The organism is Micromonospora sp. NPDC047644 (assembly GCF_040704315.1).
GTDB lineage: Bacteria > Actinomycetota > Actinomycetes > Mycobacteriales > Micromonosporaceae > Micromonospora.
This window is the reverse complement of record NZ_JBEYSY010000002.1, coordinates 1-57,671: the sequence shown is the minus strand read 5'-3', so window position 1 is coordinate 57,671 and position 57,671 is coordinate 1. Positions and strand designations below refer to the sequence as shown.

50 protein-coding genes and 1 pseudogene (2 of these 51 only partly in view) are annotated in these 57,671 nt (G+C 70.5%); 28 read left to right on the top strand and 23 right to left on the bottom strand.

Going from position 1 to position 57,671, the window contains the following annotated elements; translation table 11 throughout:
* Positions 1–5, top strand: the end of a protein-coding gene (locus tag AB0877_RS03515) for a VWA domain-containing protein (protein WP_366606289.1). The gene continues 1,222 nt to the left of window position 1, outside the view; the window shows 5 of its 1,227 coding nt (coding positions 1,223–1,227); its start codon lies beyond the left edge, outside the window; its stop codon occupies positions 3–5.
* Here AB0877_RS03515 and AB0877_RS03510 read toward each other — a convergent pair.
* The 5 genes and pseudogenes from AB0877_RS03510 to map all read right to left on the bottom strand — a co-directional run.
* Positions 1–886, bottom strand: the 5' portion of a protein-coding gene (locus AB0877_RS03510; protein WP_366606287.1) for a LysR family transcriptional regulator. Its footprint begins 71 nt before the window's first position; 886 of the gene's 957 nt are visible here — the first part of the coding sequence; the start codon lies at positions 884–886; its stop codon lies beyond the left edge, outside the window. The genes AB0877_RS03515 and AB0877_RS03510 overlap by 76 nt on opposite strands.
* A 91-nt stretch (positions 887–977) precedes the next feature.
* Entirely contained in the window at positions 978–1,775 is a 798-nt protein-coding gene (locus AB0877_RS03505; RefSeq protein WP_366606286.1) for an FkbM family methyltransferase, read from the bottom strand.
* Between the two features lie 34 nt (positions 1,776–1,809).
* Positions 1,810–3,465: a sulfatase-like hydrolase/transferase gene (locus AB0877_RS03500; protein ID WP_366606284.1), complete on the bottom strand. Its 1,656-nt coding sequence runs from the start codon at positions 3,463–3,465 to the stop codon at positions 1,810–1,812.
* A 284-nt stretch (positions 3,466–3,749) separates the two neighbouring features.
* Positions 3,750–4,424 (bottom strand): annotated as a pseudogene (locus tag AB0877_RS03495) (CDP-alcohol phosphatidyltransferase family protein); the annotation flags it as partial.
* Between the two features lie 163 nt (positions 4,425–4,587).
* Positions 4,588–5,361: a type I methionyl aminopeptidase gene (map, locus tag AB0877_RS03490; RefSeq protein ID WP_366606283.1), complete on the bottom strand. Its 774-nt coding sequence runs from the start codon at positions 5,359–5,361 to the stop codon at positions 4,588–4,590.
* A gap of 65 nt (positions 5,362–5,426) precedes the next feature.
* Here map and AB0877_RS03485 point away from each other — a divergent pair, with 65 nt between their 5' ends.
* The 3 genes from AB0877_RS03485 (at position 5,427) to AB0877_RS03475 (ending at position 8,197) form a co-directional block, all read left to right on the top strand.
* Positions 5,427–5,729 (top strand): helix-turn-helix transcriptional regulator, encoded by a 303-nt coding sequence (locus AB0877_RS03485; protein ID WP_366606282.1) that lies wholly within the window; start codon positions 5,427–5,429, stop codon positions 5,727–5,729.
* Positions 5,730–6,009: 280 nt separating this feature from the next.
* Entirely contained in the window at positions 6,010–6,876 is an 867-nt protein-coding gene (locus tag AB0877_RS03480; protein ID WP_366606281.1) for an oxidoreductase, read from the top strand.
* Between the two features lie 52 nt (positions 6,877–6,928).
* Positions 6,929–8,197 (top strand): MFS transporter, encoded by a 1,269-nt coding sequence (locus AB0877_RS03475; protein ID WP_366606279.1) that lies wholly within the window; start codon positions 6,929–6,931, stop codon positions 8,195–8,197.
* A gap of 162 nt (positions 8,198–8,359) precedes the next feature.
* Here the strand turns inward: AB0877_RS03475 and AB0877_RS03470 are convergent, their stop codons facing one another.
* The gene (locus tag AB0877_RS03470; protein WP_366606277.1) at positions 8,360–9,532 is read right to left on the bottom strand and encodes a beta-propeller fold lactonase family protein; all 1,173 of its coding nucleotides are present in this window, start codon (positions 9,530–9,532) and stop codon (positions 8,360–8,362) included.
* 249 nt (positions 9,533–9,781) lie between these two features.
* Positions 9,782–10,531 (bottom strand): glyoxalase, encoded by a 750-nt coding sequence (locus tag AB0877_RS03465; RefSeq protein ID WP_366606276.1) that lies wholly within the window; start codon positions 10,529–10,531, stop codon positions 9,782–9,784.
* Positions 10,532–10,698: 167 nt separating this feature from the next.
* Between AB0877_RS03465 and AB0877_RS03460 the strand changes: the two genes are divergently transcribed.
* From AB0877_RS03460 to AB0877_RS03440, 5 genes are all read left to right on the top strand, one after another.
* Positions 10,699–11,625, top strand: coding sequence for a hypothetical protein (locus tag AB0877_RS03460; RefSeq protein ID WP_366606274.1), 927 nt, complete (start codon positions 10,699–10,701; stop codon positions 11,623–11,625).
* Positions 11,622–12,074: an ABA4-like family protein gene (locus tag AB0877_RS03455; RefSeq protein WP_366606272.1), complete on the top strand. Its 453-nt coding sequence runs from the start codon at positions 11,622–11,624 to the stop codon at positions 12,072–12,074. The genes AB0877_RS03460 and AB0877_RS03455 overlap by 4 nt, the downstream gene beginning before the upstream one ends.
* A 4-nt stretch (positions 12,075–12,078) precedes the next feature.
* On the top strand, positions 12,079–13,329 hold the full coding sequence (locus tag AB0877_RS03450; protein WP_366606271.1) for a histidine kinase: 1,251 nt from the start codon (positions 12,079–12,081) through the stop codon (positions 13,327–13,329).
* Positions 13,326–13,952, top strand: a complete 627-nt coding sequence (locus tag AB0877_RS03445; RefSeq protein ID WP_366606270.1) for a response regulator transcription factor — start codon at positions 13,326–13,328, stop codon at positions 13,950–13,952. Before AB0877_RS03450 ends, AB0877_RS03445 begins: the two co-directional genes overlap by 4 nt.
* Before the next feature lie 83 nt (positions 13,953–14,035).
* Positions 14,036–14,716, top strand: a complete 681-nt coding sequence (locus AB0877_RS03440; RefSeq protein ID WP_366606268.1) for a GntR family transcriptional regulator — start codon at positions 14,036–14,038, stop codon at positions 14,714–14,716.
* 23 nt (positions 14,717–14,739) lie between these two features.
* Here AB0877_RS03440 and AB0877_RS03435 read toward each other — a convergent pair whose 3' ends face one another.
* From AB0877_RS03435 to AB0877_RS03405, 7 genes are all read right to left on the bottom strand, one after another.
* Complete coding sequence (locus AB0877_RS03435; protein WP_366606266.1) at positions 14,740–16,530, bottom strand: gamma-glutamyltransferase family protein; 1,791 nt, start codon at positions 16,528–16,530, stop codon at positions 14,740–14,742.
* 152 nt (positions 16,531–16,682) lie between these two features.
* Complete coding sequence (locus AB0877_RS03430; RefSeq protein WP_366606265.1) at positions 16,683–17,870, bottom strand: MFS transporter; 1,188 nt, start codon at positions 17,868–17,870, stop codon at positions 16,683–16,685.
* Positions 17,871–17,995: 125 nt separating this feature from the next.
* Positions 17,996–22,027: a discoidin domain-containing protein gene (locus AB0877_RS03425; RefSeq protein ID WP_366606263.1), complete on the bottom strand. Its 4,032-nt coding sequence runs from the start codon at positions 22,025–22,027 to the stop codon at positions 17,996–17,998.
* A 577-nt stretch (positions 22,028–22,604) separates the two neighbouring features.
* Positions 22,605–24,539 carry a Na+/H+ antiporter NhaA gene (locus AB0877_RS03420; RefSeq protein ID WP_366606261.1) on the bottom strand — a complete coding sequence of 645 codons (1,935 nt, stop codon included), beginning with the start codon at positions 24,537–24,539 and terminating at the stop codon, positions 22,605–22,607.
* A 43-nt stretch (positions 24,540–24,582) separates the two neighbouring features.
* Positions 24,583–26,088 carry a tripartite tricarboxylate transporter permease gene (locus AB0877_RS03415; protein ID WP_366606259.1) on the bottom strand — a complete coding sequence of 502 codons (1,506 nt, stop codon included), beginning with the start codon at positions 26,086–26,088 and terminating at the stop codon, positions 24,583–24,585.
* Positions 26,089–26,108: 20 nt separating this feature from the next.
* Positions 26,109–26,570, bottom strand: a complete 462-nt coding sequence (locus AB0877_RS03410) for a tripartite tricarboxylate transporter TctB family protein (RefSeq protein ID WP_366606257.1) — start codon at positions 26,568–26,570, stop codon at positions 26,109–26,111.
* A gap of 1 nt (position 26,571) precedes the next feature.
* Positions 26,572–27,594 (bottom strand): tripartite tricarboxylate transporter substrate-binding protein, encoded by a 1,023-nt coding sequence (locus AB0877_RS03405; protein ID WP_366606255.1) that lies wholly within the window; start codon positions 27,592–27,594, stop codon positions 26,572–26,574.
* Between the two features lie 144 nt (positions 27,595–27,738).
* Between AB0877_RS03405 and AB0877_RS03400 the strand changes: the two genes are divergently transcribed.
* Together AB0877_RS03400 and AB0877_RS03395 are read left to right on the top strand one after the other, a co-directional pair.
* The gene (locus AB0877_RS03400; RefSeq protein ID WP_366606254.1) at positions 27,739–28,422 is read left to right on the top strand and encodes a response regulator transcription factor; all 684 of its coding nucleotides are present in this window, start codon (positions 27,739–27,741) and stop codon (positions 28,420–28,422) included.
* Between the two features lie 4 nt (positions 28,423–28,426).
* Positions 28,427–29,863, top strand: a complete 1,437-nt coding sequence (locus AB0877_RS03395; protein WP_366606253.1) for a HAMP domain-containing sensor histidine kinase — start codon at positions 28,427–28,429, stop codon at positions 29,861–29,863.
* 10 nt (positions 29,864–29,873) lie between these two features.
* Here the strand turns inward: AB0877_RS03395 and AB0877_RS03390 are convergent, their stop codons facing one another.
* Entirely contained in the window at positions 29,874–30,818 is a 945-nt protein-coding gene (locus AB0877_RS03390) for a TAXI family TRAP transporter solute-binding subunit (RefSeq protein ID WP_366606252.1), read from the bottom strand.
* Between the two features lie 352 nt (positions 30,819–31,170).
* On the opposite strand from AB0877_RS03390, the gene AB0877_RS03385 reads away from it, so the two are divergent.
* From AB0877_RS03385 to AB0877_RS03370, 4 genes are read left to right on the top strand one after another with little or no spacing between them, the layout of a single operon-like run.
* Positions 31,171–31,650 carry a YbaB/EbfC family DNA-binding protein gene (locus AB0877_RS03385; protein ID WP_366606250.1) on the top strand — a complete coding sequence of 160 codons (480 nt, stop codon included), beginning with the start codon at positions 31,171–31,173 and terminating at the stop codon, positions 31,648–31,650.
* Positions 31,637–31,957 carry a type VII secretion target gene (locus tag AB0877_RS03380; RefSeq protein WP_366606249.1) on the top strand — a complete coding sequence of 107 codons (321 nt, stop codon included), beginning with the start codon at positions 31,637–31,639 and terminating at the stop codon, positions 31,955–31,957. The genes AB0877_RS03385 and AB0877_RS03380 overlap by 14 nt, the downstream gene beginning before the upstream one ends.
* The gene (locus AB0877_RS03375) at positions 31,954–33,114 is read left to right on the top strand and encodes a WXG100 family type VII secretion target (protein ID WP_366606247.1); all 1,161 of its coding nucleotides are present in this window, start codon (positions 31,954–31,956) and stop codon (positions 33,112–33,114) included. Before AB0877_RS03380 ends, AB0877_RS03375 begins: the two co-directional genes overlap by 4 nt.
* Before the next feature lies 1 nt (position 33,115).
* Positions 33,116–33,313, top strand: a complete 198-nt coding sequence (locus tag AB0877_RS03370; RefSeq protein WP_366606246.1) for a DUF4926 domain-containing protein — start codon at positions 33,116–33,118, stop codon at positions 33,311–33,313.
* 69 nt (positions 33,314–33,382) lie between these two features.
* On the opposite strand, the gene AB0877_RS03365 is transcribed toward AB0877_RS03370, so the two are convergent.
* Positions 33,383–33,634 (bottom strand): hypothetical protein, encoded by a 252-nt coding sequence (locus AB0877_RS03365; RefSeq protein ID WP_366606245.1) that lies wholly within the window; start codon positions 33,632–33,634, stop codon positions 33,383–33,385.
* On the bottom strand, positions 33,631–33,933 hold the full coding sequence (locus AB0877_RS03360) for a DivIVA domain-containing protein (RefSeq protein WP_366606243.1): 303 nt from the start codon (positions 33,931–33,933) through the stop codon (positions 33,631–33,633). Before AB0877_RS03360 ends, AB0877_RS03365 begins: the two co-directional genes overlap by 4 nt.
* Before the next feature lie 232 nt (positions 33,934–34,165).
* Between AB0877_RS03360 and AB0877_RS03355 the strand changes: the two genes are divergently transcribed.
* Positions 34,166–35,053 (top strand): helix-turn-helix transcriptional regulator, encoded by an 888-nt coding sequence (locus tag AB0877_RS03355; RefSeq protein WP_366606241.1) that lies wholly within the window; start codon positions 34,166–34,168, stop codon positions 35,051–35,053.
* A complete protein-coding gene (locus AB0877_RS03350; RefSeq protein WP_366606239.1) occupies positions 35,046–35,249 on the top strand; it encodes a DUF397 domain-containing protein in 204 nt (67 codons plus the stop codon). Before AB0877_RS03355 ends, AB0877_RS03350 begins: the two co-directional genes overlap by 8 nt.
* A 221-nt stretch (positions 35,250–35,470) precedes the next feature.
* Here the strand turns inward: AB0877_RS03350 and AB0877_RS03345 are convergent, their stop codons facing one another.
* A complete protein-coding gene (locus AB0877_RS03345) occupies positions 35,471–37,123 on the bottom strand; it encodes a DEAD/DEAH box helicase (RefSeq protein ID WP_366606237.1) in 1,653 nt (550 codons plus the stop codon).
* Between the two features lie 15 nt (positions 37,124–37,138).
* Complete coding sequence (locus AB0877_RS03340; protein WP_366606235.1) at positions 37,139–38,020, bottom strand: hypothetical protein; 882 nt, start codon at positions 38,018–38,020, stop codon at positions 37,139–37,141.
* Positions 38,021–38,543: 523 nt separating this feature from the next.
* Here AB0877_RS03340 and AB0877_RS03335 point away from each other — a divergent pair.
* The 4 genes from AB0877_RS03335 (at position 38,544) to AB0877_RS03320 (ending at position 42,748) form a co-directional block, all read left to right on the top strand.
* Positions 38,544–38,966, top strand: coding sequence for a hypothetical protein (locus AB0877_RS03335; RefSeq protein ID WP_366606234.1), 423 nt, complete (start codon positions 38,544–38,546; stop codon positions 38,964–38,966).
* Between the two features lie 666 nt (positions 38,967–39,632).
* Complete coding sequence (locus tag AB0877_RS03330; protein ID WP_366606232.1) at positions 39,633–40,109, top strand: hypothetical protein; 477 nt, start codon at positions 39,633–39,635, stop codon at positions 40,107–40,109.
* Between the two features lie 3 nt (positions 40,110–40,112).
* Complete coding sequence (locus AB0877_RS03325; RefSeq protein ID WP_366606230.1) at positions 40,113–41,915, top strand: glycoside hydrolase family 15 protein; 1,803 nt, start codon at positions 40,113–40,115, stop codon at positions 41,913–41,915.
* The gene (locus tag AB0877_RS03320; RefSeq protein WP_366606228.1) at positions 41,912–42,748 is read left to right on the top strand and encodes an aldo/keto reductase; all 837 of its coding nucleotides are present in this window, start codon (positions 41,912–41,914) and stop codon (positions 42,746–42,748) included. The genes AB0877_RS03325 and AB0877_RS03320 overlap by 4 nt, the downstream gene beginning before the upstream one ends.
* A 150-nt stretch (positions 42,749–42,898) precedes the next feature.
* Here AB0877_RS03320 and AB0877_RS03315 read toward each other — a convergent pair whose 3' ends face one another.
* Together AB0877_RS03315 and AB0877_RS03310 are read right to left on the bottom strand one after the other, a co-directional pair.
* The gene (locus tag AB0877_RS03315) at positions 42,899–44,968 is read right to left on the bottom strand and encodes a phosphocholine-specific phospholipase C (protein WP_366606226.1); all 2,070 of its coding nucleotides are present in this window, start codon (positions 44,966–44,968) and stop codon (positions 42,899–42,901) included.
* Positions 44,969–45,102: 134 nt separating this feature from the next.
* Entirely contained in the window at positions 45,103–46,029 is a 927-nt protein-coding gene (locus AB0877_RS03310) for an AraC family transcriptional regulator (protein WP_366606224.1), read from the bottom strand.
* 103 nt (positions 46,030–46,132) lie between these two features.
* On the opposite strand from AB0877_RS03310, the gene AB0877_RS03305 reads away from it, so the two are divergent.
* From AB0877_RS03305 to AB0877_RS03285, 5 genes are all read left to right on the top strand, one after another.
* Positions 46,133–46,963, top strand: coding sequence for an NAD(P)H-binding protein (locus AB0877_RS03305; protein ID WP_366606222.1), 831 nt, complete (start codon positions 46,133–46,135; stop codon positions 46,961–46,963).
* 68 nt (positions 46,964–47,031) lie between these two features.
* A complete protein-coding gene (locus tag AB0877_RS03300) occupies positions 47,032–48,072 on the top strand; it encodes an SEC-C domain-containing protein (protein WP_366606221.1) in 1,041 nt (346 codons plus the stop codon).
* A gap of 88 nt (positions 48,073–48,160) precedes the next feature.
* A complete protein-coding gene (locus AB0877_RS03295) occupies positions 48,161–48,907 on the top strand; it encodes a metallophosphoesterase (RefSeq protein ID WP_366606219.1) in 747 nt (248 codons plus the stop codon).
* Positions 48,908–48,909: 2 nt separating this feature from the next.
* Positions 48,910–49,545 (top strand): LysE family translocator, encoded by a 636-nt coding sequence (locus tag AB0877_RS03290; protein WP_366606217.1) that lies wholly within the window; start codon positions 48,910–48,912, stop codon positions 49,543–49,545.
* Between the two features lie 111 nt (positions 49,546–49,656).
* Positions 49,657–50,151 (top strand): DUF2231 domain-containing protein, encoded by a 495-nt coding sequence (locus AB0877_RS03285; RefSeq protein WP_366606216.1) that lies wholly within the window; start codon positions 49,657–49,659, stop codon positions 50,149–50,151.
* Positions 50,152–50,199: 48 nt separating this feature from the next.
* Here AB0877_RS03285 and AB0877_RS03280 read toward each other — a convergent pair whose 3' ends face one another.
* Positions 50,200–53,535 carry a S8 family serine peptidase gene (locus tag AB0877_RS03280; RefSeq protein WP_366606214.1) on the bottom strand — a complete coding sequence of 1,112 codons (3,336 nt, stop codon included), beginning with the start codon at positions 53,533–53,535 and terminating at the stop codon, positions 50,200–50,202.
* A 102-nt stretch (positions 53,536–53,637) separates the two neighbouring features.
* A complete protein-coding gene (locus AB0877_RS03275) occupies positions 53,638–53,880 on the bottom strand; it encodes a hypothetical protein (protein ID WP_366606213.1) in 243 nt (80 codons plus the stop codon).
* A 248-nt stretch (positions 53,881–54,128) separates the two neighbouring features.
* Here AB0877_RS03275 and AB0877_RS03270 point away from each other — a divergent pair, with 248 nt between their 5' ends.
* Entirely contained in the window at positions 54,129–56,012 is a 1,884-nt protein-coding gene (locus AB0877_RS03270; RefSeq protein ID WP_366606211.1) for a Xaa-Pro dipeptidyl-peptidase, read from the top strand.
* Between the two features lie 1,354 nt (positions 56,013–57,366).
* Positions 57,367–57,671, top strand: a 305-nt coding sequence (locus tag AB0877_RS03265; protein WP_366606209.1) for a C39 family peptidase, incomplete at its 3' end; no start/stop codon positions are given.

Sequence of the window (57,671 nt, the reverse complement as noted above, 5' to 3'; positions counted from 1 at the left end):
CCTGAATCGCCCTCGGCGTCGACGAGAAGCGCGACAGCTCCTCGGCGGCCGACATCGAACCGGGGGTGGCGAGCACCTGCGCATGCCACACCGCCTCCATCGTGGCGTGCGGCCCCAGAACCTGCCCGAGCTGGCCCTGACGGATGTCCGGCGCGACGGTGAAGGCGAGGGCCGGCGCCACCCCCCGGCCCCGCTTGGCCTCCCCCAGCGCGGCCGCGTGGCTCTGGAACAGCTGCTGCCGCTCGTCCGGTACGGCCAGCCGGCGCAGCAGCGCCGGGACCGCGCCCCACTCGGTGGCGGCCGACGGCCCGAGCAGCCAGGTCTGCTCCCGCAGCTGCCCCGGTGACGCCGCCACACCGGCCAGTGGATGCTCCGGACCGACGGCGATCACGAGCCGGTAGTTCATCACCGGCCGGCAGTCGATCGCGCCGTCGACGACCGACGGTTGCGGCCCGATCGCGATGTCCGCGGCGCGGGTCGACAGCAGCGACCCGAACGATCCCGGGTTGCGCACGCTCAACTCGACGTCGAGATCGGCGGCGCGCTTCGCGAAGAGTTCGATCAGCCCCGGCGCGGCGAACTCCGCGAACAGGCTCGACGCCGCGACCCGCAGCATCCGTCGGCCGCGCGTCGCGGCGCTGACCTCCAGGATGGTGCGGTCCTGCAGACCCAGCATCTCCGCCGCCCGACTGGCCAGCCGCAGCCCACCCGCCGTGAACTCGAGGCCCCCCGCCGTCCGGGCGAAGAGCTTGTCGCCGAACTCCCTGCGCAGTTGGGCGATGTGCAGCGACACCGCCGACTCGGACACCTGAAGCTCCGCGGCGGCCTGTTTGACCGATCCCAGCCGGACCACGGCGACGTACGCGCGCAGCTGTGTCGGGGTCATCGGCCCTCTCCCCCGCGATCGCGTGGCGCGGCTCGACGTCGAGACGAACGTCGATCATCCCGCGCTGGTCCGCGCCACCACCAGCACCCGATCAGTCGGTGGTGACCGCCTGATTGCCGGACACGCAGTACACGTCGCCGGAGTTCGCGGCGTGCGGCAGGTCGTGCAGGTGCGTCGCCAGGTCGGTCGCGGACGTCCACCGTTGGAAGGTCATCGACTTGTCGTCGCCCACCGCGACGTCGAAACCGTCGAAACCCAGCGCGGTCAGGCGATCGAGACACCGGTCGGCGACCGCACGCGCGATGGTGGTGAACTCGAACGACAGCGCGGACAGCGGGCGGCTCAGGCCGGCCAGCACCTCGTCCTCGAAGCCCTCAACGTCGATCTTGGTGAAGGTCGGCACGCCGTACGTCTCGATCAGCGCGTCGACGGTGACCACCGCCACCTCGATGTCGGTGTCCCACACCTGGCCCTCCCACCCGCCCGCCCCTTCCGCCGCGTGGACGAAATCCGGTGAGGCGGTGGACACCGTGGGGTTGGCGGAGTTGACGTGCAACCGGGTGCGCCCGGGAAGCGCGCCGCAGGCCGCGTCGACCACTGTCACCTGGTCGTCGTCGGCGTAGATCGCCCGCAGGGCGCGCAGACACAACGGCTGCGGTTCCACCGCGACGACCCGGGCACCGAGGCGACGGAAGCTGGCGATGTGATCGCCCACGTGGGAGCCGATGTCGAAGACGAGGTCCCCGCCGTCGACGAAACGGGAGTAGAAGGCGTCCATCCTCGCGTCCCGCTCGGGATCGCCGTAGTAGACGTCCAGCGACCGGTGCAGCAGGGACAGGGCCGGGTCGCTGCGCAGCGCGGCGATCCTGGTGTCGGTGCCAGCCGTCATCTGTCTGGTCCAGTCCGTGAGAGAGGTGGCCGGGTCACGGCCCGAAGGCGGTCAGGAACCGGTCCCGGAAGGCGTCCATCCGCCAGACCGGCGCCTGCGGTCCGGGCTTCAGCCCGTCCTGCCAGCCCCACCCGGAGATCCGGTCCAGCACGGCCCGGTCCCGGGTGATGAGCGAGATCGGCACGTCGTGGCTGGCGTTCTCGCCGGTGACGACCGCGGCGGGTTGGTGGTCACCGAGGACGATGAACACGAGGTCGTCGTCTCCGTAGGTCCGCACATAGGAGATGAGCGCGCCCATGGTGTACTCGATGGACTTCCGGTAGTCCGCCCGGATCTGGGCGGTGTTGCGGCGCTTGTCGTCCGACCTGCCCGCGCCGGCTCCCCGGTAGACCGAGCCGTCGCCGACGTCGTTCCAGTCGAGCAGCGGCGGGACGGGCGTCCAGGGCGCGTGACTCGACACCAGCGCCAGCTCGGTCATCACGTTGCCGTCGCGCTCCGCCTGCTCCAGGCGCTGCCAGCTGGCCAGGGTGTACTGGTCGGGCGGGGTGCCGAAGCTGAACTTCGGGCCTCGGTACGCGAGCGTCCTGGCGTCGTAGAACCGGTCGTAGCCGAAGAAGGAACCCTCCGGCCACGGCTTGGTGACGGCGGGCATCACGCCCACGGTCTGCCAGTTCGCGCGTTGGAAGGCGCGGTTGAGGGTCATCCGGTCACTGGACAGCAGGGTGCGGTGGCGCTGGTCGTTGTCGATCCACAGGCCGGAGAGCAGTGTGTCGTGCGCGAGCCAACTGCCGCCACCGAAGGTCGGCGAGGTGAGGAAGCCGCTCTGCGCGGCGAAACCCGCCGCGCCCAGCTGACTGGTGCCGCGGTCGAGGACCGCACCTACCCAGGGCGCGAACTCCGGGTCCTCGACGGCGTCCCGGCCGTAGCTCTCCACGAAGGCGACGACCACGTTCTTGCCGCGCAGCGCGGTCAGTAGCTGGTCGCCCGGGGTGTCGCCGAACGTGTCGGACTCGATCAGAGCGCCGAACGTCTCGCGGTCATCGAGGCGCAGGCGCACCTGGAAACCGTGACCGTTGGCCAGCGTGGTCGCGGAGGTGTCGGCGACCGGTACGCCCTCGACCACCCGCACGTTGAACGCGGCGCAGGCCACCCAGACGACCACCAGCGCGGCGACGACCCGGGTGGTACCGGTGCGGTGCCGGACCACCACCCCCCGCAGTCGCCGCATCGACAGCGTGACAAGCGTCGGCAGGAACACGACCACCGCCGCCAGGGCGACCGCGGCACCGATGGCGGCGGGCCGGCCGTACGACTCGCTGAGGAAGGCGAACCCCTCGTCGAGGAGCGCCCAGTCGAGCACCGGGTCGAACGCCCGGCTCAGCGACGCGGTGAATCCCAGGTCGAGCAGCTTCAACACACCGAGCAGGCCGAGAGCCACGCCGGCCAGCGTCGCGACCATCCGGCTGCCGCGAGACGGCAGGGCCAGCAGGAGGGCCACGACCAGTAGCGCCTCCAGGGGAATCCGCGCGAACGCCGCCGGGCTGAGCCGGCCGTAGTCGTACGGCACGGTGAGGACGAGCAGCACGAGCAGGGCGGCCAGCACGGTCGTCAGCCGGGCGGCGACGGAGCGTTTCGGCCGCTCCTCGACGTCGGTGCCGTCGGCGGTGCCGTCCGAGACCTCGACCTCCATCGCCCTCCGTCCCTGGTTCGGCAGCTGACGTACGCGCGTCAAGAGCGACAACCCGCGCATCCTTTCATGATCTTTGTTCGGCGCAGCATCCAGGAGGCTCAGACGCGGGCGGTCCCGCGTCGGGCGACAGCGACCGTGGGGCGGTCCGACCAGGGCAGCCCGTCCGGCCGGCTCGCGCCCAGCGCCGTCACGGCGCCCGGGGCACTGTGGCTGGCCGAGTTGCCCACGTGGACCGTCGCGGCCGGGGTGGCGTGGGTGACGGCGCGGCGGCGGTGCCGGGTCGTCCAGAGCCAGGTCACGTCCCGCCCGAACGACTCGACCAGCAGCGCCACCGACACCACCAGCACCACTGTCGTCAGCGGCGCGGGCAGCACGTCGGCCATCGCGACCGTCAACACGACACCCTGGATCGCGGCGACGACCTTGCTCCAGTAACGCGGCGGCGCGGATCCCCGCATCCACTCCAACACCCAGGTCGCGCCGCCGTAGAGGTAGCGCATCGCGCCGATCACGAGCACCCAGCCACCCACCGCGGGGGCCACGTGCAGGCAGAGCACCAGGACCAGGAAGGAGTCGATCTCCATGTCGAAGCGCGCGCCGAGCTCGCTGGTGGTTCCGGTACGACGGGCCGTGTACCCGTCGACGGCGTCCAGGGCCAACGCCACGCTGGTGAGGACGACCATCAGGGTGATCGGGGCCGACCGGCCGAACGAGTCGGCGGCCAGGGCCGTCACGCCGCCGACGAGGATCGCCCGGCTCAGGGTCACCCGGTCGGCGGGGCTGAGCGCACCCGCGCCCGAGCGGGACATCCCCCGGCTCAGCAGGGCACACAGGACCACCCCGTACGCCAGCCCCGCCACCCAGCCCGCCGCGCCCAGACCGACCGTCTCCGCCAGCAGGGCCAGCAGGCCGATCTGCACGAGCAGTCCGATGACCGGACCAGTTCGAACCGTTGACATCGTGCCTCCGCGACTCTGGTGGGTGACCCTGACCGTCATCACGGAAAATATGACCGATCGGTTCATTCTGAACGCGACGTGGCAGGGTGCCCCACAGAGACCTGCCCGTGGGCCGGCCGGTTAATCGTCCACCGTGGCTGCGGGTCGACCGCCGGGCCGTCGGTCAGGGCGTCGGCAGGGTCAGCACCTCGGCACCGTCGTCGGTGATGGCGATGGTGTGCTCGCTGTGCGCCGTCCGGCAGCCCGTCGCGCTGCGAAGGGTCCAGCCGTCGGCATCGGTGATCAGCGTGGCGGTGTCCGCCATCACCCAGGGCTCCAGCGCCAGCAGCAGCCCCGGGCGTAGCCGGTAACCGCGACCGGGGCGCCCGGTGTTGGAGACGTGCGGGTCCTGGTGCATCGTCGAGCCGACCCCGTGGCCGCCGAACTCCGTGTTGACCGAGTATCCCGCCGCCGTGAGAACCGAGCCGATCGCGTGGGAGATGTCACCGATGGGAACGCCGGGGCCGGCGGCGGCGATCCCGGCCTGCAACGCGCGCTCGGTCGCGTCGATCAGCGCGACGCTCTCCGGGGGCCGCACGTCGCCCACCACGAAGCTGACGGCCGAGTCCGCGACGACTCCGCGGTGGGAGACGGCGAGGTCGAGCGAGAGCAGGTCCCCGTCGGCGAGTGGGTAGTCGTACGGCAGCCCGTGCAGTACGGCGTCATTCACCGACGTGCAGATGTAGTGGCCGAACGGCCCACGCCCGAAGGACGGCTCATAGTCGACGTAGCAGGATTGCGCCCCGGCTTCGATGATCATGGCCTGCGCCCACCGGTCGATGTCCAGGAGGTTGGTGCCGACCACGCAGCGGCTCTTCAGCGTCTGCAGGATGCCGGCGACCAGCGCGCCGGTGTCCTTCGCTCGCAGCACGTCGGTGGGGCTCAGGATCTCGATCATGCAGCGCCTTCCTCGGACGACCAATAAGTATCCCGGCCATATTATCCCGGTACTAGAATCGGGGCATGGTCAGGTTGCCACTCACTCCCGAAGAGCTCGAACGCGGTCAGCGCCTCGGCGCGCTCCTGCGTCGGGCCCGTGGAGAGCGTTCGATGCTCCTCACCGCGCTCGACGCGGGCGTCTCGCCGGAAACCCTTCGAAAGATCGAGTCCGGCCGGATAGCCACCCCCGCCTTCCCGACCATCGCGGCGATCGCCGACGTCCTCGGCCTCTCCCTCGACGCCGTCTGGTCGGAGATCAACACCTCGGACGGCAGCGCCGAACTCCCCCGGCCGACGCGCGCCGCGCGAGAACGGTTGGCCTCCTAGCGCGCGGCGGCCGATCCTGTGGACGCCGCCACGGGGTGGGCCCGAGCCGCTTCGCTGCCTACGCCTCTGTCCGCCGGGACTCGGTAAACGCCCCGCCTTCGGGAGGGTCTGCCGTCAGGCTCCAAACGCGAATGCAGTCAGGAACCGCATGAGCCGCGGCTGTCACCGCACCGCCGGCAGAGCGCTATCTGACTATAGATAACCTAACAGTGATTCCTCCCGATCGGTATCGGGCAGACGCCCGACTGCGCAGGTCAGTGGCGGTGGCTAAGTTCGCCCGATGTCTACCAACATGATCGGTGCGGAATCCGCGGGCACCTGGACGCTCGGCGATCTGAGCGTCAATCGAATCGGATTCGGCGCGATGCGCCTGACGGGTAACGGCAGCGCGGCGAGCGACCGCGCGCTGGCCATCGGACTGCTACGCCAAGCGGTCGACCTCGGTGTGAACCACATCGACACGGCGGCGTTCTACTTCTCGCCACTGCGGTCGGCCAACGAATTGATCAACACGGCGCTGTCGCCGTACCCGGATGACCTGGTCATCACCACGAAGGTCGGACTGGGCCGCGACCCCTCGGGAGCGTGGCTGCCGCTGGCCCGTCCGGATGAGCTGCGTGGACAGGTAGAGGAGAACCTGCGCCAACTCGGCCGGGACCACCTGGATGTCGTGAACTTACGCCAGCACGGACTGGAGTCGGTGGCGGAGCACTTCGGCGCGCTGGCCGAGCTACGCGACACCGGACTCATCCGGCATCTCGGCCTGTCGAACATCCGTCCGCAACACCTCGCGCAGGCGCAGGCGATCGCTCCGGTGGTCTGCGTACAGAACACCTACGGTGTCGACACCCGACGAACGCAGGATCAGCTCGTGCGTACCTGCGGCGAGCAGGGCGTCGCATTCGTGCCGTTCTTTGCGATCGCTGGGGACCGACGTGAGGCCGGCGGCGTGGCCGCCAACACGGCGGTGGAGGCCATCGCCCGCACGCACGGCGCGACGCCCGCTCAGGTGCGGATCGCCTGGACCCTCAGCCGCGGCCCGCACCTGCTGGCCATCCCCGGGACCGGCAACCCCGATCACCTGGTCGAGAACCTGGCCGCCGGGGCTGTGGTCCTGTCGCCGGACGAGTTGGCCAGCCTCGAATAACACCCCCGGCAGGATGCAGCCCCGCCACGACCTCCACGGAAGGCCCGTCACTGTGCAGGCAGCGACAACGCCCGTTCCCATCCCTCCGCGCGACATCTCGTGGCTCGTTGCCCGAGGACTCATCCCCGATCACGGCCCTCGGCGCGTCCTGGCCTTCGCGACCTTCGTCAACATGCTCGGAAGTGGCATTTTCATGGCCACCGCCGTGCTCTTCTTCACGCGATCCGTCGGGCTTCCCCTTGCTCAGGTCGCCGTGGGGATGGGCATCGCAGCGCTCGTCGGGATGCTCGCCGGGGTTCCGGTGGGGCATCTCGCCGATCGTCGAGGCCCACGCGAGATCTATCTGCTGACCCTGCTCATCCGAGCCGCCGCCATGGCCGCTTTGGCCTTCGTGCACACGTTCTGGCCGTTCGTCATCCTGGTCTGCCTGACCCAGCTCGCGCACTCAGCCGGCGGCGCGTCTCGCGGTCCACTGGTCCGTGGCTTCGGCGGCACCAACCTTGGCCAGTATCGGGCCTATCTGCGGTCGGTCGCCAACCTTGCGGGATGTTGCGGCGCCCTCGCCGCCGGCGCCGCAGTGCAACTGGACACCCGCACGGCCTACCTGGCCCTGGTCGTCGGCAACGCGGTCAGCTTCCTGGCATGCGCCGCCATCATCACTCGGCTGCCCTCGCTGCCGCCCGTACCAGTGCCACAGCTGACCGGGCGCTGGATCGCACTGAGGGACAAGCCCTTTCTGGCAGTCACCGTGCTCGACGCCATCCTGGGAATACAGGGCCAGGTACTGGTCTTCGCGCTGCCGGTGTGGATCATCTCGCGGACCGATGCGCCACGCTGGTTCGTCGGAGTGGCCGTGCTGGTCAACACCGCGCTCGTGGCGACGCTGCAGGTCAGAGTGAGCCGGGGAGTCGACTCGAGCTCAGCGGCAGGTCGGGCGATGCGCCGCTCCGGGTTGGCGTTTCTGATCGGGATGGCCCTGATCGCCGCCACGTCGGTGATGCCCGGATGGGTCGCCGTCACAGTGATCACGCTGGGGGTCGCCTCGCACACCGTCGGCGAGCTGTGGCACGCGGCGGGCTCACTCGAGTTGCAGTTCCGGCTCGCCCCTGCGCATGCGCAGGGGCAGTACATGGGAATCTCCGGCCTTGGCACCGGCCTGGCCAACGTCGCCGCCCCTTCCATCCTGGGCCTGCTCTGCATCGCCTGGGGTGCCCCCGGCTGGCTGCTGATGGGCGGCATCTTCGTAGCGGTGGGGCTCGCCGCCCCGGCGGTCGTCCGATGGGGCGAGCGAACGCGCCCGGACTCAGCGGAGGTCATCTAGAACCAGGGACCGGGCGGCCGGGACTCAGCCGGGCGGAGGTCGACCGAGCCGACGCCGGCTGCTCGGTCCGGACCTGGGAAAGCCGCGCGAGTGGCCTCGGCCTCGTGACACGGCGAGAGCTGGTCCCGGTCTACGAACGACCGGGACCAGCGGGTGGTGCGCTCAGGAGGCGGCGATGCCCTCCATGCCGATGCCGTCGGCGAACTTCGGCAGACCCTCCACAGTGGTGACGAGGTTCAGCGATCCGTCCTCGTGCACCTTGTAGCCCTGCACGTTGCCCGCGGTGGCGTTCTGCACGTACAGGAAGCCGTCGCTGGTGGTCATGTCGATCGACCCGCCGTTGGTGTCGGCGGCGACGTTCTTGACCAGTTCGAGCTTGCCGTCGTCGTCGACCCGGTAGGAGCTGATGGTGGAGCTGCCGGCGTTGGCGACGAAGAAGTAGTCGCCGACGCGCTGGATCCAGCACGGCGCCTGCTGGCCGTTGGGCACCGACGGCCCGACCTGATCGATCGAGCCGTCGTCCTCCAGTTCGAACCGGCTCACCGCGTTCGCTCCCGACTCGGTGACCAGCACCGAGTCCCTGCTGTCGAAGGTGAAGCCGAACGGCGTGTTTCCCGCGTCGCTGATGACGGGGTTACGGGCCAGGTCGCCGTGGCGGCCGATCTCGTAGCTGAACATCACGTTGGCGTTCTTGGCGGACACCAGGACGAACTCGCCGTCCGGGTCGATCTTGACCTGCGCCGGGGCGGACGCGAACGCGGGCGGGTTGCCGTTGTGCAGCCCGAGCGACCGGTTGGCGTCCTCGATCCGCGACAGCCGCCCCTTGTCCAGCTCGAAGCCCTGCACCGAGCCCTCGCCGCCGGCGTTGAGCACGTAGACGAGGTCGCCACGGGCCGCGACGCTGACCGGCAGCAGACCGCCGGACCAGATGACCTGGAGCTTGTGCAGCTTGGTGCCATCGACCCGGAAGACCGTCACGGTGTTGCTGCCGGCGTTCACCGCGAACAGGTAGCCGCGGTAGTAGGTCAGGGAGCCCTGCGAGGCCAACGCGTCGAGCGGCGCGCCGATGGTGAAGCCGCCCAGCCCGCCGGTCTCGTACTCGCCCGCCTTGGTGAGACGCCCGTCCTCGTCGCGGTCGTACACCTTGATGGTGTTGCCCTCGGCCTTGTTGGTCTGGACGAAGACAGCGCCCTCGTCGCCGTAGTGGTGATCACCCCCCTTGCGGTCGTCGTGGTACCCAGGGCCACCGCTATCGGCGAAGGCTGCCCCGGGGATCGATCCGATGCTGGTCAGACCTGCGAGGAGGGCTGCCGCGAGCGCGACACTGCGCTTCATCACTGACTCCTTATGCACCCGAAGGGAGGAATACGAGTTTTCCTCTCCTTCGAAAGGTATCGGAGCAGGTAGGTGGCTTGGTCGTCGTTACCCTAAAGGGGTAATTTCATGCCAAAAAAAGAAATGACCAGACGAACGGGCGAAGGTGGCGCTGTTGCGCCGCAGCGCACCAAGCGCTCGGTCCACGAACCGACGGTGATGGGTCCCGGAAGGCCGAGACGGGTCTTCGTCGTTCGCCTGGGCGCACTGTCAGAGATGGTCGGGCCACCACGGTTCGAGGAGGGTGGGGTCGGCCACGTACTGCGCCACCTGCGGCCGCTGCTCGGGGGGCAGCGACAGCGCCTGGAGTCGGGCGCCCCACTCGGGCACCCGGTCGGCCTTGTCCAACGCCGTGGCCAACTCGATGAGGCCGGCCAGCGCCATCGCCTGCTCGACCACCGGGGAGTCTTCGGCGCGACGGCGCATCCCCGAGTCGAGCGCCCGGTAGGCCGCCCGGTCGTCCATCTTGAACTCGCGCAGGATCCGGGCGTTGTCGAGCACCCGGGCCAGCCCGTCGAGTTCCTTCGACCCGCCGTACTCCACGTCCTTCGGTTCGTCGCGCTGGATGAAGACGATGGAGTTGCCCGACGGGTCGACGATGCTGAACCGCGACGCCCCGGCACGGTAGCGGGTCATCCGAGGCAGGCCCTTGACCAGCACCTTGCCGTAGCTGCGGCGCATCGCCTCGGCGAACGCCGCATGGTACGCCGCGACCGCGTCCACCATCACCAGGCAGCCGCCGGACTGCTCCTTCGCTGGGTCGAGATCCTTCGGTGCCGGCCCGTAGTGCAGATCGAAGCCGCTCCACCGAAACGCCAGGTACACGTACGGCCTCAACTGCTCGTAGGTCACCTCGAACCCGAGCGCCCGCCAGAACGCCAGGGTCTCCTGCGGGGCTGGACAGTGCAGCAGCGGCACCGTGGTCTCGTTCGGTTGGACACGGTCCATGGTGGTCGTCATGGTCACTCCCGATCCGGTCGCCAGGCCGGCAATTGTGTCAGCACCGACGGCGGGCCTCGGCGGGTTTCGTCTCCTACCCGGGGAGGAGGGCCCGCTCAGACCGGCGGCCGCAACCGGGGCTCCCGGTCGGACGCGACCGGCGGGCACGCCGACCAGCATCTACAGACATGAGTATCGACCTGCGCCGGGCGGCACGCTGGCACCGCCCACTGATGTTCTTCGTGTACGTGATGGCGGTGCTCGCCGTCGCCTGCGCGGTCGGCGTCTTCGTCGACTCGCGCGTTCTGGTCGGCGCGCCGATCTGGCTCAAGCCGTTCAAGTTCGCGGTGTCCTTCGTGCTGTACGGCGCGACTCTCGCGTGGATGCTCACCCTGTTGCCGCGGCGCAGCCGAGCCGCCGAGTGGGCCGCTACAGTGATCGTCGCGATGGCGGTGGTGGAGATGGTGGTGATCGTCGGCCAGGTGGTACGCGGGCAGGCCAGCCACTTCAACGACAGCGCCCCCCTGAACACGGCGCTGTTCGCGACGATGGCCGCAGCGATCATGGTGCTGTTCTTCGCGCACCTCGTCATCGGCATCGTGCTGCTGATCCGGCGGATCCCGGACCGGGCCGCCGCGACCGCCGTCGGGTGGGGGCTCGGCCTGTCACTGCTGGGCATGCTCGCGGCGGTGCCGATGGTGCTGCCCATGCAGGAGCCGGGGATCGACGGCATCTCCGGGGCGCACAGCGTCGGTGTGGTCGATGGTGGGGCGGGTCTGCCGGTTGTCGGCTGGAGCACCACCGGCGGTGACCTGCGGATCGGGCACTTCGTCGGGCTGCACGCCCTCCAGGCGGTGCCGATCCTGGCGATCCTGCTGAGCCGCTTCGCGACGCGATTGGACGAGCGCACCCGCGTCCGGTTGCTGGTCGTGGCGGGCGCGGCGTACGGCGTACTCACTGTGTTGTTGACCTGGCAGGCGCTGCGCGGGCAGCCGCTGCTGCGGCCGGACGGTCTCACCCTCGTCGCGGTCGCCGCCCTGGTGGTCGCGACCGCGACCGCCGCCGGGCTCGTGCTGGCGGGCGGTCGCCGACCGGAACTGGCGCTGGCGGCATGACGGCGGCGCTGTTCTCCCTGACCTTCGCGGTGGCCGCGCCGTTCTGGGCGCTGATGATCCTGCTGCCGCGCTGGTCGTGGACGGCCCGGATCGTCGGCTCGCCGCTGATCGTGCTGCCGGTCGTGGTGATCTACGCGCTGCTGGTGCTGCCAGCGTTCGGCGAGGTGCTGCCGGCGGTGGCGTCGCCGACCCTGGCCGGGGTGCGGGACCTGCTCGGCACCTCCGACGGTGCGGCGGCGGGCTGGGCGCACATGATCGCGTTCGATCTGTTCGTCGGGCGGTGGGCGTGGTTGGACAGCCGGGAACGGGGGGTGCCGGCGCTGGTGATGGCTCCGGTGCTGGTGCTGACCATCCTGCTCGGGCCGCTCGGCCTGGCCGCGTACCTCGCGGTCCGGGCCCGGTGGCGGCGGCCCGCAGCCGCCGCCACCGGCGCACAGCGCCTAGGCTGACCTCGTGAGCTGGCTGGGGCGACTGTTCGACCTGCGGGACAGCCTCGTGCGGATGGTGCTGCTCGACCTCACCGGGTTGTGCTACCTGCTCGTCGTCCCGCACTCCACCAGCACGCCCACGACGACACAGTGGGTCCTCGCGGTGCCGGCGTTCGCGGTGGCGCTGGCGGCGCACCGCCGACCGGTGGTGAACATGGTGGCGCAGGCCGCCCTGCTGGCGGTCGCCATCAACCTGATCGACGACTTCACCATCAACCAGGTCGGCGCCAGTTGGGCGTTGCTCGAGATGACCATGCGGGCGCGCGGCCCCCGAGCCATCTGGCTGGCCACCGCGTTGCTGGTGGTGGTCGACCTGACCGACTCGATCGGCGACCCACCGCGCCGGTTCGCCTCCGGCGTCGTGGGGCTCGCCGTGGAGGTCGGCGTGCCGGTTCTGCTCGGACTGGTCATCCGCACCAACCGCGAGTTGGGCCGGCAGGCCGTGGAGCGGGCCCTGGCCGAGCAACGCCAGCGCGAGTCGGAGAGCCGCGCGGCTCGCGCCGACGAACGCAGCGCCATCGCCCGCGAGCTGCACGACGTCGTGGCGCACCACGTGGCGTCGATGGTCCTGCGGGTCGGCGTGGCCCGGCACGTGCTCACCGACCTGGACCCCCGGGTGGGCGAGGTCTTCGACGACGTGCACGGCACCGGCACCTCGGCCCTCGCTGAGCTGCGCCGGCTGGTCGCGGTGCTCCGCAACCCCGACGGGGTACGCGGTGACGCGGCGCTGACCGCGATCGACCCGTCCGCGCTGCCGGCGGCGATCGGCGCGTCCATGGATCGGGCCCGACAGGCGGGTGTCATCGTGGAGGCCGATCTGGACCCGGCGATCGGTTCACTCGACGCGGTGCGCGGCATGGCGGTGCTGCGACTGACCCAGGAGGCGCTGACGAACGTGGCCAAACACGCGGGGGCCTCAGCGCTCGCGCATCTCGTGGTCGCCGTCCGGGACGGCTCCGTGCACTGGGAGGTCACCGACAACGGGCGCGGTGGAGGCCCGGCGGGCGTGCCGGCCGGTGGCGGGCACGGCATCACCGGGATGCGCGAGCGTGTCGAGGTCCTCGGTGGCCGGCTGGAGGCGGGCCGGACCGGCACCGGGTGGCGAGTGCGTACCGTCCTGCCGGCAGTGGCCGCCGCATCCGCCGACGCGCCCATCGGGTCGGTGCCCCGCGAGCGGGAGGCCCCGGCCGGGTCGCCCACGCCGGAGCCGGCGTGATCCGGGTGCTGCTGGTCGACGACCAGCACCTCATCCGGGCCGGGCTGCGCATGCTCTGCGACGCCCAGCCCGACATCGAGATCGTCGGGGAGGCCGACAACGGCCGCGAGGCGATCCCGCTGGCCGGGCGGCTCCTCCCCGACGTCGTCGTGATGGACCTGCGGATGCCCGGCGTCGACGGGATCACCGCGACCAGCCGGATCCTCGCCGAACGCCCCGCCACCCGCGTCCTGGTGCTGACCACGTTCGGCGACGACGACCACCTCTACCCCGCGCTGACCGCCGGAGCGTGCGGGTTCCTGCTCAAGGATGCGCCCCCGACCGAGTTGCTGGACGGCATCCGCCGCGCCTCGGTCGGTGACAGCCCGTTCAGCCCTGACGTGCTGCGCCGCCTCGTGCAGCGCGCGGTGCACGCCCGCCCGGGGTCACCACCGGCTCTGCCGGGCCTGACCGCCCGGGAACGGGACGTGCTCGACCTGGTCGCCGAGGGCCTGTCCAACACCGAGATCGCCGACCAGCTCCACATCGGTGTCACCACGGTCAAGACCCACATCACCAGCCTGATGACCAAGACCGACAGCCCCAACCGGGTACGCCTGGCCCTGTTCGCGCGCGGGGTCTGACGTCCACGGGCTGCGCGCGGCGAGCTTCCAGTAATTGTTCTTCGTATACACTTTGCCCGGACACTTCACGGAGAGGCGACCGGGTGGCTGAAGACCTACGGGACAAGCTCGGCGCGCAACACCTGCCGCTCCGCGACCAGGTCCTCGCCGCCCTGCGGACCGCCATCATCGACGGCGACTACCTGCCCGGGGAACGGCTGACCGAGGACCGGCTCGCCGAGGACTTCGGCGTCTCCCGCAACCCCGTACGGGAGGCGCTGCGCGTCGCCGAGGCGGAGGGATTCGTCGTGATCCTCCCCCGCCGGGGAGCCGTCGTCGCCTCACCGAGCAGCGGGACCATCACCGACATGTTCGCCGTGCGCGAGCGGCTGGAGGCGCTCGCCGCCCGGCTGGCCGCCGAGCGGGCCACCGCGGCCGACGTGGCGTCCCTGCGCGCCCTGCTCGACCAGGGCCGCGAGGCGACCCAACGCCGCGACCTGGCCCGGGTCGCCGAGCTGAACAGCACGCTGCACCTGCGCATCCTCCAGATCAGCGGAAACCCCTGGCTGTCGTCGATCGCCAGGTCGCTCTACCTCCATGTCCAGTGGGTCTTCCGGCTCGGGGCGGCCGAACGCGCGCCACACTCGTGGGCCGAGCACATCCAACTCGTCGACGCCATCGAGTCGGGCGACGGTGACCGCGCCGAGCGGGCCGCCCTCGACCACCTCGAAGCGGCATCCGCCGCCGCGTACGAGAACGCCGAAGGCGGCTACGGCCTGCGCTGACGGGCACGCGGCTGCGCCACCCGCTACCGGCCGCACGCGTAGCCCTGCATCCCCCGCGGGTTCGCACCGGCCGCCAGCACACCCGTCGCCGGGTCACGGGTCACCGCGCAGAGCCGACCGAGGCTCCAACCGTCGGTGACCCGCACCTCGTGCCCGTACGCCCGCAGCGCCGCCAGCACACCCTCGTCGAGCCGGTCCTCCACCACCAGGACACCGGGCTCCATGTCGCGGGGATAGAACGAGCCGGGCAGGCTGACGGTGTGCCACGCCGGCGCGTCGATGGCCTCCTGAAGGCTCTGCCCACCCACGAGGTGCCGCAACAGGAACGGCAACTGCCACTGGTCCTGCTGGTCCCCACCGGGGGTGCCGCAGGCCAGCACCGGCTCGCCGTCGCGGTGCACCATCGTCGGGCTCAACGTCGTACGCGGGCGGCGGCCCGGCGCCAGCGACGAGGCGAGCCCCTCCTCCAGCCAGAACATCTGCAACCTGCTGCCCAGCGGAAAGCCCAGCTCCGGAATCGTCGGGGAACTCTGCAACCAGCCACCACTGGGGGTAGCGGAGATCATGTTGCCCCACCGGTCGACCACGTCCACGTGACAGGTGTCGCCGCGGGTCACCCCGTCTGACCGCACTGTCGGCTCTCCCGTGGTGGCATCGGTCGTCCCGGCAGGTCGAGCGGCACCGGGTCGGACGTGGGCGGGCAGGCGCGGCTGCGCCCCGTCCGGGCGACCCGGCCGCACCTCCACCGACGCGCGATCGCCGATCAGGGCGGCCCGCTCCCGCGCGTACCGCGGCGAGAGCAGCGCCTTGGCGGGCACGTCGGCCCCGTCGCCGTACCAGGCCTCCCGGTCGGCGAAGGCGAGCTTGAGCGCCTCGACCTGGGCGTGCACACCCGCGGCGGTCGCCGGGTCGTACGCGCCCGGGTCGTCGAGCGCGTCCAGGGTGGCCAGCGACTCCAGCAGCACCGGGCCCTGGCCCCAGAAACCGGTCTTCGCCACCTGGTAGCCCTGCCAGTCGAGGGTGGCGGGCGGCTCCCAGCTCGCCGAGTAGGCGGCCAGGTCGTCGCCGGTGACCAGCCCGGCGTGCGGGCGTCCGCTGGAGTCCTGGAACGGTCGCCGACTGAACACGTCGATCGCCTCGGCGACGAAACCCGTGCTCCAGGCCCGGCGCGCGGCCTCGATCTGGGCCTCCCGGTCGGCACCGGCCGCCCGTCCCGCCTCGACGAGTCGGCGCAGGGTGTCCGCGTACGCCGGGTTGGTGACCAGCTCACCGGCGGCGGGCGGTCGGCCGCCGCGCAGCCAGAGCGCGGCGGAGGTGGGCCAGTGTTCCTCGAACAACGACCGGACGGCGGCCACCGTGTCACCGACCCGGCCCACCAGCGGGTGCCCGGCGCGGGCGTAGCCGATCGCCGGCTCCAGCACCTCGGCGAGGGTGAGCGTGCCGTGCTCGCGCAGCAGCAGGAGCCAGGCGTCCACCGCGCCGGGTACGGCCGCCGCGAGCGGCCCGGCGCCCGGGATGAGGTCCATTCCGAGGGACCGGAAGTGCGCGATGGTGGCACCGGCCGGGGCCGGCCCCTGCCCACACAGCACCGTCGGTCGGGGGTCGCGTGCGGTGGCCACGATGGCCGGCACTTCGCCGCCCGGCCCGTTCAGGTGCGGCTCGACCACGTGCAGGACGAACCCGGCGGTGACCGCCGCGTCGAAGGCGTTGCCCCCGCGTTCCAGGATGCCCATCGCCGACTGGCTGGCGAGCCAGTGGGTGGAGGACACCATGCCGAAGGTGCCCTGCAACGTGGGTCGGGTGGTGAACGTCATGACAGCACCTCACTGGGATCTGCGGTACGACCTGCCGGCTGGTCGCCACCCGGACGTCTCGATCGAGCGTATGTTGTATACGATGACCGCCGCAAGAGCTGCGTGAATGGCCGACGAGGCGCCCCTGGCACCCGGAACAGACCGGCGGGCGATCAGCTCGCGGGCCGGGTCCGGCCGCCCCTGACCAGGCTGAGCAGGACGACCAGCGCGAGCACCGCCACCACCGCGCTGAAGAGCTCGCCGGCCGGGCGTAGACCGATCGTCTGGATCAGCAGACCGACCCCGACCGCCGGCACACCGAGCATGGCGAACAGGATGGCGAAGAAGGTCGACACCGCCTCGGCCCGGTGCCGCGGTTCGGTCTTCATCGTGATCGTCGCAATGCCGTCGCCAACCGCCACCCCGGACGCGACCCCGATGATCGCCGCGCTGACGAGCAGCGTCGCCAGCAACGCCATCCACATGCTGAACGCCAGCAGGCCCGCCCCCACCACCAGGCCGGCGCAGGCGCTGGCCAGTGCCGCACGCGAGGACAGCACGCGGGTCAGCAGTTGGCCGAACGCCGCACCGGTGAACGCCACGAAGACCACCAGCGCGGCCAGGGTGTGTGAGGTCTCGTGCAGGACCATGCCGAGGAACAGCCCGCTCACCGACGTGAGCACCCCGAGGGCGGCGAAGCCCGCGCCAGCGGTGATCGCCGAGCGGACGAAGGCACCGCGGATGGTCGCCGGCACGTGCAACCGCTGCACCCGCAGGGTCACCGGCGAACGTTCCCGGACCGTCTCCGGCACCCCGCGCAGCGCGATGATCGCGACCAACGCCAGGAGCAGCACGATCACCCAGGGCAGCCGGAGTGGTTCGGGCGCCACGTCCGACACGATCCCGGACAGCAGGGTGCCGGTGGCCAGGCCACCCAGGTTCGCGAAGATCGCCACGGTGGCGGCACGCTTCGGGTGCCGCGGGTCGATCAGCTCAGCCAACGCCGCTGTCGCCGTGCCGATGATCAGCGCGGCGGACAGCCCGGCGAGGATCCGACCCACGATGATCATCGCCAGGTCCACGGCGGCGAGGAAGACGGCGTCGGCGGCGACCGAGAGCAGCAACGCGATGAGGATGACCGGGCGTCGGCCGATCTGGTCGGAGAGCCGACCGAAGACCAGCAGCCCGACCACGACTCCGAGCGCGTACAGCGCGTAGACCACCGTCACTGTCAACGACGAGAAGCCGAACTCCATCTCGTAGAGCGGGTAGAGCGGCGTCGGCACCGTGGTGCCCACGAGCGTGATCCAGAACGCGAACGCGACCCGTACCGCGCCGGACGTGGAACCGGACCGTCTCACCCGCTCAGCATGGATCTCGGTTTTGAGCCGAGGTGCGGTAACGGACCTAAACGCCCACATCAGGTGGCGGCGCACGGGCGCGGTGGGAAGCGGAGCCGCACGGCTCCGCTTCCCACCGCGTACTCCTAGGAGTTGTACGCCTGCGCGGTCACCGTGACCTGGCGGGCGAGGCCCGCGCGGGCCGGCCAGGAGATCTGCACCTCACGACTCTCCCCCGGCAGGAGCCAGAAGTAGTTGTCGTCGTAGCGGGCCGGCAGGACCCGCTCACCGCTCTTGTCGCGCACGGCGAGCCGCACCAGGGCGGCGACGGTACGGCCCTGGTTGCGGACCATCGTGGTGACGGTGTTGCGCCCGTCCACGACGCGTACGGTGCTCGACGACGTCGACAGGCGGGTGCTCGGCAGGTCGTTGAGCGCCCGCACCTGCTCGGCCTTGTCGTAGCGCCAGTAGGTGTTCTCCGCCAGCAGCCGGTCCCGGCTGTCCCGCAGCTCCAGTCGCACCAGGTGCAGCCCGCCGGCCTCGGGCGCGGCGAGCGCGAAGGCCGCCGTGGTCGCCGAGCGGGCCACGTCCACCCGCTGACGTTGAGTCGAACCCAACACACGGCCGCTGAGGTCGTAGCGTCGGGCGCTCACCGTGACCCCGCTCAGCAGCGCGGCGGTGTGGTTGACCACCCGGACCTGCCAGGTGCCCGGGTCGGCCTGGACGTGCACCGGCTCGCACCCCTTGCGGGCCCCGTAGTACGCGCCGTTCACGTCGAGGTCGTAGTCGTAGGTCTGCCAGACCGTGCTGTGCCACGCCGGGTGCGACATCCACAGCAGCAGACCCGTGGCGTCCTGCCACAGGTTGGCGTTCCACGCCTCGAACATGGCGCGGTGGCTCTCGTAGTTGACGAACTGCGCCCGGGCGGCGAACTCGTCGAGCGAGGCGGACTCACCGAGCCGCGCGTCGATCGCCGCCTGGTACGTGCCGACCCGCTGGTTACCGATGGTCGACCAGTCGTGGTAGTTCCACACCTCGCCGATCGGCCACTCCGGCGCGTCCCCGACGAGGTTGCGCATGCTCTCGACCACCGACACCACCGGCATACCGATCTCGGTGTGGAAGCCGAACGAGTCCGCCTCGTAGATCTTCTTGTCGGTGTAGGTCGTCGGGTCGACCCAGCCGTACGGCCCGCGCCCGCTCACGATGCCGCTGGCGGAGTTGGGAATGTAGAGGATCTCGGGGTGCTCGGTGGCGACGGCCTGCTTGAGCCCGGCGTCGACGATCGGCGGCGGGTCTCCCTCGTTCGCGCCGCACCAGACCACGATGCTCGGGTGGTGGCGGAACCGGCGGATGGTGTCGGCGGCGATGTCGACGTAGCCGGGCGGGTTGGGCAGGAAGGCCCCGGCCTGCCAGAAGTCGTTCCACACCAGGATGCCCTGCTCGTCGCAGGCCTGGTACAACTCCTCACGGTTGCTGCTGCCGAGCCAGTTGCGGATCATCGTGAAGTTCATGTCGCGGTGCATCTCGACCGTGTCGGCCAGCCGGTCGGGCAGCACCCGCCGCAGCAGCTCATCCCAGCCCCAGTTGCCGCCTCGGGCGAACACCGGCACGCCGTTGACCGTGATCTTCAGCTCGGTGATCTTGTTGCTGACCGCCTTGACGTCTCTCCAGCGCTGCCCGTCGTCGGAGACCTGGATGACGAAGTCGCGGGCGTACGCCTGCTCCCAGACGATGGTGACCTGGTCGAAGCTGACCGGAGCGCCAAGGTCGACCTGGATCCACTGGTTGTCCTCGAACTGCGACGACCAGCGGGTACGGGGGTTGCCGTCGACGGCCCGGTCGGGGCCGTTCGAGTCGCCGTCGGACGACGAGGCGGTGGCGGTCCGGCGCAGGGCCAGGTCGACGTCCGGCTCGGCCTGCCGCTGCACCGAGAGCGCCCACATGGACACGCCCCACGAGGTGACCCGCGCGCCGGTCTGGATGCGCAGGTGCTGCGCGGTCTGGGTGGCGAACGTCTCGACCTGGGTGGCGCGGCTGCCCAGCGGGGTGTCGTTGCTGACCGACGTCACGTCGCTCCAGGCGTCCCCGTCGGCGGAGACCTGCACCCGGTAGTCCAGCGCGTACGCCTGCTCCCACACGATGGTGACCCGGTCGAAGTCGACCGCCGCGCCGAGGTCGACCTGGATCCACTGATCGTCCTCGGCCTGCGAGGCCCAGCGGGTCGCCGGGTCGCCGTCGACGGCCTTGCCGGGGCCGTTGCCGTCGTTCTCCGAGGACGACGCGGTGGCGTCGCGACGGAGGGCGAGATCCGGGCCGGTGCCGTCGGCCACCGACAGCGAGAACATCGAGATGCCCCAACCGGTGGCACGCTGGCCGGCCTGGATGCGCACGTGCTGGGCGTGCTGCCGGTCGAAGGTGACCGTCTGGGTCGCCGCGCCGTCGACGAACTCCAGTGCGGGCTTGCCGGGCGGCGAGATGACAATCGGCTGGTGCCAGTCGTAGGCGAACTCGCGGACACCGAAGCGGAGCGCACGCCGGTCGCTGACCGAGCGCTTGACGGTGGCGGTGAGCGTGAGGTCGTACAGGTGGGGGTCGCCGTAGCCGTTGGGCCACCAGAGTCGGGGGTTGCGCAGCCGCAGCGCGCGGAAGCGCTCCGGCGCGAAGGTGACTGTGGTGCTCCCGCCGGCGGGGACGGTCACCGTGGACTCGACGCGTACCTTGTCGAACTCGGCGCGGACGGTGACGGTGGTGGCGCTGGCCGCCGCGTTGCGGACCGGCACCCGGATGGTGACCTCGGCGCTGTCGGTCTTCGGGAGGTCCGGCAGCGTGGTCTGCACGTGCGGGTCACCGATGACCACCGCGCCGGTGCTGCGCAGCCGGACGTGGTCCCAGAGGCCGGTGACCCGGTCGCGCACGGCCGGCATCCAGTCCCACCCGGACACCGCCAGGTAGGTCGGCGCGTCAAGGTAGTGGTGGGCCGACTGGAGGAAGGTACGACCGTCGGGCCCCTTGTCGCCGGGGGTGCCCGGATGCGGCATCGGGGTGACCCGGACGGCGAGCACGTGCTCGCCACGGTGACCGGCCAACGCGTCGGTGATGTCGAAGGCGGCCCGCGCGAACGGGTGCTTGACGCTGCCGACCTGCACGCCGTTGACCCAGGCGGTCGCCTCGTGGTTGATCCCGTCGAACTCCAGCCAGATCCGTCGGCCGGCCGAGGTGTCCAGGTCGCGCGGCAGCCGCAGCGCGCGCCGGTACCACCACGTGTGCCGGGACAGCGCCTCCGGGATGCGCATGTTGTTGAAGCCGCTCACCGGGTCGGGCAGGTGGCCCTGCTCGACCAGGGTGCCCAGCACGGTGCCGGGCACCGTCGCTGGCAGCCAGGACCGGACGTCGACGCCGGCGCGGGAGAGCTCGGCGCCGTCGGCGGTGCCGGCGAAGTCGTCCATCGTCAACGACCAGCCCGACTCCAGCGGCACCGTGCCGTCGGCGGCGACCGTCAGCTCGGGGATTGGGCCGGTGTTGCCGCCCTCCCAACTGGTCCAGCCCTCGACCTTCGGCCGGCCGGACAGCGGTACGCCGTAGACCTGGAAGCCGTTGAGCCCCACCGGGTTGCTGTTCGAGCGCTTCGTGGCGGTCATCCGGATCCACCTCGCGGTGACCGGCTCGGGCAGCTTGATGGTCTGCGCGCCGCCCCGACCCTCGGTGGTCTCGTACACCGACCGCCAGGCGTGGCCGTCGGTGGAGACCTCGATCCGGTACGCGGTCGCAGCGCTGGAGAGGATCTCGTCACCGTCGGTGTCGGTGTAGTTGCCGTCGAACGGCCCGTCGTCGAGCGTGGCCTCGAAGACCAGGGAGACGGCCTCGATCCGGCACAGCGCCTGGAGGTCCACCGAGATCCACTGTGGATCGCCGTTGGCCGCGCGCCATCCACTCCCCCGGACGCCGACCTGCGGCAGGCCGTCCACCGCGAAGGTGGCCGGCGTCGGCGCGTAGTCGGTCGAGGAGACCGTCACCGGGCGGTACCGGGCCAGGTCGGTGGGGGTGGCGCTCGGCGGCGGCACGGCGGCGGCGAACGCGGGGGCGTTCGGGAGGACCGCGGTCACCCCGACCGACGCCAGCAGCGTCGCGCCGGCGGAGAGGAAGGTACGCCGGGAAATCGGCGATGGCTCGGACATCTTGCCTCCAGACATGACAACGTTGTCAGATAGCGGGGGTCTTTGACAACGTTGTCAGATGGTGGCCCGATGTTTCCCCGGAGTCAAGGGTCCGAGTCGATCGTGATTCCCCGAACACGTTCCGCAGCGGTTCCACTTCGGACATCGACAGACGGCTGCCGATCCTCCTGGTGATCGGAATCGGCCAGGCATCGCCATCATGCTGACGACCCGGAACGGCGTCGCGTCCCGGTCGCGTCAACGTCGACCACGAACTCACCGACTCGGAGCGGCGGTGCGGGGTGGTATGGACTGGCTCGCTGCCTTTGGAGCTGATGCCGTAAACGATTCAGCTCCAAAGGCTCCGACCAACACCTCTCCACCCCAGCAGACCCGTCAGGCCGTACGGCGCGCAGACGTCCAGCCCGCCCGCGAGGCGGAGGCGCGTCGGAGGTCATCGACGGTAGATCCCGTTGGCGCCGCGACGCCGCGACTCCCGGCAGGTCAGCGAGGCGTCCTACCCGTACCCGGGGATCGTGGCGGCACCGCCGACGGCCGGCAGGTGGCCACGGGCCCGGACGACCGCGTGCCCGCGCGGTCAGCTCGTCGGGCCGGTCTCCCGGCGACCGGGGTCCCGAGGGTGGTACTCGGGGCGCAGCTTCGCGCTCGCGAACGCCGCCTTCACCGCCGCCGAGAGCGCGGCCATGTCGTACGCGCCGTGGTGGCGGCGGCCGTTGATGAAGAAGGTCGGGGTGCCGGTGACGCCGCTGAGGTCGGCCGAGTCGACGTCCTCGGCGATCCGGTCCACACCCATGCGTTTCACCATGTGCTCCCGGAACCCGTCCAGGTCCAGGCCGAGCTGTTCGGCGTAGCCGAGCACGTCGGCGGGGTTGAGAGCGTCCTGGTGGGCGAGCAGCAGGTCGTGCATCTCCCAGAACGCGCCCTGCTCCCCCGCCGCCTCGGCGGCCTCGGCGGCGAGTTGGGCGTGCGGGTGCACGTCGGTGAGCGGCAGGTGCCGCCAGACGTACCGGACGTTGGCGAAGTCCGCCAACAGCTCCCGGACCACCGGCTCGGCCTGCCCGCAGTAGGGGCACTCGAAGTCGCCGTACTCCACGACCGTCACCGGCGCATCGAGCGCCCCCCGCATGTGGTCGCGGTCCGCATCGACCGGCAGCATCAGGTCGATGATCCCCTCGGTGACGCCCAGCAGCGCGCGGGTCCGCCGCGCCGGCGAGAGTCGTCCGACGGACCGGAACACCATCCAGGTGACGACCGACGCGCCGAGCGTCGCCACGAGGATACCGAACTTCGCCTCGTCCAGGGCGGGGCCGCTCAGGGCATGGGTGGCGATCAGGAGGGCGACGGTGAACCCGATGCCGGAGATCGTGCCGACGCCCGCGACCGCGACCCAACCGACGGGTGGCCGGAACCGGTTGCCGCTGAGCCGGGTCACCAACCACGCGGTGATGACGATCCCGGCGGGTTTGCCGACGACGTACGCAACCACGACCCCCAGCGTGACCGGGGAGGTCACCGCCCTGGCCAGCAGGTCGCCGTCGATCACGATGCCGACGTTGGCCAGCGCGAACAGTGGCACCACCAGGTAGCTCGCCAACGGGTGGTAGAGGGTCTGCAACCGCTCGTTGGGCGACAGCGCCGAGATGAGCCCGGCGCGGGCCATCCGGGCCAGTTGCGGGGTGGGCTGCTCCCGGAAGAGGCGGAACTGGTCGCTGGCCCGCTGCAGGTCGCCGCGGCCGGGATCGTAGGCGTAGGTCAGCAGCCCCATCACCAGGCCCACCGCGACCGGGTCGACACCGGACATCGAGACGGCGAGCCAGGCCGCCACCCCGAGCAGCGCGTAGACCGGCCCGAACCGCACCCCGCAGCCCCGGACGAGCAGCACCACGCCGAAGATCGCCGCCGCGACGACCAGCGCCGTCAGCGAGGGATGATGCGGGTACGCGATGGCCAGCACCGCGATCGCCACCACGTCGTCGACGACGGCGACGGTCAGCAGGAAACCCCGCAGCCGTTCCGAGAAGCGTGGCCCGAAGACGGCCAGGGCGCCGAGCGCGAGCGCCGTGTCGGTGGCCATCACCGCACCCCAGCCCGCAGCGGTGGTGTGCCCGGCGTTGATGGCGAGGTAGATGGCGATCGGCACGAGCATGCCGCCGACCCCGGCCAGCATCGGCAACGCCAGGCGACGCCGTTCCCGCAGCTCACCGATGTCGAACTCGCGGCGCAACTCCAGCCCCGCGACCAGGAAGAAGAACGTCATCAGGCCGCTGTTGACCCAGGTGCGCACGTCATGCGCCACCTGCCAGTCGCCGAGCCGGACCGAGAACGGAGTGTTCCAGACCGACTCGTACGACGATGCGCTGAGGTTCGCCCAGACGAGAGCCGCCACCGCGGCGATCAGCACCACCCGCGCGCCGCCGGTCTCGGTACGCAGGAACGAGCGCAGCGGGGCGTCGAACCGCCGGTCCCAGATGGTTCGGGCGGACCACCCCCGCTGCGTGTTGTCGCTCGTCACGGAAACAATCTTCGTCGCCCTGACCGTCACGTGGTCCGGATTGCTAGTCCTCCTCGGCGAAGACGACAGCGCGCCGCTGGCGGATCGTCGGCAGGACGGCGACGACGAGCGCGACGACGGCCAGCACCAGCAGCGCCGCGGAGATCGGCCGGGTCACGAAGACCGACGGGTCGCCACGGGAGATGATGAGCGCGCGGCGCAGGTTCTCCTCGAGCAGCGGGCCGAGGACGAAGCCGAGCAGCAGGGGCGCCGGCTCGCACCCGCACTTGATCAGGACGTAGCCCAGGATCCCGAAGAACGCTATCGCGTAGACGTCGTACGCGTTGGAGTTCAGGGAGTAGGTGCCGATCGCCGCGAACAGGATGATCATCGGGAAGAGCACCTGGTACGGGATGCGCAGCATGCGCACCCAGAGACCGATCAGCGGCAGGTTCAACAGCAGCAGGAGCACGTTGCCGATCCACATCGAGGCGATCAGGCCCCAGAACAGCGCCGGCTCGTCGTTGATGACGTTCGGACCCGGGGTGATGCCGTGGACGATGAACGCGCCGATCATCAGTGCCATCACCGGGTGGGCGGGCAGGCCCAGGGTGAGCAGCGGGATGAACGAGGTCTGCGCGGCGGCGTTGTTCGCCGACTCAGGGCCGGCGACGCCCTCGATCGCGCCCCGCCCGAACTCCTGTGGCCGCTTCGAGACGCGCTTCTCGACCGCGTACGAGGTGAACGAGGCCAGCACGTGACCGCCGCCGGGCAGGACACCGAGCGCGGCGCCGAGACCGGTGCCCCGCAGGATCGGGGCGACGATCCGACGCCGGTCCTCGCGGGTGGGCCAGAGGTTGGTCACCCTGCTGACGATCGCCGTACGGGTCTGCTCGTTCTCCAGGTTGCGCAGGATCTCGGCCACCCCGAACAGGCCCACGGCGACCGACACGAAGTCGATGCCGCCGTACAGCTCGCGCTGCTCGAACACGAAGCGCGGAGTCCCGGTGTAGATGTCCTGGCCGACAGTGCCGAGCAGCACGCCGAGCGCGATCATCGCCAGTGCCTTGAGCGCGGTGCCGCGCGCCAGCGCGATCGACACGATCAGGCCGAACAGCACGAGGGAGAAGTAGTCTGCCGGGCCGAATTTCAACGCGACGCTGGCCAGGGGCGGGGCCGCGGCGGCCAGCGCCACTGTTGCGACGGTGCCGGCGACGAAGGACCCGATCGCCGCGGCTGCCAGGGCGGGGCCGGCCCGACCCTGGCGGGCCATCTCGTGCCCGTCCAGCGCGGTGACCGCCGCTGACGACTCACCAGGCAGGTTGATCAGGATGGCGGTCGTCGAGCCGCCGTACTGCGCCCCGTAGTAGATGCCAGCCAGCATGATCAGCGCGGTGACCGGTTCGAAGCTGAACGTGATCGGCAGCAGCATCGCCACCGTGGCCGTGGGCCCGATGCCGGGCAGCACGCCGACGGCGGTCCCCAGCACCACTCCCACGAAGCAGTAGAGGACGTTCTGGATCAACAGGGCCGTCGAGAAGCCCAACGCGAGGTTGTCGAGGAGTTCCATGCCTCAATCCGGATGCCGCGTCAGAGGCCCAGCCAGGGGCCCCACAGCGGGATCCGCAGCTGAAGTCCGACGACGAAGATGAGCGTGCTGGCCACGGTCAGCCCGGCGGCCACGGCCACCGCCGTGAGCAGCCGTACGCGTGAGCTGGCGAGGGTGGTGAGCAGTGCGGTCACCGCCGTCGTCGGGACGAACCCGAGCCGCCGGATGGTGAACCCGAAGAACAGGACCGCGAGCATGATGACGGCGACCGCCCGCCACGGGACCGGCCCGAAGGAGATCACCTCACCGGCGACGAGACCCTTGAGGGCGATCGCCAGGCCCAGGGCGACCACGGCTGCGCCGACCAGCAGCGGGAAGGCGCCGGGGCCCATCCGGGTCGGGGTGCCCAGCTCGTAGCCGAGCGCCCCCACCACGAATGCGCCACCGATCAGGACGAAGATCCCCCCGGCGAGGACGTCCGGGAACGACCGACGGCGCTCCACCTCAGGAGACCTTGACCCCGGAGTCGGCAATGATCTTCGCCCAGGTGCCGAGCTGTTCGTCGAGCTTCGCCCGGTGGGCGTCCGGGGTCGCGTCCTGGGCCGGGACCGGCGCGGTCCCGAGTTTGGCCATCTGGTCGATGACCCCCTGGTCGGCCAGCGCCACCTTCAACGCCTCGGACAGCTTCTGAACGATCTCCGGCGGCGTGTCGGCCGGAACGTAGAGACCGTGCCACACGCTGACCTTCAGCTGCGGCAGCCCGGCCTCGGTGGTGGTGGGCAGGTCGGGAAGGCTCTTCACCCGCTCGGGTGTGGTGACCGCGTACGCCTTCACCTTTCCCGCGGCGATCTGGCCGCTGGTGTTCGTCGTCTGGTCGCACATGAAGTCGACCTGGCCGCCGACGAGGTCGGTCAGCGCGGGACCGGTGCCCTGGTACGGAACCTCCTGGAGCTTCACCCCGGTGGTGCTCTGGAACAGCAGACCGCACAGGTGCGACGCGGCGCCGATGCCGGCGTTGGCCAGCGTGACCTTGTTGGCGTTCGCCTTCACGTGGGTCACCAGGTCCGGGAGGGTCGCGGGCGCGAAGTCCTTGCGAGCGACGATCGTCATCGGCACCTCGGTGACGAGCCCGACCGTCTCGAAGTCCTCCAGGGGCTTGTAGCCGAGGCTCTTGTAGAGGGCCGGCGCCGTCGACATGCCGATGTGGTGCATGAGCACCGTGTAGCCGTCCGGCTTGGCCCGTGCGACATCGCCGGCGCCGACAGTGCCGCCGGCACCCTCGACGTTCTGGACGACGATCTTGCCGCCGAGCTTCGCGGCCATCGGCCCGGCGATCATCCGGGTGACAGTGTCCGTCGGGCCACCCGCGCTGAACGGCACGACGATCGTGATGTTCTCGTCCGGGTAGTTCGCGGCGTCCCCGCCGCCGGTGGCCCCTCCGTTGCCGGAACAGGCGGCGGTTAGCGCGACGACACCAATCGCGGCGATCATCCGCGCGGCGGCCCGGTACCTGCTGGTCGTTCGCATATGGCGACCTCCCCATCAACGCATGGACATCTCTCGGCACCTCGTTGGCTCCCAGTCTCTGCTGGTCGGGGCCCGGACGGTGTCAGAAAAATCCCAAGAACCGGGCCGGCACGAGCCCCGCTGTGGGCCGTACAATTCGGCGGTATGCGGATAACCGTCATCGAGGATGACGACCGCGTGGCGCGGGGTCTGGTGACCGTCCTGACCCAGGCGGGCTTCGAGGTTCACCGCGTCGCCACCGCCACGGAAGCCGAGCGCGCCGCGCCGTCCGACGTGGTCCTCGTCGACCTGGGTCTCCCCGACGGCGACGGGCTCGACGTGATCCGCAAGCTGCGGCACCACCCGCAGACCGCCGTCATCGCGGTGACAGCGCGATCCGAGGAGCACGAACGGGTCCGTGGCCTGCGCGCCGGCGCCGACGACTACATCGTCAAACCGTTCGGCATCCCCGAGTTGCTCGCCCGGATCGACGCCGTCCTGCGGCGCACACGGGCCGCTCGTGCCCTCGGCCAGACCGACGAGCCGCTCGTCCTCGGCCCGATGCGCATCGGCGTCGGCACCCGGGAGGTCACCGTCGACGGCGACCTCGTGCCGCTGACCCGCAAGGAGTTCGAACTGCTCCTGCTCCTGGCCCGGCGGGCGCCCAACGTGGTCAGCCGCGACGTCATCCTCGACCAGATCTGGGGCGCGACCTGGGAATCGTCGAGCCGCACCCTGGACACCCACATCGCGGCGCTGCGGCACAAGCTGAGGCCGGACGTGGTCATCCGCACCGTCCACGGCGTCGGCTATCGGCTGCTGGCCGACCAGCCGGAGCTGATCGGCTGACCTCGTGCACCGACGACTGCTCGTCGTCCTGGTGCCCCTCGCCGTGCTCCTCGTCGCGGCGCTCGGGGTGCCGCTCAGCATCACCGTCGCCGAACGTGAGATGCAGGAGACGTACGTCAACCGTCTGGGCGACGTCGGCCGGTTCGCCTCGCTGGCCGAGACCGCGCTGTCGACCGGCCGCACCGAGGCGTTGCAGCAGGAGCTGACGCGGTACCACGAGCTCTACGGCATCCCCGTCGCGCTGATCGACACGTCGGGTGCGGTGCTGCTCGGGCCGGCCGACGCGTACCAGAAGGCGGCGCAGGCCGAGGCGGCGTTGCCCCGGATCGTGACCGCCGCACTCGCCGGTGCCCGCTCCGACCCGTCCTGGGAGTGGGCGCCCTGGGACGACTCCGCACTCGTGGTGGCGGAACCGGTCGGCCGGGACAGTGAGGTCGTCGGCGCCGTCGTGACGATCTCCGACCTGACCCGGACGCGCGAGCTCATCCTCGTACGCTGGGCCCGGCTGGCCGGGCTCGGGCTGCTGCCGTTGCTCGCGCTGACGGCCGTCGCCTGGCCGGTGTCGGCGTGGGTGTTGCGCCCGGTGCGGAAGCTCGACGCGGCGACCGCACGGATCTCCGAGGGAGACCTGACCATCCGCGCCGACGCCGAGGCCGGCCCGATCGAGCTGCGGCGGCTGGCGCGGTCGTTCAACACCATGATGGACGCCGTCGAGAACGCCGCCCAGCGGCAGCGCGCCTTCGTCTCCGACGCGTCGCACCAGTTACGTAACCCGTTGACGAGCCTCCGGCTCGCGGTGGAGAGCCTCGCACCACACCTGCGGCCCGAGGGCGACGGGCAGCAGGTGTACGACGTCGCCGTCGACGAGCTGAAGGCGATGCAGCGGATGCTCAACTCGCTGCAGGCCAGCGCTCGGATGGAGAGCCTGCGGACGGCGTCACCCGTGGACCTCGACGAGGTGCTGGCGACCCGGGTGGACCGGTGGCGGGCCCTGACGGCCACGGCCGGGCAGACCCTGACTGTCGTCGTACCCCCGGGGTTGCGGTTAATGGAACCGCCGGGCGGCCTGGGCAGCATCCTGGACGAGCTGATCAGCAACGCGTTGCGGCTGTCTGACGCGCAGTCCGTGGAGGTGACCGCGCGGGTCGGTCCCGCTGGCGCGGTCGCCGTCGCCGTGTGCGACGACGGCCAGGGCATGGATGCGTCCGAGCGGGCCCAGGCGTCGCAACGGTTCTGGCGCTCACCTCGACACCAGAACGTGCCCGGGACCGGGCTGGGCCTGGCGATCTGCGCCGACCTGATCGGGGCGGCCGGCGGTGAGCTGCGGCTGGAAGAGGGCCTGCCCCGTCCGGACGGCTCCGGGAACGGGCTCGCCGCGGTGGTGGTGTTGCCGGCCGCGCCCCGGGTGGCGTCGTTGTCCGACGCTCCGACGCCGGTCTGACGGTCACGCCTCAGCGTTTGCGGTCGCGGAACCAGGCGGCCGCGCCCGGGTGGAGCGGGACCGACGCGGTGGAGATCCCGGTACGCACGTTGATCTGCCACGCCTCCGGAAGGGCCTCCGCATCGTCGCGGTCGCCGGAGGTGATCGCCCCGGTATGCGTGAAGATCGTGTCGGTGATGGCGTAGACCAGTTCGTGAGGCAGGTCGTCGCGCGCCAGCAGCACATTCGGTACGGCGACCGTGCGGGTCGCCGGAACGCCGGCGTAGGCAGCCGCGTGAATCATGGCCGGGGCATACGGACCCGGGTACGCCGTGAAGAGCCCGTCCGCCTGCGCGTCCAACGGAATCAACCGGATCGGGTGCCGCTGCGCCAACTCGGTGATGGCCGGTGTGGGGACACCGGTCAGCGAGAACATCGCGTCGATCGTGCCGTCGCGAAGTGCCGCCGCCGACTCGGCCTGGCTGAGGTTGCGGCCGTCGGCGTCGAGCGGGCCGAGCTGCAGGACCCGCCGCGACGTGAACTCCGTACCGGAGTCGTGGGCACCGAGGGACACGCGTTTGCCGGCAAGATCCCGGAACTCGTCGATCGCCGAGCCGGCCATGACCACGAGATGCAGATGACTGTCGTAGAGCCGGCAGATCGCCGACAGCCCACCGGGCGCGCTGCCGTCGCTGGTGATCAGGGCGTCCAGACTGGTCAACCCCAGGTGCACCTCACCGGCCCGCAACATCCGGATGTTGTCGGTGGACGCCCCGCTCGGCACCGTGGTCACCGTCGCGCCCGGCACCTGCTCCGAGATGTGCTCGGCCAGCGCCCCACCGATCCGCCGGTAGACCGCCCCCGCCGGCCCGGTCGCCAGTCGCAGCTGGACCTCGCCCGCCTCAGACCGCCCCGAACAACCGACGAGCAGCCCTCCCCCGGCCAGCAACACCGCCCGCCGAGAAAGCCCCACCATCCCAAAAGGATACGAACCCCAGCCCCGCCCCGCCCCGCCGCACCCCGCCCCGCACCCCGCCCCGCCCCTCGCCCCGCCCCTCGCCCCGCCCCTCGCCCCGCCCCTCGCCCCGCCCCTCACCCCGTCGATCTTGCAGTTTCGGTCGTCGAGATGCGGGCCTCTGCGTCATTTGTCGCGACAGAAACTGCAAGATCGCGGCCTGACTCCGTCGATCATGGAGTTGTGGTGCCTGATTTAGCGCTTTAACGGGCGCTTTGTTACCCACCACAAGTCCATGATCGGCGGGGCGGGCGGGGTTTGACGGAGCGCGGGCTTCGCTTGGCGATGCGTTTTTGGCGTTCATTCTGGGGGCATGCACGCTGCGCCACTGGTTGGTAGCGTGCTGGTGATGTCGCCGGTTGTTGCCGGCGGTGGTCCCCTGGGGAGGGTCGACGTGTGGGCGGACGACGCTGCGCTCGACGCGGCGGAGCGCCGGCTCGACGAGTGGGAGACGTCGCTCGCCGAGCGGGCAGCACGGGCCAAGACGATGTCGGCGACGGTGCAGGGCCTGACCGGCACCGCCCACAACACCGACCGGACTATCGACGTCACAGTCGACTCAACCGGCCTGCTGCTCGACCTACGGCTCGACGAACGCGTCCGGCAACAACCCGCCGCGCACACCGCTCGGCAGATCCTCAAGACCACCGCTGCCGCGCGCGCCGACCTGCTTCGACAGGTCAGCGCCGCAGCCAGGGAGTCATTTGGCGACGACGCGAGCGCCCAGGCCATCATCGACTCGTACCGCAGCAGACTCTCCCCCGACCAGGGATCGAACGATGCCCGCCGCTGACGGCATCCAGGTCGACCCGGACGACCTGACCGCCCACGCGGCCCGCCTCGACCGCTGCGCCAGCAGCCTCGACACCGCCCAGCAGGCAGGCCAGCGCGTCCGATTGGGCACCGACGCGTACGGGCAGCTCTGCGCGATGATGCCGGTACTGCTCGACGGCCTCCAGCGCACCCTGGTCGACAGCATCGGCGCCGCCGCCGCATCGGTACGGGACACCGCCGGCAAGCTGCGCGTCGGAGCCGACCGCTACCGACGCTCCGACGCCCACGCCAAGCAGCTACTCGACGGGGTGCGGCGACACAGGTGACGTCGAACCCGCTCGTCGCCGCCGCTGCGGACACCCCACCCAGCGCCTGGGCGGGCGTGTGGATCTGTGAGGACATCGAACTCATCGCCCAGGGCGTCCGCACCGGCAGTTGGATCGACGGCAGCCTCGGCGTCGTGAGCGCCGGCCTGGACGCCCTCGCCCTCGCCTCCGACCCGGTCGGCGCCCTGCTCCAGTACGGCATCGCCTGGCTCATCGAACACGTCAAGCCACTCAGCGAGGCGCTGGACTGGCTCGCCGGCGACCCGGCGCAGATCACCGCACACGCCCAGACCTGGCGCAACATCGCCGGGTCACTCCGCGACGACGCCGCCGAACTGGCACGCGCCGTGCGCACCGACGTCGCCGGCTGGGGCGGCAGCGCCGGTCCCGCCTACCGGGCCTGGACCGCCGAACAGCAACAGGCCATCACCGGCCTCGCCCAGGGCGCCGACACCATGGCCGCAATCACCGAAGGGGCCGCCGGCCTGGTGGCCGCCGTCCGACTCCTCGTCCGCGACGCCATCGCCGCCTGCGTGTCCCGCATCATCGTGTACGCGGGCGAACTCCTCATCACCGGCGGACTGGCCGCGCCGCTGGTCGTGGAGCAGGTCACGACCTTGGTGGCGTCGTGGGGTGCGCGGATCGCGCGGTTGTTGCGCGGGTTGCTGGCCAGCCTGCGGCGGTTGATTCCGGAGATGCGCCGGCTCGGCGACCTCATCGAGAAACTCAAGCAGGCACTGGGGCGACTCCAGAAGCAGCCGCCCACCCCACAGAAGCCGGATGGCCCCGAGCCCACGAAGATTCCGGGCGATCCCGGCCGACCGGACTTCACCAAGGCCGAGATCGACGCACGGAAGATCACCGCCTACGCCATGAACCCGGACCACCCTGTCGGCAAGAACAAGTACCGCGTTATCAACTCCACCACCGGCCTCGGGCCGGACGACGCCGACGTGATCATGCAGCAGATCCGCGAAGGCGTCGTCGCTGGCACGCCTTTGCTGGGCAAGGCCGACGAGTTCGGCCAGCGATGGAACGTGGACCTACCCCTGACGGGGCCGGGTGGCACGGTCATCGTCCGCACAGCCTGGATACTGGAGAACGGGTCCTCTTCACCTCGGATGGTGACCATCTCGTTCCCGCCCAAGGAAGGGTGACATGTTGGAGCTGTACGACGTGGTTGAACTACGAGAAGCCATTCCGGGAGAACAACTTCCTGCCGGGGCAGTGGGAACCGTCGTTCACGTCTTCGACAGCCCCTCGACTGCCTACGAGGTCGAGTTCGCCGACGCCGATGGCCACACCATCGCCATGGTCACGCTCCGGGCCGACCAGGTAATCCGCCGAGTCGGATAGTTGATCGGTGCGTCAAGCTCCGTCACAGATCACTAACTCGATCATGCACGGCGGCCTGGAGACGCCTGGTCACCGGCGTAGGCGGCGGGAGCAGTGGCCGTCGTGGTCGTCGCGGAGCACGCAGCGCCGGCCGCCTGGCATCCGCCGATCGCAGAAGACCCGGTGCCGGACGAGCTGATGGTCCTCTTCGGAGACGGTGGTCTCCCCCGGGTCGGTCATCGGCAGCACCAGCATCCACCGGCCGATGACCCGGGCCAGGCGTTGCGCGGCGGGCAGGTCGTTGGCGACGACGGGCAGGTGGATGATGTACCGCTGGCTCATCGGGCCTGGCCTTGCTCGTTGCGGGCGCGGACCTGATCGCTCTGCCAGCGACGCAGCCCGGCCTTGATGCGGGCGGTCTCGCGGCGACTCTCGGCAAGTGCGGCGTAGACGGCGGCCATGTCGCCGGCGACCCGGTCGAGGAAGGCGTACACGTCGTCGGGGTTCAGACCGCGACGCCCGAACCCGACCGGCACGAAGCGGCGCTCACGCACCTGCCACGGCAACAGACTGGTGTACGCGGCGGAGCGGTAGGTCGCACCACCGCTCGCCGTCCTCGGTCGCTGGTTTCTGGCGTTCATGTCTGCCTGCCTTCCTGATGCGGAGGGGCGAGGGGTTCGGGGAAGCACGGCGGCCGGTCGGGGGGACCGGACGGCCGCCGTGCTGTGATCAGCCTGCGACACTACGGAGTGGAAACGCAACGTTCTAAACCGCAATTTCGCTGTTGTGCATTGACTTGCTTTGCTGAAACGCGTAGGAGTTGCAGAAGCGGGTCACGCAGTGTTGCGTGTGTTGGAACCAGGGAGTGCGCGGATGCCCGAAGACATCGGATCGACAGTGCCGCGCCGGCAACTCGGCCGCCTGCTGCGACAGTTCCGCAACGAGGCCGGGGTGACGCTCGACGCCGCCGCCGAGGCCCTTGAGTACAGCCGGCAGAAGATCTGGCGCCTCGAATGCGGCCAGGGCTCGGTCCGCGTGCTGGACGTCAAGGCGATGTGCGAGCTGTACGGGGTATCGGCGGAGATGACCGAGGCGATGCGCGGGCTGGCTGCGGAGACGAAGTCGAAAGGCTGGTGGCACGCGTACGGCGATGCGGTGCCGAACTGGTTCGAGCTGTACGTGGGCCTGGAATCCGCCGCCGCCCACCTCCGCCGTTATGACGAGTCGCTCATCCCTGGGCTCATGCAGACCAAGGAGTACGCCCACGCGCTTTACCGCCTCGGCGGGATGCTGAGCGAGGAGGAACGCGAGCGGGCCGTACAGGTCCGACTGCAACGGCAGGCATTGCTCTCTCGGCGGTTGCCAGCGGCTCCCAGGCTCGAGTCCGTGCTGTCTGAGACGGTCCTCCGTCGTGGCGTTGGCGGCCCACCGGTCATGACCAAACAGCTCGCTCACCTCATCAAGCTGTCCGAGCTACCGAACATCAGCGTCCGGGTGCTGCCACTGGCAGCAGGCGCCCAGCCCGGAGCGGTCGCGGGATCGTTCGTAGTCCTCGACTTTCCGACGACCAAGGGTGGCCGTGCCGCGCCGGAGCCGTCGGTGGTCTACAGCGAGTCGTTGACCGGGGCGCTCTACCTCGACAAGCCCGACGAGTTGGCCGCCTACGAGCGCGTCTGGAAAGGGCTGGATGCGCTGGCCCTCGGCGAGGCAGAATCGACTGACATGATCAAGCGGATCGCTGGGGAGATGCGGCATGACTGACCTGACCGGTGCCGTCTGGCGCAAGAGCACCCGCAGCGGCGACAACGGCGGCGACTGCGTCGAGGTCGCCACCAACCTCGCCGACACTGTCTACGTGCGTGATTCCAAGGATCAGGCCGGACCGGCTCTCACCTTTCGCCCAGCCGCTTGGTGCGCTTTCGTCGGAGGCGCCCGCAACAACACGCTGACCGACTGAAGTCGTATGCCCTCGCAGTCGCACGGAGGTGGGGACGGCCCGTGCAGTCCGATGTGCGGGACCAAACGGCGGGTGCGTACTGAACACCCGTGCCGAGCCAATCCATCCAGCCCGGTGGCGATTACCTCACGAGGAAAGTCGACCCGCTGGCCCTTCTCTGCTACCCCGTCACGGATCAGGAAGGCCACATGCCGTGGGCTTGACCTCCGCCACGGGAAGCATCAGTTCATCAACCTGCCCTCGCCGTACCACTGCAAGAGGTCCGCGAGCGTCGTGCGGGCCGGGAAGTCCTTCAAGTCCTGGGCAACAACGGTGAGCTGCTCGCGAAAGTCCTCGTGTGCGCCCATCCTCGGATCCTCCGAGGTACCCCTGGCGTAGAGGACGAAGAAGGTTGCCGGACGGCGGTCGGCCTTGGGTCGGATCACCCGGCCCATGCGCTGGATCATCTGGCGTCTACTTCGACTGCCGGCCATGATCACGCCAACCTCTGCCTGCGGGACATCGATCCCCTCGTCCAGGACCCGCGGCGCGGTCAAGACCTTCACCTGCCCGTGCTTGAATGCCGCGAGCCGCCGCTTGCGTTCCGTCTGATGCAGGGCGCTCGTGAAATCCAGGGCAGCGACACCGTTGCGGCGGAGCACTGCCGCCGCCTTTTCGGCGCTGGCCCTGGTCTCGCCGAACACCAGCCCTTGGTCAGCCACCGCCAGAACCGGTGCCAGGGACGCGAGAGTCTCCTGCTTGTGGTGGCAGTCCGCGAGCAGCTGACGCCGCTTGCTGAAAGCATGCAGGTATCGGCGCGCGTCCGCCGTAGCATTGCGGTTCCCGTTGCCCCCTTGGCTCAGCTCATTGACGTGGGCCATGAACTCACCGAACGGTTCGTCCGGACAGCCATGATCGAGGATCAGCCGACCACGGAGAGTCCTGGCACGCTCGTCGTAGAGGTCGTACTGCTCACGCTCATCCGCAGTAAAATCGGTGCCGAGAAAGCCCACGCGAAAGGGCGCAAGGATCCCGTCGGCCAGGCCACGCTGATAGCTGCAGCCCATCACCACGCCGCCGAAGTAGGGCTCAAGGTGCTCCTCCAGACCATCGTCCTCGCGCGCGTACGTCGCCGTCAGTCCCAACCGGGCACCGAACTCGGGCTCCAGTGCCCAGGCGAACGTCTTCGCCCCGTACCGGTGCACCTCGTCAGCGATGAGCAGTCCAGCCGATCCCGGGCGCAGCATCTGGTACCTGGCTGCCGAGTGGACGGTGGCCACCAAAACCTGGTGGTCGTCGAATGAGTCCCCGTGGCCGTCCCCGAGTCGTCCGACGCGAGTATTCCGAAGATCACGGCTCAACACCTCATGCCACTGATCGAGCAGTTCCCTGCCGGGCACGAGCACCAACACCTTCTCGCCGGCCTGCACCGCCGCTGCCGCTGCGAGAACCCCCACCGTCGTCTTGCCTGTCCCGGTGACGGCCTCCACAACTCCACATCGGCCCCCGGTTTGCCACTGGGCGAACGCCTCGGCCTGCCATGCACGAGGGGCCTTGCCGACGTAGCAGCGCGGCAATGGTGCCGCCGGCGTGAGCGGATCGTTCAGGTCGACGAGTTGCGCTTGATCGGTGAGGCGCCAGACCGGAGGCGCACCACCATCATGCGCAAAGGTGTCTGGGCTGGCGTACAGCATTCGGTTGACGTCTGTCGTGGTGAGGTCGACAAGGCCCATGCGCTGCAGCCCTGTCAGCAGTTGCCGCTTGTGCTGGCCAGGCCGCTCCACCAATAGCTGCCACAACGCCAACCACATTCGCTCCCGCTGCACCCGTTGCCCTTTCCTGTTGGTTCGACACTCCCGCAGTCGCCGGGTCGTCGACTGCCAGAGGTGCTTCATCTACTCCCGGCTTGGTCAGGTCGACGAACTGCGGTGTGTGACGCTGCGGGCCAGCACGATGCGGCGCAACTGGCGTACGCCGAGTTCGAAATCCTCGATGTCGCCTGGCCCGACACCGTCGCCCAGTTCGGCATAGGCAGCCAGGGCTTCATCGAGCGCATCCAGGACGGCGCTCTCAGCACAGGCAGCGTCGGCGCTATCGGCTGCGCTCAGCAATGGAGAACCCCACGGAGTACCCGGCTGCTGCGAGGCGGAGTCCGTGAAGATCAACTGCTCGACCTGTTCCGGCGTGATTCGCAACTCGTCGGCCCATCCGCTCAGCAACGCCAGGTACCGGCGGTAGTGCGCTACCTGCCAGTTCAAACTCACCGAGAAGGCCGCATTCCGCCACAGCCAGCGCTGCACCAGACTGTCGAGCACCAACGCGGGTGCCTGGGCCGCGCCGCAGAAGAAGAGGTACTTGGTCGCGAAGGCGACGCCGAGGTAGCGCAGGCGGTTATCCGTTAACCAGGCAAAGGCTTCAGCCCCGCCGTCGCGGCGGACTCGTATTGCCGCCTCCCGGAGCAGGGTTGGCGCATTCGGATTGACCCGCAGTACGCGCGCTGTCCGAAACGCACCGTATCCGATCGACCCATAACCCCACACCATGGCGCTGACGAAGGCTTGGACCGCCTCGGCCTCGCCGTCACCGGCATGGCACCCTCGCTGCGCCACAACGTCACGGTCAATCCTGTCCGGAAGCTCGGCAAGAAGGTCGTGATGGTCCGGCAACGTCGCTTGCCACGTGGATCGGTTCCACTTCATGGCACGCTGCGCTGGACGTCCAGCGGCGTTCCAACTCGCGAACAGATCCCGGAGGCGATCCGGGAGGGCAGGAACAGGCTTGTCGGCCGTCATGTCAAGCTCCAGTGGTCCGGCGGGAGGTTGTCCGCCCGACGATCGATGCAAACTCCGTGCTCCACGTCAGCAGGCGGCGGTCATGAAGGCAGAAACGGAGTGGGCGCACGGATTCCGACCACTCAGCTAAGGCAATCCACTGTGGGCGGAGCAGCCCACGATAGGCGGAAGTCGAAGGGATTCCCCAAGAACGTCCTGTCGGCTTCGCGACACCTGCTCAACGGGTCTCGCCACGATGAGCCGCCTCGCAAGAGGCCCTCCTCCGAACAGACTGGACACGCCCGCCGGTCATCGCTTCCATGTGGACGGGCGGCGTGGCTGACAGGTCTGCCGGCCGCGCGACGGACGCCCAGCACTTCAATTCGGCAGGCGACGTATCGGAGGGCGGCATCACCAGCAGGGGTTCGATAGGCGACTGGTACGCCGACGCGGGAATGCGGGCAGCACGGATCACGGCCGCGATTGGGAGAACGACGGCGTGCCGGCTGGCCTGCCGTGACCGCGGACGAGGTGCGCGCCGCGCTTGCTGCTGCGGGCGGTAGCGGCCACCGCGCTGCTGTTCGCCGGCGACAGCGCCACCGCCCGTCATTACGCCACGCCACGGCAACGTGCGGACGAGGAACCCTCCTCCGGCCAACTGAGGCTGTTCGAGCTGGACCCGTCGTGGGCGGTGAGCACCGCCATGGCGCAGTCCGTGGCGGATGACTTGCGTGCGGAGGGCACCCTCTACCGCGCCCCGCTGCCGAACGGCAAGACCCTGGACGTGTTCCGCGGCGTAGAGAGCAACCTCTATCGCTACCTTGCGAACGGCCAGGTCGCCGCGTACCTCCGGGCGGCACCGCTGATCCGCCGCCGATGGTCGCGGTCCCGGCCGCGCAACGGCGTGGTGTCGTTCGGCCGGGACGGCACGGTCCTGACCATCCGCGTCACGGACCGGCGACGCTGAGACGTCGAGGGGTCTGCTGCGGCTCAATGCGCCGCTCTGGCCGCCGGCACGAAGGCTGTCCACCGCCCCGGCCTGACGTTCGCCCACGTCAAAGGGGCACAGCGGCCACGCCTCACGAGGCCGCCGACGGCCTGTCGCACGTGGCTCGCAGACGGCGGGAGGAGTCCTTCGACCTGCGCCCTCGGGCGCACGCCCTGGTCGACGCGTTCCTGCTCGACTGAAATGCGAACACCACGCTCTGAGCTTTCCCCGGGTGCCCCGAGCGTCCGGTGCTGAGCCTCTGATTCGTCTGCGACATCAGCTCTACAGCGTCCAACCACCATCAAGGCTCCCGACTCTGCCGCTCGCCCCAGCCGGGCCGGCAGTGGCCTCCCCACTGCCACCGCTCAGCCCGGGCGGATCGATGAGCCGTCGGTCCGCGGACACACGCCTGGAGACGACCACTGACGACGTACCGACACCGCAGCGCTGCCTGGCGGCGGCCGACCTGCTGCCAACTCGGCAAGGGGCGTCTGGGCGAGCAGGTCGGCGCGACAGCTCCAGTGGCTTATGGTAATAAACCGGACACCCGCCCCCGGGTGTCCGGTCCGGGCCGTGGGATTCACGCTGTTCAGCCGGAGGGGTGACCGATGACCGCGAACGCCCGCGACGTCGACGACTGCTGAGATGGACTGGGCCGGATGGGCGTTGTTCGGGTTGGTCGCCACCGCGGCGCTCACCGCTGCGATGATCACCGCTCAACTGGCCGGTCTCACCCGGCTCGATATTCCCCTGGTACTCGGGGCCTTCGTCACCGAGGACCCCGATCGGGCCCGGGTCGTCGGGTTCTTCCTCCACCTCTGCACCGGTCAGGGTTTCGCCCTGGGTTACGCGGCCACGTTCGCGCTGTTGCATCGGGCGGACTGGTGGATCGGGGCACTGCTCGGGATTGTGCACGTCGGGATCGCGCTGACGGTGATCTTGCCGCTGCTTCCTGGTGTCCACCCGCGCATGGCCTCGCAACGGGCGGGACCGGCAAGCACGGCGGTGTTGGAGCCGCCCGGGCTGTTCGCTCTCAACTACGGCATCCAGACCCCGCTGGTCACGGCTGTCGTCCACCTTGTCTACGGGGTTTGTCTCGGGCTGCTCCTGCAACCCAGGTGACTCGTGGCTGACCGGCCGCCGATCAGCGACTACGGTCTGCTGGGCGACACGCGCGCCGCTGCCCTGGTCGCGAGTGACGGCGCGATGGACTGGTTCTGCGTTCCACGCTTCGACGGCGATCCCCTGTTCGGTCGACTGGTCGGGGGCCCGGACGCCGGAACGTTCCGGGTGGGCCCGGCCGGGCCGGCCACCGTCGTTGAACGCCGGTACCGGCAGCACACCGCCACCCTGGAGACCACGTGGGCGGCGGGCGGTGGGCGGCTCCGCCTCACGGAGGCGATGGTGGCCGAGGTCAGCGGTCGCCTGCTGCCCACGACACTGATCGTGCGACGGCTGTCGGCCGAGCAGGCAGCGGTCGAGGCGGTGGTGGAGTTCGATCCCCGCCTTGGCGCGCGGCACCACCGGCCCCGGGCACAGCACCGGCGCCAGGGGCTCGTCTGTGAGTGGGGGGCGTTGGCGGTCGCGCTGGACAGCACGCCCACGTTCAGAATCGAACCGGGTCGGCCCACCTCGATGACGGTCAGGCCGGGGCATCCGGTCACCCTCGTGCTGGCCGTCGCCCACCGCGAACCGGTGGTCCACGTCGACCCGACAGCCGCCTGGGAACTACTCGTCGAGGACGAGGCCCGCTGGCGGGCCTGGACCGCGGAGATCGACGAGCGGTTGCCCTTCCGGGATCACGTCGTACGCAGTCTGCTCACCTTGCGCCTGCTGACCTACTCGCCCTCGGGAGCGCCGGTGGCCGCACCGACCACCTCACTGCCCGAGGATCCCGGCGGTGTACGGAACTGGGACTACCGCTATGTCTGGCCGCGTGACGCCAGCATCGGGGTCAGCGCCTTCCTCAGCGTCGGCAAGACCGACGAGGCGCGCGGTTTCCTCGCCTGGCTGTTGCACGCCACCCGGTTGCAACGGCCACGCCTGCCGGCGCTGCTCACCCTGCACGGCCGGCGCGTTCCCGCGGAACATGACCTGGTTGGTTGGCCCGGCTATCGCAACAGCATTCCGGTACGGATGGGCAACGGCGCCGCCAGTCAACACCAACTCGACGGCTACGGGTGGGTGATCGACGCCGCCTGGGTGTTCGCTCAGGCCGGGCACCGCCTCCCCGCCGAGACGTGGCGGACGGTCCGCGGTTTCGCTGACGTGGTCGCCAGTCAATGGCGGGAGCCCGATGCGGGTATCTGGGAGGTACGGGCACCGGCCGAGCACGTCCATTCCAAGCTCATGGGTTGGCTCGCCCTGGACCGCGCCCTGGCCATCGCCGGCACGCACCCCCTACCGCAGCGGCAACGTCGACGCTGGCAGGACGCCCGGGACGCCATCGCCGCCGAGGTCCGGACGCGCGGTTTCGACCCGACGGCGGGCAGCTACGTCCGCAGGTACGACTCCCGGGATCTCGACGCGGCCCTGCTCGTCCTGCCGCTGCTCGACATGGACCGGACCGATTCACCCCGGGTACGCGGCACCATCGACGCCATCCGGAGCAGGCTCTCCGCCGGCGGGCCACTGCTCTACCGCTACCCGCCCGGACGTGACGGCCTGCCCGGCACCGAGGGCGCGTTCCTGCCCTGCTCGTTCTGGCTCGTTCAGGCCCTCGCCCGCACCGGGCGTCGCCGTGAGGCCGTCGAGCTGTTCGAGGCCATGGTCGACCACGCCAGCCCGCTCGGCCTCTACCCGGAAGAGGTGGACCCGGCGACGGGCGTCCACCTCGGCAACTACCCTCAGACGCTGACCCACGCCGCGTTGATCCAGGCCGCACTCGCCATCCGGGACGCCCCCGCGCGGGTAGGGTTCCGATCATGACGATTCCGCACCTGACGGCCGCTGACGGCACGACCCTGCCGGCGATCGGGCTCGGCACCTACAAGCTGAACGGCTCGGCGGGTGTCGACGCGATCGGTCAGGCGATCCGGACGGGCTACCGGTTGATCGACTCGGCCGTGAACTACGAGAACGAGGGCGCTGTCGGCCGGGCCGCCCGGTCGGCCGGTGACCTGCGGGACGAGCTGGTCGTCACCTCGAAGCTGCCGGGTCGGCACCACCGCTACGACGACGCGCTGACCACCATCGAGGAGAGTGTGTTCCGCACCGGCCTCGACCACGTCGACCTGTACCTGATCCACTGGCCGAACCCCAAGGAAGACCGGTACGTGCAGGCGTGGCGGGCGCTGATCGAGGCGCGTGAGCGCGGCCTGGTGCGGCACATCGGGCTCTCCAACTTCCTGCCCGAGCACATCGAGCGGTTGGTGGCCGAGACCGGGGTCGCCCCGGTGGTCAACCAGATCGAGGTGCACCCGTACTTCCCGCAGCAGGAGGCGCTCGACTACCACCGGGAGCACGGCATCCTGGTGCAGGGGTGGAGCCCGCTCGGCCACGGCAACGACCTCCAGCAGCACCCCGTCGTCGTGGAGATCGCGACCGCGCACGGCGTCAGCCCGGCGCAGACGATCCTCGCCTGGCACGTGGCCCGTCAGGTGATTCCGCTGCCCAAGGCCGCCTCCCCGCAGCGGCAGGCCGAGAACCTGGACGTCTTCGGTATCACGCTCACCGACGCGCAGGTCGAGGCCATCACCGCGCTGGGCCGCCCGGACGGGCGGCTCTCGGACCAGGACCCGGCGGTGTACGAGGAGTTCTGACCGAGCCGACATGCGAGCGCCGTGACGAGCGTGATGACTGTGCGGCATCAATATGCCTGTGAGTCATCACGCTCATCCGCAAATCCGGCGCCGACCGCGGTGCCGAGCCGCGTCACCCGGGCCGCCGGTGCCCGGGTGACGCGGTGTCGCTCAGACGAGCCCGCCGAGGGCCGGGTCGCTGATGCTCTCCTTACCGTTCTCGACGTGACCCGCGCAGCGGTACGCGAATTCGGCGTCGCCCGCGACGGAAACCGTCAGGTCGTACCAGCCGTGGGTGCGGGTGAGCGTCCACGTGGCGCGCTCGGTCTCGCCGGGTCGCAGCGACAGCGTGACCGGTCGGGCGTTGTACCCGTCGCGGACAGTCACCTCGACCCGATTCGACCCGCGGTTGGCGAGCGTGAGGGCGAGCTTGTTGCCGTGCTCGTCGTAGGCGGGGGTGACGTCGAGGTGGGACCGGCCGTCGGTGAACCGGCGGAAGAACCCGTTCGGCCCGTGCACGGACAGGTCGTACCCGGAGGTGGCCGGCCACGTGTCGCTCAGGTGCTTGCCCGCCTCGACGGTGTAGCTGCGCGGGGCGTCGGCGGTGCCGGTCTGGCGGACCTGGAAGACCGCGGCGACGCCGCCGGAGTTGCGGAAGTCGATCCGGAACGAGTCGCCGCCGCGGTGCCCGTCGGCGTGCAGGGTGTACGGGATCGGCCGGGCTGGGCGTACCCCGTGCTCCTGCCTGGGCAGCCGCTGTTCCGCCGGCGGGACCGGCACCTCGTCGGGGTGCCGGACCAGGTCCTCGGGCTTGAAGTCGTCGGTGTCGGGCAGCCTGACGTCGCGCGAGCGGTTCGGGTTCCGGAAGTCGAACGCCGTGGTCAGGTCGCCGACGACGGCCCGCCGCCACGGGGTGATGTTCTTCTCGATCAGGTCCGGCCGGCCGTGCCCGAACCGCGCCTCCAGGAATTTGATCAATGAGGTGTGGTCGAAGACCTGGGAGTTCACGTAGCCGCCGCGCGTCCACGGCGAGACGATCACCATCGGCACCCGGATGCCGAGGCCGTACGGGCCGGCCGGGTGGTCGGCGTCGCCGGGGAAGATCTCGTTGGTGGTCGGCACCGTCGACTGCCCGTGCTCGCGGCTCTGCGGGGGCGTCGGCGGGACTACGTGGTCGAAGAAGCCGCCCTCCTCGTCGTACGTGATGAAGAGCGCCATCCTGCTCCAAACCTCGGGGTTCGCGGCGAGGATGTCGATGACCTGCGAGATGTACCAGGAGCCGTACGCCGGTTCCCAGTTCGGGTGCTCGGTGTACGCCTCGGGGGCGGTGATCCAGGAGACCTGCGGCAGGCGCCCGGCCTCGACGTCGGCGCGGAAGTCGGCCAGCAGCGCCTCCGGGTCGCGCCCCTGGGTGCGGATCTCCGTGCCGGTCTTGGCCCGGTCGGCCAGCGGCGTTCCGGGCTGCGCGTTCTGGTACTGGTGGAAGTAGAGCAGCGAGTTGTCGCCGTAGTTGCCGATGTACGGGTCGTTCGTCCAGCCCCAGGACCCGGCGGCGTTGAGGCCGGTGCCGACGTCCTGGTAGATCTTCCAGGAGATGCCGTTGCGCTCCAGCCGCTCCGGGTACGTGGACCAGTCGTAGCCGGCCTCGGCGTTGGTGATGACCGGGCCACCGCCCTTGCCGTCGTTGCCGACCCAGCCGCTCCACATGTGGTAACGGTTCGGGTCGGTCGGCCCCATCAGCGAGCAGTGGTAGCTGTCGCAGACGGTGAACGCGTCCGCGAGCGCGTAGTGGTACGGCAGGTCCTGGCGGGTGTGGTAGGTCATCGCCGTGACGCCCTTGCTCGGCACCCACTTGTCGAACCGGCCGTCGTTCCAGGCGGCGTGCCCGTCGTTCCAGCCGTGCGGCGGGTCCGGCAGGAAGGTCTGGCCGAGGTCCTTCACCTCGGGGCGGAAGGGCAGCAGCTCGTCGTTCCCGTTGGGCTGGTGCCACACGTCCCTGCCGGACGGCAGTGTCGCCGGATGGGGGTCGCCGAAGCCGCGTACGCCACGCATGGTGCCGAAGTAGTGGTCGAAGGAGCGGTTCTCCTGCATCAGGATGATGACGTGCTCGACGTCCCTGATCGTGCCGGTCCGGTTGTTCGCCGGGATGGCGAGCGCCTTGCTGAGGTCCAACGGGAGCGCCGCGCCGATCGCGGGAACTCCCATCGCCTTGAGGAACGTACGGCGATCCACTGTGCCCATAACTCCGCCTTTGTGCGATCTGGTCGGGAAACTGGCGACCGGACGCTACCGACGACGGGTTGACGGCAGATGACCGTAGTTCGTTGGTTTTGCGACCACTCGTCGACCGGCTCTGCGCCCTTGACGAGTGCCGCTCAGGCCGCTGTGGCGTCGACCCGGGTGAGCCGTCGATGCCCGCTCGGGCTCAGCCCGTGCACACGTTTGAAGGCCGCGCTGAAGCCGAACGCGTCCGCGTACCCGAGGCGACGCGCCACGGCGGCGACCGTCGCCGTCGATTCAGACAGCAGGTCCGCGGCCACCGCCATGCGCCAGTCGGTCAGGTAGGTGAGCGGCGGTTCGCCCACCAACGCGGTGAACCGTTTCGCCAGTGTGGACCGGGAGACCCCGGCCTGGGCGGCAAGGCTGGCCAGCGTCCACGGTCGGCCCGGCGCGTCGTGCATGGCGCGCAGCACCGGGCCGACCGTGTCGTCGCTGAGCGCGCGATACCAGCCGGGCGTCTCGGCCTCCGGCTGGTCGAACCAGTCCCGCACCGTGCACACCAACAACCAGTCCAACAGGCGGTCCAGCACCACCTGCCGTCCGGGCCGACCCGCGTCGAGCTGGGCGTCCAGGTAGTCGCGCAGCGCTGCGCAGTCCTGGTCCTCCGGCACGACGAGCACCGGCGGCAGCGCGCCCAGCAACCGCTGCGGCACCCGGCCCCGGACCTGGTACACCCCGACCAGCAGCACGACACGGTCGGTGTGATCCGTGCCCACCGGATCGAGGACCCCGGTCTGGCCACGCCGGACGTCGCGCAGCTCCCCGGGCTCGAAGCTCGACCGGGGCTCGGCGGAGAAGACGAACGGCGCCGGCCCGCGCACGATGGCCGCCTCGCCGACCCGGACCGGGCGGGGCTTGTCGCTGTCCGGATGCGAGATCCAGCCCTCGCCCCGCATCGGAACACAGAGCGTCAGCGGGGCGCCGTCGGTGAACCGCAGCGCCCACGGCGGCGTCAGCACCGACCGGCCGAAGGCCGCGCCGTCGGCGTGCAGACCGCGCAGCAGATTGTCGAACGGGTCCATGCCACCGACGATAGATCGCGGAGGATGGACCGCGGACGATCGGACATGCCCGGCGTACGACAGGACATGTCCCGCCGACGACCGGGCGCGTTGACTCGTGGTCATGACGACGGACGTAGCTTCGACACTCGTGATGGCCGGCACCGGCAAGACCGGCCGCCGCTTGGTTCAGACGTTGCGGGCGGCGGGTCACCACGTCCGAGCCGCCTCTCGCTCCGGTGAGGTGCGCTTCGACTGGTCGCGGCGGGACACCTGGCGGCCGGCTCTGGCAGGCGTCTCTGCCGTCTATCTGCTCGCTCCGGAGGACCCGGCGCTGGCCACCGACTTCGTGACGCAGGCAGTCGACTCCGGTGTCGGCCGGATCGTGGCGCTCTCCGGGCGCGGGATCGACCGGGTTGATGACTTCTCCCCCGGCATGCTCGCCGCGGAAGAGGCGGTGCGGAAGTCCGGCATCGAGTGGACGATCATCCGGCCCAACAACTTCAGTCAGAACTTCAGCGAGGACCTGTTTCGCCAACCACTGCTCGACGGTCGGCTCGCCCTGCCGATGGGCGCTACGCCCGAGCCGTTCGTCGACGCCCAGGACGTCGCCGACGTGGCGGCGATGCTGTTGACCTCGCCCGGTCACCACGAACAGGTGTACGACCTGTCCGGCCCCCGTGCGCTCACCTTCGCGACGGCGGTGGCCACGATCGCGCGGGTGACCGGCCGCTCGATCCGCTACGTGGAGCTCACCCCGGAGCAGTACCACGCCGAACTGCTCGCCGAGGGTTATCCGGCGGAGGCGGCCACGGCGCTGAACGCCCTGTTCGCCGGGATGCGGGCGGGCCACCTCGCCGAGCCGACCGACGGGGTACGTCGGGTTCTCGGACGGGACCCGCTCGACTTCGACACCTACGCCGCGCGGGCCGCTGCGGCCGGCGCGTGGTCGTAGTCCGCCCGGCGGCGTCGCAACAGGTGATCTGCCCGCCTAGGGCGAGCACCCCGACGTACCGTGAGATCGTGCCGACGAGAGATGTACTCACCAAGGCTGACCTCGCTGAACTTCGCCGCTCGGCGCTCGGGACGGCCAACCCGCTCGGTGTCGCCGCTGACCTCGCGGAGGCGGCGGAGCAGGGCCGGTTGGAGGACCTGGACGACGCCGGGGACGCCCTGACCCTGGCCGCCGAGATCGCGGAGATCCGGGCGCGGCCCGAGGCGGCCCTGCGGTACGCGGAGCAGGCCGTGGCGGCGTACCCGTCCGGCGATGATCCTCGGGCCGGGTTCGCCCGGGCGCTGCGGGCCCGCGCCCTGTTCCGGGCCGGCGGTCAGGACGACGAGGCCATGGCGGAGTTGACCGCCTTGCGCCCGTTGCTGCTCACGCAGCCCGACGCCGCCGCCTACGTCAGCGCGGCGCTGGACGCCGGTGGTCGTTCGGCGATCGCCGAGACGTGGCTGAGCGAGGCTGTCGACTCCGTGCTCGGCGAGCGTGCGACCGCCGGCGCGTCGGCGATCACCGCCACCGACCCGGTGATCGATCTCGGTCCGCCGGACGCGCCCGGTGTGACTTTCTTCCTGCTGCAACAACGGCATCGGGTACGCCGGAACCTCAACCTGCCGCACGACCGGCAGGACGATCTGGCAGACCGGCTGGAGACCCAGCTCGTCCGGCGGGCCGGTGAGCGCAGGGACGCCGAGTCGGATCTGCTCTTCTGGCCGCGGGCCGAGTTCGATCGCCTGCTCGCCGAGCATCCCGCCCTCAGCGAGGTGTACGGGCCGGACTGGGACGCGCACCGGGGCCGGCTGGAGACGGAGCTGGTTCGGCTGCGGGGTGCCGGTCAGGCCGGGCTGGGCGTGTTCGGCGCGACGGTGGCCGGGTTGACCGCGTTCGCCGGTCGACGTGACGGCGACCCGGCCGACGCGGGCGTCCGCGCGGGGTACGCGGCCGAGGTGTCGGCGCGGCCCAGCGCGCGGATCGCCTGGCCGCCGGAGCGCAACGACGCCTGTTGGTGCGGGTCGGGCCTCAAGTACAAGAAGGACTGCCTGCCGCGCTCGCGGAGCTGACCGCGGCGGTCATCGCGCTGCGCCGGTCGACCTGGCCCGGAGTAGCGTCCCTGACGGCTTTGACGTTGGTAGCCGTTAGGAGAGCCTCGTGCTGGTCATCGCGCACCTCAGTGACACCCACCTCGACAGCCATCCCCGGTCGGCCGAGCGGACCGCCCGGGTGATGGACTACCTGCACGGCCTGCCCCGACAGGTCGACGCGATCCTGATCACCGGGGACATCGCCGACCACGGCGAGGTGGCCGAGTACGAGACCGCCGCGAAGCTCTTCGAATCCCCGCTGCCGGTCATGGTCTGCCCCGGCAACCACGATGTACGCGACGCGTACCGCAAGGGTCTGCTCGGTGACGACGACGGCGGCACCGGCCCGATCAACGCCCGCCACGACGTGGCCGGGGCGGTCTTCCTCCTGGCCGACTCCTCCGTGCCCGGTGCGGACGACGGTCACCTGGACGAGGAGACGATGGCCTGGCTCGCCGACGAGTTGGGTTCGGTGCCGGCCGGGACACCCACGTTCATCGCCCTGCATCACCCGCCGGTGGTGCTGCACCACCCGGTCATCGACCCGATGCGGCTGCTGCCGGCCGACCCCCTGGCCGCGCTCGTCGCCGCCCACCCGCAGGTCGTCGCCGTGCTGACCGGGCATTTCCACACGGCCGCCGCGAGCACCTTCGCGGGCCGTCCACTGCTGATCGCCCCGGGCGTGGTCTCCACGCTGCGGATGCCCTGGGAGGGCGACGGCCCGTTGACCACCCAGACCCAGCCGCCCGGCGTCGCGTTCCACGTCTACGACGACGCCGGGCGGCTCACCACCCACTACCGGGTGGTGATCTGAGGATGCACGGGGTCGCGGTGCTCGGCTTCCTGGTCGCCGTCGCGCCGATCACCGCCACGCCGGGCGCGAGCCTGACCCTGGTCGTCTCGCGGGTCGCCACCGGCGGGCGGCGGCAGGGCTGGTGGGTCATCCTGGGTACGGTGACCGGGCTCTACGTGCACGCCACGCTGGCCGCTGTCGGCCTGGCCGCGCTGGTGCTCCGCTCGTCGCAGGCGTTCTGGGTCGTCAAGCTGGTCGGGGCCGGTTATCTGGTCGGGCTCGGGCTCTGGATGCTCTGGTCCGCGTCGCGGCGTCGCACGGAGGCGGGACGGCGACCGACGGGTTCCGCCCGGAGGTTGCCCTGGCGGGTGGACCACCCGTACCTGCAAGGGTTGCTCGGCAACGTGCTGAACCCCAAGGCCGCCGCCATCTACCTCACCTTGGCGCCGCAGTTCCTCGAACCGGGCCGACCGGTGCTGCTGCCGATGGTACTGCTCGCCACGGCGCACGCCGCGCTGCACACCTGTTGGCTCGCTGGCTGGACCGTCGTCTCCGGTGCCGCCGCCCGGTTGCTCCGCACCGCATCGGTGCGACGAAGGCTCGATCGGCTGACCGGCGTGATCCTGGTCGGCCTCGGCGTACGCGCGGCGACGACCTGAGTCACGTCGCGACAGGTGATCGATCGGCGGGGATGACACGCCCGCTTGGTACCGCTAGCGTCCCGGTGTGGACGATCACCGTCCACGCCGATGTCACCGGAGGAGACGCCGATGTTCGAGGAGTTCATGGGCATCCCCGCCCACCCGCTGGTGCTACACGCCGCTGTCGTGTTCGTGCCGCTGCTGGCGCTCCTGACGATCGGCTACGCGCTCGTCCCGCTGATCCGGCCGCACACCCGGTGGGTGCTGGGACTGCTCGCTGTGGGTGCGCCGATCGCGGCCCTGCTGGCGAAGCTCAGCGGCGACGCCTTCTTCGAACGCATGCGTGCCGCCAACCGGGTGACCCCCGAGTTCCTGCCGACGCTGGAGACGCACCAGGAGTTCGGCGACATCACGCTCTGGGCCGCGATCCTGTTGGGCATCGTGGCGCTGGCACTGGTCCGGTTCGTCGCGCCGAGAGCCGCCGAGGCGATCGCCGACGGACGTCCCTCTCGACCGCTGACCATCGCGTTGCAGGTGCTGTCGGTGATCGCCGCCGGCATCGCCGTGTACTACGTGATCCGCACCGGCGACTCCGGCGCGAAGGCGGTCTGGGAAGGTCAGTGACGGTGTGGTGTCGGCCCGGCCGGAGCCGGGCCGACACCATGTCGACCGTCAGCCGGCGCGGTACGCCCGGATGATGGTCTGGTCGATTCCGCTACCGCCGTTGGCGGTGGCCTTGACCCGCAGCGAGACGGCCTGCCCGGTGGTGGCCTTCGGCAGCGCGACCCGGTAGGCGTCACCGCTGCCGGTGACGCGGGCGGACTTCCAGGTGGCGCCGTCGTCGGTTGACGTCCAGACCTGGAACGACGTCACCTTCTGCGCCTTCACACCGTGCGCCTGCCGGACGGCCAGCTCAGCCGTTCCGTCGACCGGGTGGTTGTCGTGGTCCATCGGCAGGGCGTAGTCGACAGCGAGCAGCGGCAGCGGCACGCTCCCGGTCCCGTCGGGGCCGGCTGACCGGAACGTCCACGAGGTGTTGACCTTGGTGGAGATCGGCAGGATCAGACTCGTGTCGACGTCGAGCGTCACCCGGTAGTCGGCCATCGACTGCGCAACGGTGAAGTCGCCGTACGGGCCGGACCGCTCGTCGACGAGCGTGCCGTTGCGGTACAGCGACAGCGTGCGCTTAACGCCGATCACCTCGCCCTGCAGGCAGTCGGCCCGCTGGTGCTGGTCGGTCAGCGTCACCATGTCCAGGTGCAGGTTGCCGCGGGTCCGCGACGGCGGGGTGGCACAACTCCAGTCGGCGCCGGCCGGGTCGTCGTACCAGTCGGAGTGCAGCGGCTGCCGCGCCCAGACCTTGGACTGCTGGCTGCCCGGCCGGTACTGGCGCGGCGCCTCCATGGCCCCCAGTCCGCCGTAGACACCCTGGTCGGCCCAGACGATCTCCGGTGAGAGGTACGACGTCCGGCTCGGCGGCATGACACCCTCGAAGGTCTGGGTCACCGGCACCCCGTCGGGAGTCTCGCCGAATCGGACGAACGTGGTGTACATCTCCGGTGAGTCGGTCTGGTGGAACGTCTCGTCGATGCGGGCCAGCCGGGCCTGCTCCGCTCTGGTGACCCGGAACGACGGGTCGGCCGGCACGCCGCCGGCGTACTCGTGCACGATGTTGTAGCGGTACGGCTTCGCGGTGCCGGCCGGCGAATCCATGTTGACGGCCGCCCAGGTGCGCCGCGATCCGATGGTGGGCTTCGGGACCGCCACGCTGCGGACCGCCGTGGCCACCCCGAACCCGCTGATCTGGTGCCACCACGGCAGGCCGTTCACCGCGGTCTGGAAGGTGGTGACGTCGGTCCGGGTGGTCGTGGTGGCCGCCCCGTCGACGGTCGCCGTGACCGGCCGGGCCTGCGCCGGGTCGAGGGTCACGCTCCGCGGGCCCCGCACGTCCAGGTCACCCGCCGCGGTGAGGGTGCTCTCCTGCACGTCGCTGTCGACGTAGTAGGCGATCGACGCGCCAAGCACCGAGTACCGGCCCGCCGGCACCCGCAGGGTGACGGTCTCCCCCGGCGTGCCGCCGCCCCCGCCGTAGAACAGCAGGGGGTCGGTGAGGTTGGCGACCATGACGTTGATCCAGCTGTCCGCGCCGTCCCGCAGACCGGGCATCGGCTTGGTGTGGATGGTCAGGTCGTAGCTGGGCGGCTCGACGTAGAAACTCACCGGCGTGGTCACGACCGGCTTGCGGCCGCTGCGGGCGGTGACGGTGGCCAGGTAGAGGCCCGGCCGGCTGCCCAGCGCCGCGCGATTGATCCGCAGGGTCGCCGCGCCCGTCGCGCCCCGCTTGAGGGTCACCCGGTTCGTCGACAGCGACGCCGCGCCGCGCGGTACCGGCTGGCCGTCGTGGTTGACCACTGCCACGTCGAGGTCGAGGACGGTCGTCGACTCAGCGGTCCAGCTCAGCTTCGTCTCGCTGGTCCCCGACTGCGGGTACGCGAACGTGCCGAGGTTGACCACCGGCTGGTTGCTGGTCGGGCCGCCGAGGGCCCGGGCCGCGTTGAGCCGGCCGGCTCCGACGGCGTACGGGTCGATGCCGGTCAGCGGGTCGGCCGCGCCGACCAGTGCGGCCTTGAGCTGCTGGCCGGTCCAGTCCGGGTGACGCTGGGCGAGCAACGCGGCGGCGCCCGCCGCGTGCGGGCTGGCCATCGAGGTGCCGCTGATCGCCTCGTAGTGCTCGTCGATCGGGTCCTGGAGGTTGGTGCCGGCGGCCCGGGCCGCGACGATGTCGACGCCCGGCGCGACCAGCTCCGGCTTGGCCACGTGGCTGTCGACCAGTGGTCCCCGGCTGGAGAAGTCGGCGAGCCTGTCGTCGCGGTCGACGGCCCCGACGGTCAACGCGCTGGACGCCGAGCCGGGCGAGGAGATCTGCGCGCCGCTGTTGCCGGCCGCGATGACGAACAGCGTGCCGGTGGACGCGCTCAGGGCGTCGACGGCGAGCGAGAGGGGATCGCTGCCGTCGTCGGCGTCGCTGCCACCGAGGCTCATGTTGATGACGTCGGCGCGGGGGGCGGCCCACTCCATGGCCGCGATGATGCCGGAGTCCTCGCCGTAGCCACGGTCGTCGAGGACCTTGCCGATCAGCAGCTTGGCGTCGGGCGCGACACCGCGACGCTGACCGCGTGCGGCCGCGCCGGTGCCGGCGATGGTGGAGGCGACGTGCGTACCGTGGCCGTTGTGGTCGACGGCATCACCGCCCTCGGCGGTGAAGTCGGCCCGCTCGGCGACCCGGCCGACCAGGTCCGGGTGGGTGAAGTCGGCGCCGGTGTCGAGCACCGCGACGGTGGTCCCCCTGCCGGTGTAGCCGGCCTTCCAGGCGTCCGGCGCGTCGATCTGGGTCAGGTTGCGGTCCAGGCCGGCGGGCTTCGCGCCGGCGGGCAGGGCGGTGGCGCGGACCTTACGGTCGAGCCAGACCTTCTTCGCCCCGGCCAGCAGCGAGTTGGTCGCGAGCTTCGCGGTGGCCGGGCTCTTCTTGGGTACGCGGCCGGCGACCGCGCCGATGCTGGGCAACGGCAGCACGTCACCGAGCGCGGCGACGCGGGCGGACGCGGTGGCGGGCTGCACGATGAGCGGCAGCTCGGCGGAGTTGTCGTCGTCGTACCCGTCGGCGATCAGCGTGGTGACGTCGAACAGGTCGGGGTCGAGGACCGAGCCGATCTGGGACGCGACGCGGGCGGGGACGACGTGCAGGTGACCGTCGGGGCCGCAGCTCTGGTCGATGACCGCGTTCTCGTCGACGGGCCGGATCGTGGCCTGCGGGCAGCCCGAGCCGTTGGTGCGAACGGTCACCACGTCGCCGGTCAGCAGGGTGACGGTGTGCGTCCTGCCGTCGGTCGAGGCGGCGGGTGCGCCGGGTCGGTCGATGCCGCCGGCTGTGGCCGATCCGCCCGGTAGGGCGGTCAGCGTCGTGGCCGTGACGGCGACCGCCATCAGCCACCGCGTTCTTCTGAGCATGGTGCTCCTCGTCTAATGTGGACGAAAGTGCCTCATCGGGCGACTTTCTGCAAGATCATATGCAGGTCAACGATCTTCGGGGAGCCCTCGACGAGGAGGTTTTCACGCTCTTAACAGTGGGAGCACCCGCCGGCCGAGCAGGTCGATCCCGCCGTGCGGCGTCAACCCGTGCGGGGTGCCGAACTCCACCCGGCTCGCCCCGGCGTCGAACACCGCCGCGGCCTGCGAGGCCACGTGCTCGGGTGTGCCGGAGACGGCGAACAGGTCGAGCAGGTCGTCGCCGATCAGCGCCCCGGCGAGGTCGTCCTCCCGACGACCGACGTGCTGCTGGACCCAGGCCAGCAACTCCAGGTCCGCCTCGGGTCGTGGGCGGCGACCACCGCCAGGTACATGGCCACCTCCCGGCGGGCCACGCCAGCGACCAGCGCGCCCACCTGATCATCGCGGTGACGCCACCGACCCCCTGACCGGCCACCGTGGGCAGCCGACGGGATCGACGGGACGCCGCGGCGGACCTAGCATGACCACGAATGGATCTTCGAGATTGGCCCCTGCCGACCCACGGCAACCAGCCCAACCGAAGGGAGACGCGCATGCGTCGACCCCGTCATCTCGCGCTACTGAGCGTCGGCGTTTCCGGCGCTCTGGTGCTCAGCGCAGCCCCCACCGCAACGGCTGCACCACCCGCCGCCACCACGCCCACCGGCATCGTGGTCAGCGACGGCATGACCCAACCGGTGTTCTCGCTCGCCGACGCGATCGAGGAGCGGGTGTTCGTCCAGACCCCGGTGGACACCGACCACGACGGTCGGCCCGACCGGGTGGCGATCGACATCTCCCGGCCCCGGGAGACCGGCACGCAGGGCTTCAAGGTGCCCGTCATCTTCGAGCACAGCCCGTACCGCAAGGGCACCTGGGGTGACGTGCCGTACCCGAGCGTGCTGGTCGACGACCTGCCGCAGAACGGCCTCACCGACCGCACCGGGCGTCGTGCCCTCGACGCCGGCGCGCAGCGGGCCCAGGCGAAGGCCAACCTGCCCGGCTCGCTGGACGACTACTACGTGCCCCGCGGGTACGCGGTGGTGCTCGGCCAGAGCGTCGGTACGGGCGACTCCGACGGCTGCCCGACCAGCGGCGACCAGGCCGAGACGCTCGGCACCAAGGCGGTCATCGACTGGCTCAACGGCCGGGCCAAGGGGTACGACGCCAACGGCGCCCCGGTCACCGCCGGCTGGAGCACCGGCGCGGTCGGCATGACCGGCGTCTCCTACAACGGCACCCTGCCCAACCAGGTGGCCACCACCGGCGTCAAGGGGCTCAAGACCATCGTCCCGGTCTCCGCGATCAGCAGCTGGTACGACTACTACCGGGCCAACGGCCTGGTGGTCGCGCCCGGCACGTTCCAGGGCGAGGACCTCGACATCCTGGCCCAGTACACCGCCGGGCAGGCGCGCGCCGAGGGGCCCTGCGCCGACGAACTCGCGGACATCACCGCGAAGCAGGACCGGGTCACCGGCGACTACTCGAAGTTCTGGCAGGACCGCGACTACCTCGACGCCCGCGACGTCAAGGCCAGCGTCTTCGTCGTGCACGGCCTCAACGACTGGAACGTGAAGACCGAGCACTTCGCCGGCTGGTGGGACCAGCTCGCCAAGCGCGACGTCCCCCGCAAGATCTGGCTGCACCAGGGCGGCCACGGTGGTCCGGGCAGCAGCGCGTCGGTGACCCTGCCCAGTGGGCAGACGTGGACGTACAAGCAGACCGAGAACCGCTGGTTCGACTTCTGGCTGTGGAACGTGCGCAACGGCATCATGGACGAGCCGACGGCGGTGCTCCAGCGCGAGGACCGCGCCTACACCACGTACGCCAACTGGCCCGACCCGGCCGCACGGGAGGTCGGGCTGCGCTTCGCCGCCACCGACGCCACCGCACCCGGCACGCTCACCACCGGAAAGCCGCCGAAGGCCAGGGTGGAGCAGAGCTTCGTCGACGAGGGCCGGACCATCCACCCGGACACGCTCGTGTCCAACCCGGACACCGCCAGCGCCAACCGACTCGCCTACCGCTCCCCCGAGCTGACGCAGAGCGTGCGCATCTCGGGGCGTCCGGAGATGCGGTTGCGGATGGCGATCGACAACAAGCCGGACGCGAACCTCACCGCGTACCTGGTCGACTACGGCCCGGCCGGGTCGACCGCCGCCCCGACCGTGGTGACGCGAGGTTGGATGGACCCGCAGAACCGCGTCAGCGCCGCGCGGACCGCGCCGGTCAAGCAGGGCAAGCTGTACGACTACCGGTGGACCATGGAGCCGAAGGACTACATCTTCCCGGCGGGACACCGGATCGGCGTTGTCGTCTTCTCCAGCGACCAGGAGTACACGTTGCTGCCGCTGGGCGGCACCGAACTGCGGGTCGCGCCGAACGACAGCGAACTGCGACTGCCGGTCGTCGGCGGCCGGAGCGTCCTCGGGTTCTGATTCCATCTTCGCGCCCCGGGTGGGGCAGTCCGACACCTTCGGGCTGCCCCATCCGCACGTCAGAACCACCGCGAGTGCCCGCCCCACGCGTGCCACCCCGCGCGTCCCGGCCCGGCCCTTCGAGCGTCGATCATGGAGTTGTGGTGCCCGGTTTGGTCACGACTGAGGGACTTGTCACCCACCACAACTGCATGATCGACGACACTGGCGGGCGATTCGCGAACAGCAGCTCTCCTCCCGCGACGGCGTTCAGGTCGGGGATCGAGCGTCCTTTCCGGCACCCTGCGCACATCCGCAAGGTCGTGCTCGATCCTTGATGTAGTGGTCTCGTGGCACAAGGAAGGCCCTGCTTCCTGGATCAAGCACGATCTTGCACCGGGTTCGCACTGGGCCGAGCTGGGCCAGGCCGCGTCACACGACGCGGCAACCCGACCGCCCCCCTCCGGCAACCTCGACCAGCCGAGCCGAACGACTCGTAACCCGACCAGGCCCTGACCGCACCACGCGGCAACCCCAACCGGGCCCGACCGCACCACGCGGCAACCCCAACCAGGCCCGACCGCACCATACGGTGACCTCAACCAGGCCCGACATCACACGCACCCCCGACCAGGCCGACATCACCCACGCGGTGACCCCGGTCAAGGCCGACCACACGACGCGCCGCCCCGCAGTCAACCCCCGCGCGGCACACGAACGGTGCAGGCAAGCATGATCCACTCGGGTTCCGTGAAGTCGGGGCATCCTGGGCAGCGGAATACCGCGACTTCCGGGAAACCGAGTGGATCATGCCGCGCTGACCGCCATGTCGGACGTCGCTGCGGCGGCGACTTGGGCATTTTGTCGGGTTCGGGGTGAATGTCGGGTGGTTGGGGCCACCCCGGCCGCGGAATCGGCGGCCGGCCCGGGTCGTTATACCTGGCAGACCACCGCAGCAGCCCGGGTCAACCCCAGGCCAGGGCCCGCCAAAACACCCGGCAGGCCACCTCATTACACCCCCCGCAGGGCCGAGCACCACACAGCCGCCACGGCAGCCCCGCAGCCCCCTGGGAACACTAGGCAGGCCGCCCCGGTTACACCCCCGACCGGCCGAGCACCACAACGGCCGGGCCGCCACCGGGAACACCCGCCCGGCCGCCGCGGTTACACCCCCGGACCGGCCGAGCACCACAGGCAGGTTGATCCCCTCGCGGGCCGGGCGGAATGACCGGCCACCGCGAACGGTTGCACCCCTGTCCCGACGCCGACCCCGTTGCGGGTCGCCGGGCAGAACCCCTCGAACTTTCCCGCACGATGACGCACCCCCGTTGAGTGGTCGTGTGGGTTTTCCCCTGAGGCAGAGGAGCACGCCATCATGCGTACCGATCTGATCCGTAAGACCGCCCTGACCGCCGCTGGGCTCGCGTTCGCCGGTGGTGCGATCGCCGGGCCGGTGACCGCCGCTTACGCCATGTCCGATGCCAAGCCGGCCACTCAGACGCAGACTGACCGTAAGGGTCATGGTGAGCGGGAGTTGGGTGTGCGCTACGAGGCGCAGCCGAACTTCTACTACTGCGGGCCCGCCGCGACCCGTAACGCCCTGAGTGTGCAGGGTAAGAACATCAACGTCGATGACATGGCCAAGGAGATGGGCACTACCGAGGCCGGTACGAACTCGAT

What these genes read in the sequence shown, in the direction of transcription:
- AB0877_RS03505 (WP_366606286.1), bottom strand. Translation starts at nt 1,775, where the DNA reads ATGACGGCTGGCACCGACACCAGGATCGCCGCGCTGCGCAGCGACCCG.
- AB0877_RS03500 (WP_366606284.1), bottom strand. Translation starts at nt 3,465, where the DNA reads ATGGAGGTCGAGGTCTCGGACGGCACCGCCGACGGCACCGACGTCGAG.
- map (WP_366606283.1), bottom strand. Translation starts at nt 5,361, where the DNA reads ATGATCGAGATCCTGAGCCCCACCGACGTGCTGCGAGCGAAGGACACC.
- AB0877_RS03485 (WP_366606282.1), top strand. Translation starts at nt 5,427, where the DNA reads ATGGTCAGGTTGCCACTCACTCCCGAAGAGCTCGAACGCGGTCAGCGC.
- AB0877_RS03480 (WP_366606281.1), top strand. Translation starts at nt 6,010, where the DNA reads ATGTCTACCAACATGATCGGTGCGGAATCCGCGGGCACCTGGACGCTC.
- AB0877_RS03470 (WP_366606277.1), bottom strand. Translation starts at nt 9,532, where the DNA reads ATGAAGCGCAGTGTCGCGCTCGCGGCAGCCCTCCTCGCAGGTCTGACC.
- AB0877_RS03465 (WP_366606276.1), bottom strand. Translation starts at nt 10,531, where the DNA reads ATGACGACCACCATGGACCGTGTCCAACCGAACGAGACCACGGTGCCG.
- AB0877_RS03460 (WP_366606274.1), top strand. Translation starts at nt 10,699, where the DNA reads ATGAGTATCGACCTGCGCCGGGCGGCACGCTGGCACCGCCCACTGATG.
- AB0877_RS03455 (WP_366606272.1), top strand. Translation starts at nt 11,622, where the DNA reads ATGACGGCGGCGCTGTTCTCCCTGACCTTCGCGGTGGCCGCGCCGTTC.
- AB0877_RS03435 (WP_366606266.1), bottom strand. Translation starts at nt 16,530, where the DNA reads ATGACGTTCACCACCCGACCCACGTTGCAGGGCACCTTCGGCATGGTG.
- AB0877_RS03425 (WP_366606263.1), bottom strand. Translation starts at nt 22,027, where the DNA reads ATGTCCGAGCCATCGCCGATTTCCCGGCGTACCTTCCTCTCCGCCGGC.
- AB0877_RS03415 (WP_366606259.1), bottom strand. Translation starts at nt 26,088, where the DNA reads ATGGAACTCCTCGACAACCTCGCGTTGGGCTTCTCGACGGCCCTGTTG.
- AB0877_RS03405 (WP_366606255.1), bottom strand. Translation starts at nt 27,594, where the DNA reads ATGCGAACGACCAGCAGGTACCGGGCCGCCGCGCGGATGATCGCCGCG.
- AB0877_RS03400 (WP_366606254.1), top strand. Translation starts at nt 27,739, where the DNA reads ATGCGGATAACCGTCATCGAGGATGACGACCGCGTGGCGCGGGGTCTG.
- AB0877_RS03390 (WP_366606252.1), bottom strand. Translation starts at nt 30,818, where the DNA reads ATGGTGGGGCTTTCTCGGCGGGCGGTGTTGCTGGCCGGGGGAGGGCTG.
- AB0877_RS03385 (WP_366606250.1), top strand. Translation starts at nt 31,171, where the DNA reads ATGCACGCTGCGCCACTGGTTGGTAGCGTGCTGGTGATGTCGCCGGTT.
- AB0877_RS03380 (WP_366606249.1), top strand. Translation starts at nt 31,637, where the DNA reads ATGCCCGCCGCTGACGGCATCCAGGTCGACCCGGACGACCTGACCGCC.
- AB0877_RS03370 (WP_366606246.1), top strand. Translation starts at nt 33,116, where the DNA reads ATGTTGGAGCTGTACGACGTGGTTGAACTACGAGAAGCCATTCCGGGA.
- AB0877_RS03365 (WP_366606245.1), bottom strand. Translation starts at nt 33,634, where the DNA reads ATGAGCCAGCGGTACATCATCCACCTGCCCGTCGTCGCCAACGACCTG.
- AB0877_RS03360 (WP_366606243.1), bottom strand. Translation starts at nt 33,933, where the DNA reads ATGAACGCCAGAAACCAGCGACCGAGGACGGCGAGCGGTGGTGCGACC.
- AB0877_RS03355 (WP_366606241.1), top strand. Translation starts at nt 34,166, where the DNA reads ATGCCCGAAGACATCGGATCGACAGTGCCGCGCCGGCAACTCGGCCGC.
- AB0877_RS03350 (WP_366606239.1), top strand. Translation starts at nt 35,046, where the DNA reads ATGACTGACCTGACCGGTGCCGTCTGGCGCAAGAGCACCCGCAGCGGC.
- AB0877_RS03345 (WP_366606237.1), bottom strand. Translation starts at nt 37,123, where the DNA reads ATGAAGCACCTCTGGCAGTCGACGACCCGGCGACTGCGGGAGTGTCGA.
- AB0877_RS03340 (WP_366606235.1), bottom strand. Translation starts at nt 38,020, where the DNA reads ATGACGGCCGACAAGCCTGTTCCTGCCCTCCCGGATCGCCTCCGGGAT.
- AB0877_RS03330 (WP_366606232.1), top strand. Translation starts at nt 39,633, where the DNA reads ATGGACTGGGCCGGATGGGCGTTGTTCGGGTTGGTCGCCACCGCGGCG.
- AB0877_RS03320 (WP_366606228.1), top strand. Translation starts at nt 41,912, where the DNA reads ATGACGATTCCGCACCTGACGGCCGCTGACGGCACGACCCTGCCGGCG.
- AB0877_RS03315 (WP_366606226.1), bottom strand. Translation starts at nt 44,968, where the DNA reads ATGGGCACAGTGGATCGCCGTACGTTCCTCAAGGCGATGGGAGTTCCC.
- AB0877_RS03310 (WP_366606224.1), bottom strand. Translation starts at nt 46,029, where the DNA reads ATGGACCCGTTCGACAATCTGCTGCGCGGTCTGCACGCCGACGGCGCG.
- AB0877_RS03305 (WP_366606222.1), top strand. Translation starts at nt 46,133, where the DNA reads ATGACGACGGACGTAGCTTCGACACTCGTGATGGCCGGCACCGGCAAG.
- AB0877_RS03290 (WP_366606217.1), top strand. Translation starts at nt 48,910, where the DNA reads ATGCACGGGGTCGCGGTGCTCGGCTTCCTGGTCGCCGTCGCGCCGATC.
- AB0877_RS03285 (WP_366606216.1), top strand. Translation starts at nt 49,657, where the DNA reads ATGTTCGAGGAGTTCATGGGCATCCCCGCCCACCCGCTGGTGCTACAC.
- AB0877_RS03280 (WP_366606214.1), bottom strand. Translation starts at nt 53,535, where the DNA reads ATGCTCAGAAGAACGCGGTGGCTGATGGCGGTCGCCGTCACGGCCACG.
- AB0877_RS03270 (WP_366606211.1), top strand. Translation starts at nt 54,129, where the DNA reads ATGCGTCGACCCCGTCATCTCGCGCTACTGAGCGTCGGCGTTTCCGGC.